This window comes from Streptomyces sp. NPDC018019, assembly GCF_044327805.1.
In the GTDB taxonomy this organism is placed as follows: Bacteria; Actinomycetota; Actinomycetes; order Streptomycetales; family Streptomycetaceae; genus Streptomyces.
Window position 1 is genome coordinate 170,326 of record NZ_JBIRGD010000005.1, and the last position, 56,285, is coordinate 226,610.

Genomic DNA, 56,285 nt, shown 5'->3' on the forward strand with positions numbered 1-56,285 from the left:
GATCCCGTACTTGATCCACGGCCAATTGCGCACGCACAGGTCGTTGTACAGGAGCATGTCCCACGAAGCGTCAGATATGTACGCGGGCCAGGGCTGGCCATGCACCACTGCGGTCGTTGACGGATCGATCACTGCGGCCGGCCGATAAAGCGGCGGCGGCTCTTGGCCCTTTGCGTACACGAACAGGGTGTACCGCTGGGCTTCGTTGAGGTCGAGGGCGCGCACGATGCGCTCCAGCCATTCCGTCTTGGGGTTTTCGATGCGGCCGGCTTCCAGGCGCCGGTACCAACCTTCCGTGACGCCGGTGAGCACCGCCATTTCGGCCTGTTTGATACCAGGCTTGTTGCGCGCCCCGAATCGGGCGGTGAAGCCAGGGACCAGGTTGGGGTCCATCTTGGCTCGCCACTCCCGGAGAAAATCGCCTACGCGGTGCCTATTGGGCATTGGGGCGCTACCCCTCCTTGACGGTAAAAGTATCGGAAAGACGCGGACGACCTTAACGCGTCCTTGACGGCACCTCGCAAGTGCCCCCATGATCAACTTTTCCCCTCTCAGTCCCCCAAAGCCGGACATTCCCCCCGTCTATCCCGCTTCAACGGTTTGTCAACCACCGACACACTTCGTACCGGTAACCGTGAGTAGCGACGCCTGTCGATAACGATCGTTCGTTTTTATGCAAAAGTTGCTGCATCGCAGGGGCCGCCCGGCCAACGGGCACCGGCCCCTCGGTCGCTCCCATGACGTTTTCAGCGGAGCGAGCACGAGCGCACCAACCTGAGAGGTACCCATGAGCCGCAGCGTTTTCATCACCGGTGGTAACCGAGGCATCGGCCTGGCGATCGCCGAGGCCATGGTCGCCAACGGAGACAGAGTCGCTGTCACCTACCGCTCGGGGGAGCCACCGGCCGGCGTCCTGGGCGTCAAGTGCGACATCACCGATCCGCAACAGGTCGACGCGGCATTCCAGCAGATCGAAGAAGCACACGGCCCGGTCGAGGTCCTGGTGGCCAACGCCGGCATCACCCGCGACACCCTGCTGATGCGCATGTCCGAGGACGACTTCGGCGACGTCATCGCAACCAACCTCACGGCGGCTTACCGACTGGCCAAGCGCGCCACCCGCGGCATGCTGCGCGCTCGCAAGGGGCGCATGATCTTCGTGGGGTCGACCGTCGGCCTGCGCGGCGAGACGGGGCAGGCGAACTACGCGGCGGCCAAGGCCGGGCTGGTCGGGCTTTCACGGTCCATCGCCCGCGAACTGGGCTCCCGCGGAATCACGGCCAACGTGGTCACTCCGGGGCTGACAGAGACGGACATGACCGCGTCACTGCCACAGGAGATCAAGGACAGCATGGTCAAGCAGATCCCTGCAGGCAGGGCAGCCCAGCCGAAGGAGATCGCGTCTGCGGTCCGTTTCCTTGCCAGCGATGAGGCGTCGTACATCACCGGGGCCGTCATCCCGGTCGATGGCGGCGCCGGCATGGGGCACTGAGCGGCGGCTCGGCCACACCGGCAGGACAGCACCGACGGCCACCCGGCACCGCGCCGGGCTGGGTGGCCGCGACGGGGGGGTTGGGCGCGTCGAACGGAGGGGCAGGCGATAAGCGGCCTGACTGTCGAGGAGTGAAGTGATTGATGTGCAGCGCATTCTGGCGCTGTCGAAGCAGCCGCGGGGCGGGCGACCAGGCAACGAAGAGCGAGATCCTGCGGCAACCGTCCGCGTACTGAGCTACCTGCATGGCCAGACGGACAGGTTGGCGATGCCGATCCGCTGGAGTGCGGCTCTTTGCGTCTCGGCGAACCTCGATGAGGCGTCCGGCGCCGGAAGTAGCGCCGACCCGGCCGGGCTGTGCACCCGGTGTCCGATTTCCCGCGAGTGCTCTTCCGCCCTACTCGCGGGTGCGCCCATCGAGGTGCGGCGGTGGCGTGAGCGCGTAGACGGGGGTTAGGCGCTCAAGCCATAAGGGGGGGCAGGAGGGGAGCCCGTGGGGCGCCGGTAAATCCGGTGCCCCACGGGCCTTGTTGTCTGCGTCAACGCCGCAAGAAGCTGGCCCAGTCTTAACAGGCTGAAGGCCGGACTGCTCTGCTAGCCCTGCCTCTGATTCCTGACGGCGGAGGCGGAACTACCGGGTGCCGAACGTTCAGCGGGTACTGCGCCCCAGGCGCCACCGCACCAGCACACTTGTCATCACCGCGAGGGCAAGACCGGCGGAAAGCGCGTGCATCATGCTCCATCCCAAGGCCAGCATGACCGCTGCGCCCATCGTCAAAGCAATCACACTGGGCACATAATCCGGGTGCCCAGGGCTCGACCGAGTCATCCAGTTGTAGACAGCTGCCACACCCGCGACGGCTGCGATGACCACTGCCATGAGCCACGCGGGCGCCCCGTTGGGACCCACAACTGTGGCACAGGCGATCCCGGATGCCATGCAGACCCATTGATTACGTTTCACGCCCGCCGTCCTTCCTTCTGCAGGCGGCACCTCTATCGCCGGGTCCGGCAGGCCGCGACCATGCCACCGGCCGTGGTGCATGCCAAGTAGAGGCCGAGGCCGATGCCCCACGCATCACCGCGCCAGAAACCGATAGCCGCCATAGCGAGCGCACCGATGAGCGCGAGGGTGAGGAGTACCCGTCCGATAAACATTGCCAACAGTCCTTAAACGCAGTGGTCGGCGAAACCCTTGGCCGCCGAGACCGTCCCGCCAAGGAGCCCTCCGGCGGCGGCCAGCGACGTGCCGGCAGTCATCGGAGATGTGAGGGCGGCACCAGCAACGCCAAGCCCGCCGATGACAGCTCCTGTACCGTCCATCATGCAGTTCCAGTCGATGCGCGCCTCGATCCGGCCCGGGGTCGTCGGCTTGACCACGGTGCCTTCTATCGTGGCGCCGTTCACATCGGAAATCGTCTGCGTGAGCTGGTTACCCTCCAGGGCCCACTTCGAGTGGTGGATGTGCCCATCCTTGTCCTTGACGTCGAGTCGAGGCATACCGCCGATGACCTGTCCCTTGGCGTCAAGGAACCGGACCCCGCGGGGGGTGAGGACTGCGCGGTCCCCCTTCGGCAGGTTGAGCTTGAATGTGGAGGTAGCGGCGAACTTCGCCACCTGCCCGCGCTTGACGAAAACGTTCGCGGGCTTGTCCTGCGAAGCCGGAGCGGCAGCCAGGGCGGTGCCAGCCGTAGAGGACACGATCGCGGTAGTAACCACAGTGGCTGCCAAGGCCGAGCGCAGGCCGATACGCATATACATTTACACCTTTCAATTACCTTACGCCCCATGACTGGGACACACCCACCCTTGTTGCCAAAAAGGGCAACTCATATGGCGTCGATCACAAGGCGAGCAAACACCCAGTCAAGATCATTTAGGTGGCGAGCAAAACACCCGACTGACCGCCTGTTTCGCGTCATCAAAGTCCGACTTAAGTGGAGTTCGGGCCATTACTCGTCCCATCGTCAGCGACTTCACCATGGGTCACCGCTCAAACCTCGCTCACGGCAATGCATCCATTCAGCGGGGGCCGAGGCCGCCCTCGGCAGACCAGGCGTCGAGGACAGGCGCCACGCGGTGACGGCGCATGCGGCCGGGCAGGTCAACTCCTGTCGGCCGCGAGATTCCCGTTCGGATGCGACGCGGCCTGCGGACCGCCCCGAACGGGCCGTTAGCAACACTCGCGACCAATGCGCCTAGCTGGCGTAGGGCAGGTCACAGTGGGCGGGGTCTTCGCAGGTGGACACCCTCCTCACGCATAGTAGAATCTAGTTATCGGTTGAGGGAAAACCTCGCCACTTACCTCTTGGAGCAACCCCATGCAGCGCGTCGTGAAGATGAGCCAGGTCCACCGCAACCCCCGCCAGCCCCGCGAATACTTCAACGAGGCCGCTCTTCAGGAACTCGCTTCATCGATCGACGAGTACGGCCTCATGCAGGCCATCGAGGTCCGACCCGACAACGAGCGCGGCGGCTACGAGATCGTCGCCGGCGAGCGCCGGTGGCGCGCCCACCAGTTGCTCAAGCGCACCAAGATCCGCGTCACCATCGTCAGCGAGAAGAGTGAACTCCGCCGCTTCAAGCGGTCGGTCAGCGAAAACGTGAACCGTGAGGACATGACGCCGCTGGAGGAAGCACGAGCCTTCCAGCGCATCCTGGACGAAGAGGAAGGCGCGACCCCGGAGTCCGTCGCCGCCGACTTCAGCAAGACCACGGCGTACGTCAAGCTCCGCCTGGCCTTGCTGGACCTGCGTGAGGACGTCGCCAAGCTCGTGGAGTCCAAGACCATCGGCACCCAGGCGGCAGTACAGATCGCCGCGCTCAGCCACGCCAACCAGGCTGCCGTACTCGCCAAGCTCAGCCGCGGCGAACTGGCCTCGGACAACGCGATCGTTCACTTCGCCTACGCCATGCGCCAGCAGCAGGACCAGGCCGTACTGATGATCACGGAGGAACTGACGGACGAGCAGCGCACCGAGCGCGCGGCGACACAGAAGAAGACTCGCACGACGCTGGACAAGATCGAGCAGGTCCGGACGATACTTGACGAGATCGGCGCCAGCGATCCGCTGAAGCTCGCGCAGGCCCTGGAGGGCGGCGTCGGCGCGCGCCTGGAGCAGTTGGACCGCGTAGCGGAGTCCCTGACGAAGGCGCGCTTCCAGCTCAAGCAGGCCAAGGCACACTCCGAGGCCAGGGAGCTGGTCCAGGTCAACCCGGAAGCCGTGGCGGGCGCGAAGTCGCAGCCGGTTGCGGCCTGACGTGTAGCGGGCGGGGCCGCGAGCCCCGCCTCACCCCACCTCCCCCTCCCGACCAGAAGGAGTCTCCGATGTCCGCTCACGCCGAGCGCCCACAGTGGCAGACCATGACCAAATCCGACTTCGATGCCCACTTCCCCAGCATGTGGACACTGGACATACCCACCGGACCAATGCGTATCGTGGCCATCCCCGACGCGTCCGGCACTCCCGCTCTTTTCGGAGAGGCGGTGCCCCCTACACAGGCCCAACACGCCTGCCCCTGCGAGCCGAAGGCCCCTCAGGTGCAAAGCCATCTCTTCTGAGTGAACGGCCGGTCAAGGCCACCAGCGACTACGCGATCTGGATTGTGTTCGGCGGCTGGGGTGTGGGTGTACTCGTTCAAGTGCTTGGCCGAGTACGGATGAACCTGCCCAGCCTGCTGGAGCCAGCCAAGCCCTTTGCCGGATCGAGCTCGTTCCATTTCAACCGCCCGGCGACCTCGGCGGTCTTGAGGTGACGGACCAACTCGTCGAGGGCGGTGAGATAGGCGGAGAAGCCGACCCGCCAGGCGGCGGCCGACGGCGCGATGGCAACGTGCGTCTTGCCCCACTCCGGGCGGTCCCAGCAGGGCCGCGTTGGCTTTGACCTCGCCGAGCGACAGAGTGGACAGGTCCCCGACCTTGTGCGGGTCGAGTTCGGACTGGAAGGAGAAGTCGCAGTCGTCGAGCGTCCTGTGGTGCGGGAGTTTCGCCAACCGCAGGCCCTGGCGGAAGCGGTAGTCGTCGCGAATGGCAAGTCCCTCGGCCAGGATGAGGTCAAGGAAATCGATTTAGCCGAGGGCTCTCGGCCAGGTAGGGCAAGCCGGGCTCCCTCCCCGCAGTGCGGATGCGGGTGGAGACCACCACCAGCATCGACCAGCCGCTCGCCTGGACAGCCCGCTCGAAGTCGGGAATCACCGCGTCAACTGGCCCCATGCATAGTCGCCAGAATGAGCCAGTGTGGTGGGCGCCCTGAAAGAGCACCCACCACTTCCTTGACCTCGCTTTTTCTGCACACCGGCAGCAGCCCACACTTGGTTCAGCGTTCCGACATACCAAGGGTGAACAATCTAGCTGGCGCTCACGGCGCAATGAGCAGTTCCCGGCTTACATGAAGAATTCTCACGCGAGGCCGGCGTATGTCACCGTCCGCCCTGGTTTCAATGCGCGAGCGACCCGACTGGCCAGTTTCTCGCCGCTGCGCTCCAGTTCGGCACAACGAGCGTTGTGCCTGACTTCGTCGCGCTCTGTCACATACCGATTTATTTCGGCATCATAGTCGCGAGCCCACGAATACAGGTCGTCCACCAGATCGTCGGGTAGATCGAGGGCAGCTGCAGGGTCATCCGGCATAAAGTCACCGAACCCTTCCGCGCGGAACAAGCCCCACTGATACTCGGCCATCATGGTTACGTGGAGGGGGTGCGGTGGACTGCCATGTGACTCCAGCGTCCAGTGCAGGCGGGAGCATCCCCAGCACACAAACTTCGCTGTGCCGTGCCGAGTGTCCCAATAGCGTACGACCCACTCCGGTCCCAAGTGTCGCGCCAGGAATTGGGCGAGACCGAGGCCGACCTTATCGTGTTTACGTAGGGTAGCCTTGACAGTGGAGCCTTCTGATGGGAGAGCAGCGTTCCAGGAGATTAGCCTCCGCACAAGGTCGTCAGGAAGGCCCAGGACGGGGTCGTCTACCGGCACCACGACCGCGAAGTCGCCCGGAGCAACCGCATAGAAGCCCGCCTCCGAGGCGAACAGGGGAGAGCCGTCTCCTCGTGCCCGCACTAGAAGATGACGAGGCACTTCTTGCTCGTTCATGCCGGATTTGCTCCTATGATGAAACCGTTGTCGCCGACCGAGATGGCGACGCGATGGGTCCTACCATTGAACACGGTCTCATAGATCGGCCGACCACTGCCCGCGCCTTGCATGCCAACGATCTTTCCTTCGCTCAACGCTTTTGCGAGAAGCTTCGGAAGGTCTTCCGAGGCCACTCCCCTCTCAATGAACTCGCCTGCGTGCCGGAAAATGATGTGAATGAGTCCGGCGCGCGCGTTGCCAGATTCCAACCAAGCCACGGGGACGCCCGGCCTGGAAAAGCGGACCGCCATGATGGTCTGTGACCGGTTAACTTTGGCGCCGCTGGCCTCGAGCTTTCTTACCAGGTCCAAATCGACGCTGTTGGCCGCCTTGGCGCGGTCAGTCATGCGCTCGGAAATCCTCAGGGCCATCCCTGCGAAGCTCTCCGGATTGGCCAGGTCCACCGCCGACGGTTTCTCCCCAAAGATCTTCTTCAAGTCTGCGAGGAGCTTTTCGGCACCGACTCCGGTTCTGATCGCATCCTCTACCTTGACTGCGTACTTGACTCCTTGCAGTATCTTCTCGCCGGGTACGAACGCGACAGCGGCCCAGGCGCACCCAGAAAGACTACCCCCGTCGTTCCCCGGAGTGAGCTGGTGATAGCAGTCGACGAAGTCCTGGGTGAGAGCCTTCCAGATACCCGCGAGAAATGCCTTGTCGACTTCTTTGACTATGTCAAGGTTCGAAAAATGCTTGGTGATTTTCTTGGTGAGTCCCTTGTAGGACTGTGTGTCGAGAAAAACGGTATCCGGCGCCGGACATCCCGCCGCAGTGGCGGGCACGTTCGGGTTCAGGCACAGATAGAAGCTGACCGTGGCGTCGAAATGGAGGGTAAACGTCACGTCACAGCCTGAGTTGCCCATACCCAATACGCATGTGGTCGCGTCCGGCTCGCCTACCGGCGTGACCTTGTCCACGACGGAGAAGACACGATCGATCCCGGTACCGGCCCCCTTGGAGACCTGCTGGTTGGCTTGTTTCCGTTCGGCCTCGTCTGCGGCCTTCTGGGCGCTTTCTGCGTAGCTCTTTGCGTCCTTGGCTGCCTCTTCGGCGGCAGTGGCGTCCGCGTCCGCGCGGTTGGCGGCCTCGCGTGCTTCGTGGGCGGCCTGTTCTGCTGCATCGGCGGCCTTACGGGCCGCTTCGGCATCGAGTGCGGCCGCATCGGCGGAGGCACGGGCGTCCTTGGCGTAGCCCTCGGCCCTTCCTGCGGCCGCGTCGGCCGCGGCGGCGTCCTCCGTGGCCTGTCGGTCGTACTCGATGGTCCGGGTCAGTGATTGCGCGGCCTTGGAGGCGGCTTCGGCAGCCTCGGCGGAATAGCCAAGTGCCTCATTGGCGTAACCGCGGGCCTCTGATGCGTAGCCGGCGGCATTCGCGGCGCTTTGCGAGGCGGCCTTCGCGTCCGCGGCGGCCTTGTCGGCGAGGGCCTGGGCGAGTGCCGCTTCCTTCTTGGCGTTCTTGGCATGCGCCTCGGCCACCGCGAGTTGCTGCTCGGCAATGGTCTTCGACCCCTGGCCGGAGAGTACGACCAGCGAGGCTGCGGAGTCAGTGGTGACGAAGGGCGAGCCCAGCTGGATGGCATCGTTGGCCGGCTTGGCGACCTGCGCCGCCGCCTGGCGGGCGTCGACGGCCGCTTGAGCGGTGACATAGGCGAAACCGGCCGCCTTCGCTGCGGCTACCCGGGCTTTGATGGTCTCCGTTCTGGCCGCGTCGGCATGGGCCTTGGCGTCCCTGGCATGCTGTTCGGCCTCGTCGGCGTCCTTGACTGCGGCCTTGGCTTCGGCGGCGGCATGCTGGGATGCGGCGATGGCGTCAGCAGCGGCGCTGGTGGCCGTCCTCAGCGCAGCGTCGGCCTTGAGCTTGTCGGCCTGGGCCGCGTCGGAGGCAGCTCGGGCCCGACTCGCGGCAGCTTCGGCACGCGTAGCGGCGGCATCCGCGTCCGCTGCGGCCTGCGTGGCCGCGTTCGCTTCGCTGCGTGCCGACTTCGCCGCCGATTCGGCAGTGGTGGCCGCGCGATCTGCGGCATCGGCCGCCGATCGGGCATCGGTGGCGTTGTCGTCGGCCTCATGCGCGTCGGCGTACGCGCCCTTCGCGTCCGCCTTGGCGCGTGCGGCTTCTGCTTTTTGTTCGGCGTCCCAGGCGTCGTCCCGCTTGGCCTTGGCGTTGTCGCGCGCGCTCTCCGCCGCTTTGCGCTTTTCGGCTGCGGTGCCGGCTGCGGAGTCGGCTTTCTGCTTTGCTTCTTCCGCCGTGGACCGGTAGGTCTCGGCATTGCGCCGGTGCTCGGCGGCTTCGGCCTTCTTGGCGTCGGCTCTTTCCTTCTGTGCCTTGGCCGTTTTCTCTTCAGCCTCCGCAGTCAGCCGCTTGGCGTGCGCATCGGCTGCCGCGGCTTTAGCATCGGCCTCGGCCTGCAGAGTCTCCTGCAGCTTGGCTTCGGCAGTCTCTTTGTCCTTCTTCGCGTTGTCGCGGTGTTCCTTTGCGGAGGCGGCCGAGGCTTTGGCCTGCTGCTCGGCGTACTGCGCTGCCTGCTTACGGAATGCCGCCTTCGACTGCGCGGCCTGAGCCAGGGCGCGCTGGGCGATCGTCGCGCTGTCGGAGGCCGAAGCGTGCGTGGCCGACTCAGCCGTCTGGGCGGCGACGACCATCGCCTCCAGCGCCGCTGCCACGCCATGGGTGATCTGCGCCTTTTGCTGGGCGACCAGCAGTCCGCGCCCGCGCGGCGCCCCGTTGGTGTCGGCGATGGCGTAAGCAGCTTGTTCGGCTGCCTCGGTGGTGGTGGCCGCCCGCTTGGCCGCGACTGCCTGCTGCTTGAGCAGAATCAGCTGGGCTTTCGTCACCGACTGGGCATTGGCCAGGCTTTTCTTGGCCTGGGCGAACTGCGCCGCATCGGGCTTGGTGGCCTGCCCGCTGCCGGCTCCGCCGGGTGACCAGTAGGACTGCCACCGGGTGGCGTGATCGGCTACCCAGGAGTTGCCCAGCATGTTGCCGAGAATCTTCGCTCCGTAGGCGAGGGCCTTGGTCGCTCCGGTGTTGGCGTCCAGGATCTGGTTACGCTGTGTGGCCTGTGCGGTGATCTCCTGCTGCCACTCCTGGGCAGCGGTGCTCACCTCGTCACCGAGCACGCGCTCGGGGTCGATCGGGTTGCGCCATGTGCAGGCGGCGTAACGGGCTTTCAGGTTTTCGACCGAGATTCGGAATTCGGCGCTGTCCCGCTGCGGTGCCGACTTCGGGAAGCCGCCCGATTCCAGGAAGATCCGGGCGTCATCGGCGGCCATCGGCTTGAACACATCGCGCGACAGGGAGACGTAAGCGTCCTGTAACGCGTTGGCCCGATCTCGCTCCTCAGGCGGCAGGCTCGGGTCCGGGTCCTTGGAGTACAGCGGGTCGCCCAGGGCGGTCACCGCGTTCTTGGTGGCCTCATCGGCCAGGGGGGTGGAGTCTTTGTAGAACTGGTCCTCTTGCGTCCAAAAGCGGCCCGTGTACCACTGCCAGAGACCGGTCTGGGAGTAAAAGTCCTGCTTCCCGTCGCCCGGAGAACCCGGCGGCCAATGGAAGTCGGTCTCCGTGAAACCGCCGGGTGTATCCAGCCCGTTCAGTGGCGCCTTCCACCCCTGGAGCAGGGCTTCGAGGGACTGCGTCGCCTTGTCCGCGGCGTGTTTATCACTGTCATACGCCCGCCCAAGTGGAGTGTCCTCCCAGTGCTGGCGGTTGGCCAGAGTATGCAACTTGTCCGGCTGCTGGTTGAGGCCGTCCCGGGCGGCTGCGGCCATTGACGTTCCGCCCAGCCGCAGCACGTCGTTCATCAGGCACTGGTCCTGCCGCAGTTGTTCGGCCGCGGTGACCTGGTGCCAGTCGTAGGAGTCATAAACCTTGCCGAAGCGAACCTTTTGCTTCGCTACCAGATCTCCAGGCTGCACGGCCAGCCCTGCCAACAGCGCCAGCGCGGTGACCGGAGTCAGCGCCGGCGCTAAGCGGGCAAGTCTTCGCTTTTCACGTCTCCTTGAAGTACCCCTGGCGGACACATCGGCTCCTTCCGTACGCACCATCGGCGGCGCGCAGCATGTGTGTGGCGTATCCGGTGAACCCCGTGCCTCCTGCGTCGCGTCGCCCCCAGAACATGACCAGATGAGACGGACATCCGGTTGTGTCAGCAGACGCGTTCTTCATCGGTAGGTCACAGGTCCCACACACTAGGCACACTGGATGTGCATATGACAAGATCCGCGCGACGGCCAACCCAGATCGTGATGGTCGCGGAACCTTGGTCCTGGCGCACCGGTCACAGACGTCAGCCACCTCACCCCCTATACCGGCCGCCGACCGGTCGATGACGGCTTATCAGGTGGGGCCGTCACGGTTGCCCGATTCCGTACAGAGGAGCCCCCATGTCCCGCCTCACCGGCTATCGTGATCACAGACGGTTCTCGAGTCTGGCCGTTACGCTCTTAACTGCCGCCGCGCTCACAGCCACAGGCAGCTCCGCATCGGCGGACAACGAAGTACCGCGCGAGGCTCCCAGTGCCTCCGTTGTGACTGAAGCGGCTCGCTACGCAACTTCCGCGTCTTCTCGCTCGTCGGTGTCACAGGCCGCAGCCTTCGGCATGTTTGCCATCGACCCCCAGGGCAAGCTCTACTCCTATGCGCCCGATCAAGCGCGCATTCTCGCTCCCCGAGAGCTGCTCGCCACCGACTACGGCGATGTGCGGACAGCGAGCAGCGCGGACAACGACGGGGACGGTGTCGCCGACGACACCTGGATCTGGACCACCGACGGCGGAATGTCCAGCAGCTACGGATACGTCGGAGGGGGGTGGAACATCTACGACACCATCCTTTCCCCCGGCAACCTTGCTGGCGCTTCCGGGTACGACGTACTCGGCCGAGACCGGTCGGGCGTCTTGTGGCTGTACTTCGGGTACGGCGACGGCACCGTCACCGATCGCCGCAGAATCGGCGGCGGCTGGGACGCCTACACTCAGATCACCGGTAAGGGCGACCTGACCGGCGACAACTGGCCCGACATCGTCGCCCGCGACTCCTCCGGAGTCCTGTGGCTCTACCAGGGCAACGGAGACGCAGCCGACCCCTTCGCAACCCGTACGAAAATCGGGGCCGGCTGGAATTCTTACGATGCTCTGGTCGCCCCAGGCGACATCGACCTCGACGGGAAAGCCGACCTCATCGCCCGCCAGCCCAACGGCGACCTCTACTTTTACAAGGGCACCGGAAACGCGGCCGCCCCTTTTGAGGAAAAACGGAACATCGGGTACGGCTACCAGATGTACCGCGTGCTGTTCTCCTGACCGCCGGGGCTGGTAGGGGGCAGACGCACATATCACCGGCCCGACACCGGTGCGGGTGTGTAGATTTGACTGACCAACCGGTTGCTCGGCTGCGCCTGTTCGTCCGGAGCGTGTCGGTGAATTCAGCCCCCCTGCCAGGCTCTTCGGCAGTCACGTTCTCGCGGAGCGCAGCTCGGCGTCATCGACAGTGCTCCCGTCTGCTCGTAGTGCTGGTCTCCTCCGGCCAACGTCCAGGGGTCCGTCGCCAAAGCCCAATATCTTACCAGGCCACCTTCAGTCCCCGCCTGCGCGATGCGCGGACCGACGGCGGCTGTTGCCAGCACCCCCATGCTGCCGCCCACCCGGGCAGCGGCTTGGACATCACCTGATACGGCCGCGCCGCCAGCGGCGCTTCACTCCACTGCCACACCGGGGCCCGTAGAGCGGAAATTGGGATGCTGATGCTCCATCGTCGACTGGCTCGCGAATACGGGCCCTCCCCGGCTCGCCTTGAGGCCATGGTGCCTAGTCATGCCCGCCCTGCTGACCAGACCCGTTGTCTAACCGACGAGGCCGCTGCCTCCCGGCGGGTTCTGCACCACAGGGACAATCGCCAGTAAGACGTCGCCAGGTAATGCCTCCTGAGCGCGGGTGATTGACCTACTCGTCACCGAGCAGGAAGGGTCAGCTCCCAATTGCTGAATAGCCAACTGGACACCCCGACTAGACATAGTAGAATTTACCTAGCACGAAGAGATGCCCGACACTCAGAGGAGCCCCGTGCTCGCCACGTTCGCGACCGTCGACTGCTACAGCACCCTCGGAATCAGCCCCCGCGAGTGCGATGAGTGCGAGGGCCGCACCGTCGTCACCTTCCTCCGCGGCCCCCGCGAGGAAGTCCGCGAGTGCGAGCAGTGCCGCGGCACCGGGTGGCGGCACCCTTGCCCCCACTGCCCCGACGGAACCAACCCCGCCACTGCGGACACATGCGAGACCTGCAACGGCTACGGCTCGCTTCACTAACCAGAAATAGGCCGCTACTTTAAAACGGGGACAATCGTGCGAACTGGCGACATGCTCGCTCACCACGCCCTCACCACCGGGCAGCACACCAGCGCCACCACCGACCCCGACGGAGTCCTGCACGTGAGCTTCACGCTGACAGACGGCACGATCCAGCACTTCACCCGCAACCGGCCAGGCGGCCCGGAAGGCTGGCGGGCCGACCTTCAAGAGAGCCAGCACGGCGACTGCGCGTTCAACGAACCCGTCTCCACCGCATGGGGGTGCGGCCTGGAACTGATCGCCTCGCGCCACACAGGGAGCACCAAGTGAACGACGTCCGCGCGGACTTCCGGCCGCAGACAGGCGTAACCCCCATCCGCTGACAACGGGACCAGCCGCGACCTTTCGGGTGCGTGAACGAACACGCCGAGGATCCCCTCACTGGCGAAACGCTGGTGATGGTGCGCTGGCCCGGCGCACTGACGGACACCCCCTGCCGCACTACCGAGCTCGCCATCATGGACTGACCCAGACCAGAAATAGGCCGCCGTCTTTGATCATGTTAGATTCGTGATCGTTGTCAGGCCCGAGGCACGGCCCACACAACAACCCGACCTCCGTGCAGGCAGCGACCCCCCGCGCCCAGCCCGCACGGAAGGCCCGTCCGATACGGGCCGCCCCTCCGGCCGGGGCCCGCTCCTCCGACAGCGGGCCCCGGCCCACCTATGGAGAACCAGATGCCTGCCGAAACCACCACCTACGACCCAGAGCTGTACGAGGCGCTGATCGCCGAGCGATACGGCCGCCCCTTGAGCGAGATCCTTCAGGAACACCACAGGGCCCCCCTGCCCGAACTCCTGAAAGAACGCCACCGCCGCCCCGCGCCGCCGGTAGCGAACCGTCCGCGGCACAACCCAACGCCGGACCCGGATGCAGCCCGGCACCGAGCCGACCTCGAAGCGGCCATCGCCCAGCGGCGGGTGAAGGCGGCGTGAGCGTCACCGAAGAACAGTTCCGCCGGCACGTACGCCAGCTCGCCGCCGCACGCGGCTGGACTCTGGCCTACCACACCCACAACAGCCGCCGCTCTGACGCTGGATGGCCCGACGAGGTCTACGGCCACCCCAAGACCAAACGCACTTTGTTCGTCGAACTCAAGACGGACACCGGCCGCATCCGGCCCGCCCAGCGCGAGTGGCTCACCCACCTCGCATCCTGCGGTTTCGAAACCGCTCTGTGGCGCCCCCGAGACCTCAGCCTCATCATCGCCACCCTCGCCCCCAACGGCCCCCGAGCCCAACTCTCCGAACCATGGACAAGGAACTCACCGTGACTGCTGACCGCACCACAGACACTGCCCCGGCGCCCGGCCCCTGGTGCAATAGCTGCGATAGCTACTTCAACCTGATCACCAACACCTGCCGGTGCAACAACCGCTGACCCAAAGCACGTTCCATGGTTGACACCACCTGCACCACCCCCGGCCCGCAGGCACCGCCCCACCTCGGCGCGGCTCTGGCCGAGATCGCCCGTCTCTCCAACGAGCTGTGCGAACACCTGGCGGACAGCCAATGGCGAGCAGCCGACCGAATCCGGCACCTTGCCGAAACCGCCACCTCACCCACCGACACCCAAGGGGGAAGCACACCCTGATGCACGTACGGTTCGACACCCCGCCTGTCCCCCACCGCAGTCAGGAGACCCACGAAACCGCTCAGGCCCTGCGAGGCCGTCCCGGGGACTGGGCCCACATCGACACCCACGCCACCATGAACCGGGCATCCAACCAGGCCCACCGGGTGCGTACCGGCAAGCTCGCCGCCTTCCGGCCCGCTGGCGCCTTCGAGGCCAAGGCGCACGGCACCAAAGACGGAGGCGCCGAGGTCTGGGCCCGCTACGTCGGTGCGTCCGGCCCAGGGTGGACGAGAGCAGAACAGCCTTGACGATCGTGGCGGTGCCAACACCTGCGCCGTACACTCATTTGGAGAAGCCCCGTGGTATCCCCCGTCCACGGGGCTTTGTCATGGGGTTTGGAAGACGGCTTCTCGGGGTGCCAAGCCCGCCACTGGTCCGTCGTGTACGGGTGTCGCTGGCTTCGCCTCTACGACCGCCAATGTCCAGATGATGCACCGTGACACGGGCGTGCGCCCCCCGTGCGCCCCAGAGGAGGGGCAGGTCACGCGTTCTTCTGGTTCCCCTCGGGCGCGACTCGGCTGTTCTATGAGGAGGGCCTCGGCGCGGATCCTGGCTTCCCAACCGAAATGCGCCCAGGCCCATTCCCAGGCAAGCCTGAGAGGAGAAGTACGTGGCAGTACTTCAGTGTGTGCATGCCCCAGCCCATGGCCCATCACACGATACGAGAGGCCGGACTGTCGTCATTACGGTGACGATCACGGTGGCTGTGCTTGCGAGTCTCGGTGTCAGCCCAGACTGGATCTCCGCAGCTGCTGCCCTGGTTGGTGTTCTGGGCGGCACACAGCACAGTCAGGGTCAGTAAGACCCGACCACGGGCCTCCCCCGCTGCCTAGCTGGGGAGGCCCACGGGTGTCTTCCCCATGGGTCTCGGGGCGTCCCACAAGACGCGTGGCGATCGTCCCGCTCATTTGCTCATCGGTACGTCGCCTCAGATCCAAGGGCGGTCGAAGCTACCTCAAGCCACCGTGTCGCCCCACATCTCTGGCCCGCCGCCCCTCCACTCGATGAGGTGCGGATCGTCCAGCGAGATAGTGTCGGCGTCTTCCGCTACTCCAGCGCGCCGCAAGAACTCCTGCACGTCTCGCTTGTTGTACGCGACCCCGGCGCCCTCGCCGCGTACGGTGACGCGCCGGCCACCAGTAGGCGAGGGCGGGTGCACGATCACGGGCGGTACGTCCATGCCCTCATCGTGTGGGGGCGCCGTTCACGGTGCACGTAGCAGGGGGCCGGACGGGTTCAGGGCGCAGGTGGATGGTGGTGGCTTCCCGGACCTGGCGAGCGAGTGTTTGCAACGCTGCGGTGAACGCGGCTGAGGTCGCTCCTTGGTGGGCGGTCAGGGTCAAGGTACGGCGGGTGGAGCAGCGGACACCGGTGGTGATCTGGCTGCCGGGTTGGTGGCCGGTCAGTCGGAGCAGCCATCCGGCGCTGGCGCGCAGGGTTCCGAAGTCGTCTCGGTAGACCGGGCCGCCAGCCGTTCGAACGAGGTGGGCCTGGGCGCGGGTGAGGGGCGGGTTGAGTGAAGACCGAGCCCGCCTGTCGTGCGTCCGGACCCTCCTCGGGCAGGGCCAGGCCGCGTTGGTGACGGTCGGAGAGGACGCCTGCGGCGGCTTCCGCCAGGGGCGGGCGCGCCCCGAGGCTAGTTCCGAGGGCGTCGGCGAGGTGGGGGTTGGTGACCGGTGCGGCCTGCTCGGTGCGGGTCAGGCGCAGGACGAGCTGGAGGATGGTCCAGCGGCCGGGGGCCGCCTTGAAGAGGCTGGTGCGGTAGCCGAACGCGCACTGGTCAGGATGAAACTCGGTGATCGTGTGCTGCTGCCAGTCGTAGACGGTGAGGCGGGTGAGGACGTCGGATATCTGCTGTCCGTAGGCGCCGGTGTTGTGCACCGGTGCGGCGCCGACGGTGCCGGGGATGCCGCTGAGGTATTCGATGCCGGACAGGCTCTCGCTGACGCAGTGCGCGACGAGTGCCGCCAGTGGCTCCCCCGCCTGCACGGTGACCTCCACCCTGCCGTGTGCGCGCTGGTGGGTGGTGATGCCGCGGGTCGCCATGCGGATCACGGTGCCGCGGTGCCTGGCATCCTCGGCGAGGGTGTTGCTGCCGCCACCCAGGACGAACGGTGGGGGTGCGTCACGGAGGCTGTGCGCGAGGTCGGTCCAGTGGGCGGGGTCGGTGTGGGTGAGCAGCCGGTCGGCGGGGCCGCCCAAGCGCAGGGTGGTGTGGTTGGCCAGCAGCTCACCCATCGTGGTCCTCCCAGGGTCAGATGGCGCAGATGGTCTTCAGGGCGAGGGCCCGCAGGGGTGCGATACGGGTGCGGGCGGTGCCGTGGTAGACCGCGTTGGTGCAGATGACCAGGTAGCGGCCGGTGTCGGGGGCCAGGTAGAGGCTGGTGCCGGTGAAGCCGTGGTGGTAGGCGGTGCGGCCGCCGTCAGCCAGGATCCAGGACAGGCCCCGGTGCAGGCCCGGCTCGATCGATGCGTGCGGGACCAGGCTGGCCCGCAGCCACCCGCCCAGCACGCCGCCGTCCTGGTAGGCGGTGATCAGGGCGTGGGCGTAGGTGGCGAGGTCGCCGGGGGTGGAGAAGACGCCTGCGTGGCCGGCGATGCCGCCCATGATGGCGGCGTTGTCGTCGTGGGCGGCGCCCCAGATACGCGGGGCGCCGGGCAGGCGCTGTTCGGTCGGGGCGACGGTCCGGGCCCGGGTGACGGGGCCGTAGCAGGTGGCCGACATGCCCAGTGTGCTCCACATGCCGTGGGCGAGGCGATCCAGGGGCTCTTGGTGGAGGTGGGCCAAGGCCAGGCCGAGCAGGATGTAGCCACGGTTGATGTACCGGTGCGCTCCGGGTTCGGTCTCCAGCGGTTCGCGCAAGAGGAGTTCGTGCAGCGGGGTGTTGGTGCCGCGGTAGTGGTCCAGGCGGGTGGAGGCGCGCAGGCCGGAGGTGTGGGTGAGCAGCTGCTGGATGGTCGGGGCGCCGCTGGGAGCCTCTCCGGAGATCGGTGGCAGCGCGGTGCGTACCGGCTCGTCCAGGTTCAGGAGCCCGGCGTCGAGGGCGCGGCCGATCAGGGGCCAGGTGGCGACGACCTTGGTCAGGGAGGCGATGTCGTAGACCGTCTCGGCGGTGGGGGGCGCGTCGCCGCATTCGGGGGCGACGGCGCCGGCCGTCAGGATGCGCTGCTGCCCGTCGGTGGTGCCGCAGATGACGACACCGCCGGGGCTGGCGCCGTCGTCGACCACGGCGGTCAGGGTTTCGTGCAGGCGGGTGGTGTCGGCGGCGGGGAACGGCACGGGCATCAGGGCGCCTCTTCCGGGGTGGGGGTGATGTCGGCTCCCAGCGTGGCGAGGTTGGACAGCAGGTGGCCGTAGCCGCGCCGGAGATGGAAGGTTCCCCGGATCGTAGAGGTGCCGTCGGCGGCGAGGGCGGCGATCAGCAGCGCGGTCACCGCACGGATGTCGCACGCCGCTGCCTGCGCCGCCCGCAGGCGCGCGGGCCCGCGCACGCGGATGGCCGGGCCGCGGGAGGTGATGTCGGCGCCGAAGGCGCGCAGCCCCGCGCAGTGGGTGTCGCGGCGGGGATAGACCCGCTCGGTGATCAGCGATGTGCCGCGGGCCTGGGTGAGCAGGGCGGCGAGCTGGGGTGCGGTGTCGGTCGGCACGCCGGGGTGCGGGCCGGTGGCGACTTGCGCGGCGCGGAGGCTGTGGTGGTGCGCGCGGAGGGCGCCGTCCGCGCCGTCGGCGACCTTGAGGCCGACGGCGGCGAAGACGTCGGTGAGCCCCTGGGAGAGGTCTATGGTGCTGATGCCTTCGAGGGTGATGCTGCCGCCGGTGGCCGCGGCCATCATGATCATGGTGGCGGCCTCGATGCGGTCACCGGCCACCGCGAAGGTGCCTCCGGCGATCCAGTCGCTTCCCGTCACGTGCAAGCCGTCGTTCTCGTAGCGGACAATGGCGCCGCGCTCGGCGAGGAAGCGGGCGGTCTCGGTGACTTCGGGGTCGATGGACGGGTGGGTGATGCGGCTGGTGCCCGGTGTGCGGGCGGCGAGCAGCAGGGCGGTCACCGTGGCGCCGAGGCTAGGCCCGTACGGTGTGGCCACGTCGACGGTGAACGGGTGCAACCGCCCGCGCGGTGCGCGGGCGTGGATGCCGGTGGCGTCGGCGGTGACGCGGGCGCCGGCGGCCTGCATGGCGGCCAGGTGCCGGTCGATCAGGCGCGGGCAGAAGGCGTCGCCGCCCGGGTAGGGGAAGACGACCTGTCCGGCGCGGGCCAGGACGGCGGCGGCCAGGACGGCGGTGGTGCGCACGCGGTGGCCCAGGTCGGCGTCGATGACCGGGCAGACCGTCGTGGCCGGGGCCACAGTGAACCGGCCGGTCTCGGCGGTGGTGGCGGCGCCGGTGCGGGAAAGGATCTGCGCGCACACGTGGGTGTCGATGATGTCCGGCGCGGCGGTGAGGCAGACGGGGGTGTCGGTCAGGAGAGCCGCCGCGTACAGGTGCAGGGCGACGTTCTTACTGCCCTGCACCGGGATCCGGCCGGACAGCGGCCAGCCGCCGGTCACGCGCAGGACGGCGGTGTCGTCGATCGTGGAGACAGAGGTCAAGGTCATCGTGTCACCGGACCCGGGAGTCAGCGGGAAGGAAGCCGCCGACGTGGTCGCGCGGGTAGATGACGGTGCGGGGGCCGATGAGCGTGCCCGGAGCCAGGACGGTTCCAGCGGGCAAGGCCACCTCGTCGCCGATGACGGCGCCGAACTTCGTCTGCCCGGTGCCGATGCGCTGCCCGCCGAGGGTAATCGTGATCTCGTCCAGGGCCGGTTCGGCGACCGGTCCGCGGTCGCAGCGCAACCCGGTGGTGGAGCAGAACGATCCGATGTTGACACGCTGTCCGATGACCGAGTCGCCGATGAAGCTGGGGTGCTTCATGAAGACGTGCCCGATCAGCAGACTGCGGGTGACCTCTGCGCCGAAGCCGATGCGGCAGCCGGGGCCGATGAGGCTGTGGTCGCGCACCAGCGCGTCGGCGGCGACGATGGCACCGGCGCCCACCACCACCGGGCCGATGACCTGGGCGCCTGCCTCGATGCGGGCCCCCGGTTGCACGGTGACCTGGCCCTGGACCAGGGCCCCGTCTTCGATGTGCCCGCCTCCGCGGGCCAGGGGGTGAGCGGGGCCGGGATCGGTGAGAAGGGCCGCGACGGCTGCCTTGATGTCGAAGACGGTGCGGCACTGGGCCAGCAGGTCGGCCAGGACCGCCGGCAGGTCGTCGGTGTGGAAGAAGTACGAGGGGGCGAGGCGGGCGTCTGCGGCCGGCGTCGCGGGCGCTGTGGCGAACAAGGGCTGCACCAGTTCCTCCTGGGTTCGCGGGGCGGCCTGCCGGATGCTGGCAGCCGCACGTCCACGACACCGCAGGGGGGAAACTGACGGCAGGGGCACTGTCAGGAGATGCAAACCCGTTTGCATCCGATGCAAACGGGTCTGGCCACACCGGCTGGGTATCTCTACGGCGACAGCGCGACCTCGGCTCTCGAAGCGGACGGGGTGTGTGATGACCGGTACCTCAGATCCTGCCTCTCCAGCTTGCTCACCCGGGGAGTTGGTACGCCGGACTCGCAAGGAGAAGGGATGGACGCTCGCCCACCTCGGGCAGCTCACCGGATACTCCACGGCCCAGGTCTCCCGCTATGAGCGCGGCATATCCCCCCTGACCGATGTGGCCGTGCTCCGGTGCTTCGCCCACGCCCTCGACATCCCCCTGAAGTCCTTCGGCCTCGCCGCTCCCGCGCCAGTGGCCGAGGTGCGACACGGCCAGGTAGTCGGGCCGATCTCGGCGTACCCCCGCCTTCCCGCTCATAGGGTGGGCAGCCCCCGGCAGGAGGATGGTGAATCAGTGCGGCGAAGGAAGTTGCTCGCGAACCTGGCGGTCACGGCCGCCGCAGCCGCCGGCGCCCCGCTCCTGAGCGGCGACGCCGCCCCCACCAACGACGCTCTGCTGGGCCAGCTCCTCGTCAGCCGGCTGCGGGATGCCATGCTCGGCCTGGGCCACCGGCCGCCCGACGTACGACCGGAGGCCCTGAGCACGGACCTGTCTCGTGCCCTTGCCGACTTCCACACCTGCCGGTACGCCAGCCTCGCCGTCCGGCTGCCCCGGCTCCTCCAGGCCGGGCACGCGCTGACCACCAGCAGCGAAGACCCCGAGCATCACCTGCTGCTCGCCAACAGCTACACCTTGGCCACCCGCATGCTCATCAAGCTCGATGAGCAGCAGCTCGGTTGGATGGCGGCCGACCGTGCCCGTCAGCTCGCCGCCGCCAGCGCCGATCCGCTATCGGTGGCCGAGGCCGCCCGCCAGCTCGCAGTCCTGGCACGCAAGGCCCAGTGGCACGATCAGGCCCTGTCCATCGCTTTGACCGCCGCCGACGACCCGGCTCTCCGCACAGCTGGGCGGCAGGGAACCGCCCAGCGCGGCTTGCTCATCCAGTCCGCGGCCTACACTGCCGCGCGCTGCGGCGACCGCGACGGCATGCGCGACCTCACCAGCGAGGCCGCCGCCATCGCCGACGGCCTCGGAGGCGCCACCCTGCTCCGCGACCACGGTGGCGGATTCAGCCCCGTCACCGTGCAACTGCACCTGATTTCCGCAGAAAACTCCGCGGGCGACCCGATGGCTGCTCTGGCAGCGGCTCGCGCCATCTCCCCCAAAGCTCTGCCCAGCGCCGAGCGACGCTCGCGCTACCACACGGACGTCGCCACCGCCCTCGCTCGACGCGGACACCGCGACGAATGCGTGCGCGCCCTCTTGGCCGCTGAGCAGCAAGCCCCAGAAGAGACCCACGCACGCCCCGCTGTGAAGTCGTTGATCTCTGGCCTGCTGGTCTCCGGGCGCACCATACCCGAGCTCCGCGGCCTCGCCGCACGCGCAGGCGTCCTAGCCTGACCGCGAGATCATCTTCCGCGTACCGGACGGCCTTGACCGCTGTGGCACCGCGCGCTTCGGCGGCGTCCTCGGCGATGGCTGTCAGACCGGCAACACCATCAGCCTCGGCCCCGGCATCGCCATCGGCCCCGCTGCCGCATCGCCAGCGATGTCACCCTCGTCAGCCGCACCGTCCCTGCCGACAGCGTGATCGCTGCGCCTCATACGGCATACCCGGGCCAGGCGCAAATCTGCATGAAGTTTCGGTTGTTGCTCGCTCGACGGAGGGGCAGGCCCATTCTCACCACTTTGTATGCCTCTAACGCCGCCGCCCGCCCCGCCTCATAGCTTGTCGGAGCTGCTGGAACCAGTGACGCCGAACAGCTTCCGCGTACAGCGTGACGATAAAACTACTTCCACCTGCCACGGCAGCGACGAGCGTGAGGACCCAATCGGCGTTCATTCTCGCTCCCCGGCTCCGGTAGCGCACATCCAGGTGCTACAGCCAGAGGCCAGCAGGGCGCCGCCGAAGAGCCACAATGACTGCTCGCCGACAACTGCCTTGATTGTCGACTCGGAATCAGCATTAGGCGCAAGAAAGGTGGCGATAGACAGAATTAGGACATTGAGGATAGTTACGAGTAATAGCTTAAAGGACTGCATCTTCCGAAGTTGCAACAACGCCTCTCCTAGCGCCGTAACCGTTAGCCCCATCGACACAATGTAGAGCTGTGCTTTGCTGACCCACTCCATGAAACTCGGCTGGTGAAACCCCACCGTCTGGCGACCGTTCAAATACTGGCCGACTGTGGGCAGCAGGGCGAAGATCACGGACAGGGCAAGCCACAGGCAGAACCGGACCCACACCTCCTTCTTCCTCCAGCCCCGCTGCCCCCTCGCTGCAGCCCCCGACACATGCACAGTCGCGGAGGGAGATGCAGACGTGACTCCTTCCGCATTGGTGTCCTCTCCGCCAGGTGACGACACCGAGCTCGTTGCCATACGTTGCTCCCGCGCTTCGGTTACTGCGTCAGCCCCTTGTGTACCGCATCCCTCCGACACTGGCTTCGAGTTGGGTAAGTCTGGGTGCTTACAGGAGACACTTCCACGCCCGAGCCGGCGGTTCGGTACGAGGCAGAGCACACGCTCTGGTCGCCTAGGCTCGGGGTTGGGCGTGGGGCTGGAGTCCCGTGTCCCCCTATCGCATCCCGGCCTCGCTCGCAGACCTGGCCGTACCCGTCGATCAGCTTGCCGCCTACCACCGCAACCCGCGCACCGGTGATCTCGATGCGATTGCCGAGTCGCTGTCCACGAATGGCCAGTACCGGCCGATCGTCGTCAACAAGGGATCGCTGACCGGACGGCCCAACGAGGTTCTGGCGGGCAACCACACGCTGAAGGCGGCCAAACGGCTCGGCTGGGACGACATCGCGGTCACCTGGCTCGACGTGGACGATGATGCGGCGGCGAAGATCGTCATCGTTGATAACCGCACCAACGACCTGGCTGGGTACGACACGGCACTGCTCGCCGACATCCTCACCGACCTGCCCGACCTTCAGGGCACCGGGTACGACCAGGCGCAGCTGGACCAGCTCCTCGATGGCACCGCCCTGCCGGCGCCGATCGAGCTGCCCAGTGACGGGGCCGGGACGGGGGCCGCGGCCACGGTGGACTACTTGCAGTGGGGCTATCTGCAGTGGTCATCGACACGGGTGCGGATCACGCAGGCCGAGGTCGAGCTGCTGGATGCGCTGTACCGGCAGTTCGTCGACGCGCATGACTCGGACATGGGCTTCGGGTGGCACGTTCTCAACGAGGAGCACCAGGCCCGTGAGGGGGACGTGGCGTGAGCAGCCGTCTCGATGTGCGCTTCGACCCGGCGTATCCGCTGGAGAACCTGCGGCCGGCCGACTACAACCCGCGGCACCTGTCCGAGGAGTCGTTCGTGCGTCTGCAGGGCTCGCTGCGTCGCCATGGCGTGGTGAAGCCGGTGATCTTGAATGCGGACGGGACACTGGTCGCCGGCCACCAGAGGACCAAGGGTCTCAAGGCGATCGGGCAGACGACGACGCCCGCAATGATCCTGCCGCAGAAGGTCAGGCTGCAGGACGAGATCAAGTTCAACCTCCTTCACAACCGCGTCGAGACCGAGTCGTCGGTGGTCTACGCGGAGCCGGGGCCGATTGGACAGTGGTGCTGGATTCCGTGGCAGACCATCGAGGTGGAGGAGTCGAAGAACCTGCCGTTCCAGCAGGCCATCGCGTTCATGACCGCGGCGCACGGGCCATGGGGGTCGGTCGTCATCGATGACCAGGGCCGCATCGTGCTCAACGCCGAGTACGCGGCGGTCGCCAAGACACAACGCTTCGACGTGCTGGCGTGGACGGTGGCCTCCTTCGACGCGGGGCAGCTCGTCGAAGACCTCACCGGCGAGTACGGCGTGTACGACTGGTCCGGCCTGGAGGAGCAGGCGCCGGTGTGGAACCAGCACATCGTGCAGCCCAACCGGCTTCGGGAGCACTCTTCGAAGGCGAAGAAGGACCAGGTGCGCTACAAGTCGGAGGTGTGGGAGCGGCTGGTGCTGCCGTGGCTGACGACCTCGCACCGGGTGGTGGACTTCGGTGCCGGCCACGGTGACTATGCCCGGCATCTGCGTGCGAGCGGTTACCGGGTGCAGGACTATGAGCCGTACCGGACGCTGAAGGGCAAGTACGCGCTGGATATCCGCAGCATCGTCGGGCAGATCCGCGGCCTGGAGCGCGACCTGCGCGCGAACGGCCTGTTCGAGGTCGTGGTGCTGGACTCGGTGATCAATGCGACGACGTCCCTGGAGTACCAGCACTGGGTGCTGCTGGCGGTGAACGCGCTGTGCGCGGCGGACGGGCAGGTGTGTATCGGCACCCGCAACCTGGACCGGGAGCTGGCCTATGAGAACTCCGAGCACTCCATCAGCCGCGACTCGACCCGGCTGAGCTTCCTCGACTCGAACAATGTGGACATGCGCTTCACGCGAGGGAAGTGGCAGCGCATCCGGTACCACACGCCGGAGTCGCTGCGGGGCCTGCTGTCGCGCTACTTCGAACAGGTGGAGTTGAGCGACACAACGCGGGCCACGCTCAAGGCGGTGTGCCGCAAGCCGCGCCCCTTCCCGATCGAGGAGTACAAGGAAGCCCTAGATAATGAATTCAACATGCCCTACCCAAATGAATTCCGACACAACAAACATGAGGCAATTGTGGGAATTCTGCTAGAATTGATCAAGAATAGGAATTCTGTTTTGGAGGGGTAGAGAATGGATTCACCGGCGAGCCCGGAAGGGGTTCGCGTACAGATAGAGACTCGCGACAGCTACCGCATCATGTGGCTGGCCGGCGTGCGTCAACTCGACCTCACGCAGCACTGCTTGAAGACGTTCGCCGAATGTGACCGGTACGACGTCGCCCCCCAGCGACGCGCCCAGACCTTGTGTCTGCCGGCAGAAAACCCGCCTGCCGCGTGGTACCTGTGCGCACTGCCCATACCATGGGACTGGGTGCGCAATGCCCACCTGCCCTTTGAGTACGCACCGGGCGAAACGTGGGAGGGTGACGCCCTCGTACCGGGCCTGCGCGTACGGCTCACCAATGCCCTGCCGATCACCGGATGGGGGGAGCACAGTATCCCGCGGAACGCGCCTCGCCGGTCGTCGTACCGGCACCGCACCTGCCGCAATTACCAGTTCGCCTGGTGGCTACGCACACACCGCGACGTAGCCGATGCGCCGCCCCCTCCACGCGAGGAGACGACCGACGGCCCACAGCAGTTGACCCTCGGCTAATCGTCACGCCGTCTCCGGGCGAGCCCCGGAGACGGCTCCCGCAGTCATTGCATGCGACCGGCAAGGCAGAGGCCGCTCCTCCTCGTTAGCCTCTTTGCATCATGACCACACAGCACGACGACGCTGTCGAGAGCACCTGCCGGGTCTGCGGTTAGGACGACGGCGGGCCCAGGTGGACCTACGGAGTTGCCGACCACGACATTTGCTCAGCCTGTGGCGCTCAGGCCGACTACAACGAATGCCTCCTGAAAGGCGTTCGCGGACTCCGCGGCTACTGGGTGGGTCAGGGGGCGCCGTGGTCCGTGAGAGTAAGCCGGGGTTCAGCACCCTAGGATCACCTGATCGCTGAGGGAACCTTTCTGGGCAGAATCCCGACTACCCGGCGGCAGGCGTGTTTTCGGCACCGAACCTTGGTACGTCAGACGGCGTCAGATCCGCCCTCAGCCGTAGTGCCCGTACAGGATGCCGCCATCTGCCGGCATCGACGGCCGTGTCGCCGCTGACTTCCACGACGAGGACCGGGCTGACGAGTTCGACTGTCAAGGGTTCGCGCGATCCCCAGCCTGTGGAAAACGTTCAGCCTGCCCAGGGGTGGCGGTCAGGGGCGGGCGTCATCTGCGCGCCAAGGTCCTGACTGATGTGTTTGGTGAGCGGTGTGCTGCGTCCGACGAAACGTAAGTGCTGGTGTTCATCCAGTCGGCCGAGCAAGAGTGTCCGTGGCTGGTTCAGGGTTCTAGTGATGGCACCGATGACGACTTCCGAGGCGTGGCGGGTGCGGACCTTACCCCTCTCTGCGCTTCACTCGAATGGGTGGCTAGGGTTATGTGACTCGCCGTGGCGACTCCGGTGGTTGATGGGTTGCGCACTCAAGTGACCTGGTGAACTACCACCCGAAACGCCTGTCACCTGACGGTTGGCGCGATTTGACCTCTGCGAGTGATCTCCAAGGGTGCGGCCAAGAGAAGCCAGGCTCCGGGGTTGGCCGGGTGGTAAAAGGTGTCCCGTTCCCCATGCATCACCAGAGAGCTGGTAGTCGTGACAACCAAGGTGCACATCGAGAATCTCAGCCCCTTCGCGACCAAGGAATCATTGATCGAGGCAGGGAGCCGCTTCGGATTCATTCGGGAAGTAACTATCGAGCGCACCCCCGAGGGAATGTGCAAGGGGGTCGCCTCAATCACATACAGCACTGCTGAGGATGCGGCTCAAGCAGCCGAAGGCCTGAACGGCTGCAGGATTCATAACCGCGAGATGAAGGCCAGCGTCGCCCCAGCGGCTGACTCGTAGTCGGCCCCGTCACGCGCGAGAGTTCCTGGCTTCGTGTAGCCGCCCGGCTCCGCCTGTGCAGGCGCGGCCGGCGGGCACCTATTCGTGACGGTTACCCAACCCGCTCGTAGGCCCACTTCGCTCCCGTTGATCGCGGGTGGCCAACACCGCGATCAACGAGGAAGTTACTCGCCGGACGGGCGTCGGAGTTCACCCGAACCCACTGCCATGATCGCCTGTTCATCGCCATATGGGCCGGCGGCTGGAAGAGCTTCCCACGGTCGGCCTCGGCCGTGGCGCTCAGGCCGCCCGGTCCCACTGGCGGCTGAAGGACAGCGACGGCCTGACGGCCGGTGCTGCGATCGCCGGCAGCAGGTACTTCCACAGGCTGGTTACACGGTGGTGCAGGTCGGTGCGGCGCGTGGAGATATGGGACAGGAGCTGAGTGCCGGAGTAGGAGGCCACCAGCGTCCAGGCCAGTTCCCGCACGTCCACCTCCGGCAGCACTTCGCCCTTGGCCTGCGCGGCTTTCAGTTGCTCGGCGAATTCCTCGATCCAGTAGTTGTACGGGGAAGCGTCCTGGAGGCCGAAGTCTCCCTGCTCGATCGCCAGGCGCACCCCTGCGCGGAGCCTCGGGTTGGTCTGGAGTTCTCCGGAGAGGTAGAGCGTCATGTCGATCAGCCTTTGCAGGCCGTCACCGCCGGGCGGCATCTCCAGTCCGTCGCCCTGGCCGAGCATGACCGCGTAGGCGAGGGCTTCTTTGGACTTGAAGTGGAAGTACAGGGCGCCTGGTGTGACCCCGGCGCGTTTCATGATCTTGCTGACGCTCGCCTCGCTGAACCCGTGCTCGTCGATTAGCTCGGCAGCCGCCTGAAGGATTGCCTCCCGCGTCTTGACCGCCCGTTCCTGCACCGCACTACACCATTCCTCCGACAACCGTATGGATAGTACGAAAAAACCGAGCGTTTTGTCGCATTGGGTCCCTGACGGGCGCAGTTGATCTTCCGGAGGCGGAAGGGAAGATGATCTTTTTCCCTCTCGCACCGTTCCCGTGCCCGCCGGACGACGAGCACGGGAACCGGAGAAACGGTTCTCTCCCGCCTCGCGGCTTCGCCGTGATGCCGCCGCGCTCACGGAGCCTGCGGCCTGGAGGCCGGCGGCTGATGGCTTCGGTCAGGGATCATGGTGAGACGGCGCGGGGCCCAGGGAGCTGTTCATGGGCCGCCCCAATCGCGCCACGCGGGCCGCCATCACCCAGCGCCGTGCCGACGCTATCGACCTGAAGCTGGCCGGGGTGGACTGGCTGACGATCGGCCGCAAGCTGGCCGCGGATCCGGCGATCAACTCCGACCGCATCGCCTACCCGCAGGGGTACGGCATCGACAAGTACAAGCGCGGTCTGGAGCCGCCGAGCGACAAGCGGCTGATCGAGCTGGCGTGCAAGGACGTCACCAAGGCGCTGCGGGAGCGCAGCACGGCGCTGGACGCGTCCACCGACGAGCTGCGCCAGGTGATGGCCGAGCGGCTGGAGCGGCTGTTCTTCCCCGTGTACCGGTCGGCGATCCGCAGCGGTGATCTTCAGGCGGTGGACCGTGCGGTGCGGATCATCGAGCGCAGCAGCCGTCTGCTGGGCCTGGACCGGCCGACCCGCACCGAGGTGTCGGGGCCGGACGGGACCGCGGTGCAGGTCGAGACGGCGGGCCTGGAGGAACTGGAGCGCCTGATCGGCCTGGCCGGCGGCGCGGACGGGGATGCGGAGGGCTGACGAGGCGGCGGTCCTCCGGCTCTACCGGTCGCTGCCCGCAAGCCGCCGCCGCGAGATCGCCGCCGCCTCCACCCCCCAGTTGCGGGCGCAGCTGTTGCGGATCGAGCGGGAGATGGCGCTGGACCGCTCCCCCGGCGCGATGGCCGCGGTGCTCACCGAGGGCCGGGAGATGCAGGCCCCGCACCTGGCGCAGATCGACGCCGCCTTCGAGCGGGTGGCGGCCGGGCAGCCGACGAGGCTGCTGCTGACCATGCCGCCGCGGCACGGCAAGTCGAGGCGGGCCGCCCGGTGGGCGCCGTTGTGGTATCTGCGGCGGCGCCCGGAGCACCGGGTGATGATCGCCTCGTACTCCTCCGACCTCGCTGACGATCACGGCCGGTGGATCAGGGACGCGATCGTCTCCTACGGGCCGCAGATCGGCATCGCGCTGCGGCCGGGTTCCTCGGCGGCGAATCGTTTCGACATCGCCGGTACGGAGGGCGGCTTCGCCGCTGCCGGTGTCGGCGGCGGCCTGACGGGCAAGGGCGCGCACCTGGCAGTCCTGGACGACCCGATCAAGGACGCTGCCGAGGCGGCCTCGCCTACGATGCGCCGCCGCCTGTGGGAGTGGTGGCAGGCGGTTCTGCTGACCCGTATCGAGCCGGGCGGATCCGTCATCCTCATCCAGACCCGCTGGCACGAGGACGACCTGGCGGGGCGGATCCTTGCCGACGAGGCGGACCGCTGGACCGTCATCAACCTGCCCGCCCTCGCCCTGTCCGAGGACGATGCGCTCGGCCGGCCGGTGGGTGCCGCGCTGTGGCCCGCGCGGTACGACGAAACCGCGCTCGCCGAGATCCGCCGCTCCGTGGGCGAGCGGGTGTGGTGGTCGCTGTATATGCAGCAGCCCCGCCCGCAGGAAGGCGGGGTGTGGCAGTGGCCGTGGATCACCGACCACCGCATCAGCGCGGCCCGCTTGCGCGGCATCGACCTGGCGCGCATCGTCGTCGCCGTCGATCCGGCGGGCGGGGAGTCGGCAGTCGGCGACGAGACCGGCATCGTGGCCGTGGCCCGCGACCGGTCCGGGCACCTGTACGTCCTCGACGACCGCTCCGGCAACCGCGGGGCCGACGCATGGGGCCGGGAGGCGTGCCTGCTGGCGATCGAGCTGCGCGCGGACGCCATCACGGTGGAGTCCAACTACGGCGGCGACATGTCCCGGCAGGTCTTGCGGCAGGCGTGGCAGGAACTGGAGCGCGAGCAGCGCACCGAGGGCCTGCCCATGCCGGCGGTGCTGTCGGTGACGGCCAAGCACGGCAAACGGCTCAGGGCCGAACCGATCGCCCAGCTCTACGAGCAAGGCCGCGTCCACCACGTCGGGGCCTGGCCGCAGCTGGAACAGCAGATGGTCACCTGGGTCGCCGGAATGGACAGCCCGGACCGGATGGACGCCGCAGTACACGGGCTCACGCAGCTCGCGGGGACGGCTCCCGGCACCGCGGGCGGTACTTCGTACCGGGACGGGAGGCTGTCCGGTCGCCGTTGATACCGGCATGGCGCGCCGAGCGGCCGGGCTACGGGCTGGCTTCGACGGCGTCGGAGTGGGTGGGAACTCGATGCGCTCCTGAGAGGAAGTAGGCCGCGGCTACCGGGTTCTCGGCGAAGGGCGGCTCCAGCCGGGCAGCTCTGATCAGCAGTCCGATGGGGGATTCCCGCTGGTACAGCAGGACGTCTTCGGCCTCTCGCGAGGGCATAGGCGTTGGCAGGTGGGCTATGCCGTCGCCGGTAAGCCACTTGCTGATCTCGGTGGCCCGGCCGAGGCTCAGGCGATTCCAGTCGCTGTTGTACTGCTCACGCAGCCAGCCCATGGAGACGGCCGCCACCCCGTTGCCGTTGTCCAGTTCGCGCCAGATGGCTTCCCGGTCCCGCATAGTCCCCTCACCCTGATGTAACGGATGACGGGATTGTCGCATCAGCGGGTCCAGGACTGGACGGGACCCGGCTCGTCCTCGGGCCGTCGGGCGGAACCGAAAACGGGTTTCCGGGGGTCGGTTCACCGGGGTTCGGTGAACCGTAGCCCGGTGGCCTGGGGGTTCTAGTAAGTACCTATAGCCAACAACTACAGAAGAACCCCCTACCCCCGTAGCAGTGCGGGGGGTCTACCACCAAGGCGTCGAAACGAGAAGCGTCAGAGTGCGGGTGGGGCAGCCAAGAGCGCCGGGGCCCCTGGAGCTCCGGCGCTGTATCGGCGGCCCCTACCTGACGAAGTGCACCCAGAACCGTTCGTTGGCCGGGGCGAGCAGATTGTCGTCCCACGGCAGGACGACGTTCTTTGTGAAGAACTTGCCCAGCGCCCCACCAGCTTTCTGGTTGTGGTCGCTCTTGATGGCTTTCACAGAGAAGTCCCATTCCCGGTTCGAGGCGCCTTCCAGGGTGGACTGGAAGGGGTACTCGTCGCAGTCTTGGCCCGAACCAGGCTGCTTGGCGGGCGGGATGCCTGTCTTGGCGTAACGGCCGCGCTGCTCACACGCCTGGTCCTTGTGGCTCTCATTCGCGGCACGCCGCGGATCCATGATCTGCAAGCGGTGCAGTGGTGCCCTGGGGCCCACGCCCCACACGCCCGGGATCTCCTTGCGCGGCGGGTTGTCGGTGCCGGGCGGGGCGCTGAGCGGGTACGTCGTGTCTGGCATGGTTACGGCCTGCTCGATGTGCTCCACGGCCTCCTTGGTCTCGGAGTTGGAGAGAGAGTAGGGCATCATCAGCGGCTTCTCGGAGAACGCGCAGCCGTCTTGGGCTTCGGACGACCCGTATTTGTTGTACACGGTGTGGCAGCGCAGCTGGCGGTACTCGCTGACGTGGCGCCGGAGCGGGACGATCGGGAACAACGTTCCCCATGTGGTCCACTCGACCCTCCACTTGTGGTAGACGAGTTGGTCGCGTCCCTTGCTGGTGCCAGGCTTATTGGTGATGTCCTGGTAGAACCACTGACTGCGCCAGGGCCGCTCCCTTTTCCAGTCCTTGATCTCCTGGCCCTGGAAGCCGCTGCCGCTGACGTCGCACACCCGGGGGCCCTGCTGGCATGTGCTGCGGGAGCCGAGCTTGATGTACTCGGCGCGCACCTGATCAATGGGCAACCGGAAGCTGTAGGAGATGGACCCGGCGACGAACTGGGTGTAGGCGCGGTGGAAGCGGATGCCGTTCTTTCCCTTAGATGCCTGGGAGACGGTGCGCTGGGTCGCGTCTACCTTGCCCCGGTAGAATTTCCCGTAGGGGGTGGGGGTGAAGTAGCGGAACCGTACCTTGGAGTCGCGGCAGAACAGGAACCGGTGGAAGATGTTGCCGTGCTTGGTCTTGGCCTGCGACTCGGCAAGGCACTGTTTGCTCAGCGACTGGACGGGCGATTTGCCTAGTCCGCCGCTGGGGGCTCTGGCGCCTTCGTCGTCCTCGTCGCTGTCGGGCCACTCCTCCGCCGCGTCCTCGTCGTAGTCGGAGGGCTGCGCAATGTGCCCAGGGTGCTGGAGGCCGGCTTCCTCATCTTGCCGTGCTCCAGCCTCGGGGCTGATGTCGGAGCCTGGCGCGCTGCGGGGCGCGGGCAGGGTGTTGCCTGCCCGGGTGGCCTTCTTCTTGCCCAGCGCCTCCCAGTCCCGGGGGGCCATGGTGACGTCGATGACCTCCCGTTCGGCGGGGGTTAGGTCTTCGTGTGGCTGGTCTTTTCCGGTTGCCGTGGCTTTCTCCTTTCGGCTTAGCTGTGAGGCGTCGGCGGCAGCCGAGGGCAATGCCGATACGGTCAGGCCGACCGTCAGTACCACTGATGCGGCCACTCCGCAGAACCGTCGTGTGCGTAACACTCGCAGGTCCTCCTAGGGGTCCTCAGGCGCGGAAGCCGAAAACGATAGGGGCGGAGGCAAGGATTCCGCCGGTCCACTTCGAGACACAGTCCGAGCGGGCCTGCCGCGGTGAATGGTCAGACCTCACGCAGCAGTGCCGAGGGGGGGCAGGTTCCGGCTTCGTGCACGCCCGCATGGTGTCGCGGATAGCGAGGATCGACTCGCTGTCGATCTTCTGCAAGGCCATCATCTCTGCCACGATCGAACTCACCGCCGACGGCCGTCGGCACGTTCATCCGACCAACCGGAGTGCAGGTTTCGGGCCGATACCGTCCACCTGGACGCGCTCGGTGGCGTTCATCGGCGCCCGCCAACCCATACTCGGGGGCCTACGCCTACAGGTTCCTGTGGCCCAACCTCCAGGCTTCTTGGAGCCCGCGTCCCTTCGCTTGTACCTCCTGAGGACCAGTCCACCCGCCAAGGGGGCAGACATCGTTTCCTGCGCACTCAGGGGATGACACAGGCCGTTCTGGAAACCTTTTTCATTGTTTTCTCCGCAGCCGGGTGCCTTCCGCCCGGTGACCTACGCTGATCAGGGGCGCGGGGCTGACGCTGGGATGTTGCTGGTGGGTCTGCCCCGTTTCCTCATCGATGCCTGGTCGTGGCTGAACTACAAGCCGGTCATGGCGGCCTCGTACGACGGCCGTCCGCACCGGGCTCTGGCCCCGCAGATCCAGTCGACGTGGCTGCCGGACGAAGCAGTGCGGCGTCTGGCCGCGTACAAGGTCCTGGCCGCCTACGACTCCAACCAGGCCGGGGAACTGGCTGTCGCCGCCGGCAACGAGGAAGCCTCGGAGCGGCGCGAGTTCGGCGACCCGGCGGCGCTGGTGGACACCACGCTCGCCCACCTGCTGGGCAAGACGCAGCAGATCCTGGTGCCCGGTGCCGAGCACGCCAAGGACGAGCAGGCCACCCCGCAAGCGGTGGCCGCCGCGCAGGCACAGGAGCGACTGCGGCAGTGGGCCGAAACCGAACTGCTGGCCCTGCGGATGCAGGCATGCGAACGCAAGGCCGTCCTGCTCGGTGACGGGGTGTACCTGCTGGCGTGGGACCCGGCCAAGGGCCGGGTGCGGCTGAAGACCTACGATCCGGGCCTGTACTTTCCGGTGCTCGAAGACGACGCCGACCCCGGCGACTACCCCTCCCGTGTCCATCTGGCCTGGGAGATTCCCGAGGATCCGCGCCGCGGCACCAAGGCCAAGGTGCGGCGCATCACCTACGAGCTCGGCCCCATCGAACCAGCCCACAGCGACCCCACCGTGGCCGGACAGCGGGCACCGGAAACGGCCAGCGCAGGGGGCCCGGTGCTGGCCGCAGACGAGTTCTACGACGAGGCCACCGGCCTGGTCCACCGTGCCTATCCGTGGGCGCCGGACCGGCCGTCCGCGCAGACCTGCTACCTCACCGACGCCGAGTGGGACCTCGACAGCCTGCGGCACGGCCAGCAGCTCGATGACCTGCCGCTGGGCAAGGCCGTCTTCCGTACCCGCTGCGACGGCGCGGTCCTTGACCGGCTGGACCTGCGGATCGACTTTCTGCCGCTGGTGCACATCACCAACACCGTCGCCGACGGAGAGCACTTCGGCCAGTCTGCCCTGGCCAAGGTGATGCAGGCCCTCGATGAGCTGGCCGAGACCGACACCGACTCCGCCCGCGCCTCAGCAACCACCGGCGCCCCGATCATCGGCCTGGCAGGTTCCCACGCGGAAGTCGACCGGCTCACCGGCCGCCCGAAGCCGCTGGCCGTGGCACCGGGAACCGTCTTCCAGCTCGCCGACGGCGGACGCATGGATGTGCTGGACACCTCCAACCAGCTCGCTGAACTCCGGGCCCGTGTCGAAGAGGTCCGTGACCGGGCCGCTGTGAACGCGCGCATCCCGGCGGTCAGCCTGGGCACCGTGGACCCGTCCGACGTCCCCAGCGGCTATGCCCTCCAGCTGTCCCTGGGTCCGCTGGATTCCCTCGTCGACGCGATGCGGTTGGCTCGGGCCCACAAGTACGCCTTGCTGCTGAAGATGGTCCAGCGCCTCCACCAGGCCGGGCACGCTGACGGCTGGCCGCAGGGCGAGTGCCTGCCCGCGCGGCTCGTGTTCGGTCCGCACACGCCCACCGACCGCACCGCGATCCTGGATGAGGTCGTCAAGGGAGTGGGCGCCGGCGTGATGTCGCTGGAAACCGGCATCCGCATGCTCCAAGACGCCGGATACCCCATCGAAGACGCCCGAGAAGAGAGCGAGCGGATCGTCACGCGACGGCAGAAACCGGGGGAGGCTACCCCTGCTGAACCAGCAGGCGGGCCCAGGGACGCGGCTGCCTGATGTGCTTTACCGGCCGATGATGTCGTGGTCGGCACTCTCGGCCTGCCCGGGGTGATCACGGTCACGCCCGGGCAACGCCCCGGGACGAGATCCCCCCCCGAGGCGCTGCTCTGGCGGTTGCGGCTCCCCCACCTCAGATCGATCAGGGATGGGCGGACTCCGCCTACGCTCTGACCGGCGAGCACGATCACCAGGCAGCCGATGGAGATCATTTGTTGCCGGTCGCCGCTGGTAGCAGTAACGCGCGGGTTGCAGTGGGTATACCACGTCCGGTGTAGGGCGGATACAGCGTCCGGTGCACACTGCGGTTCCGTACCGCAGAAGTTCAGCCGGGAGTTCAACCTGCCATCGGATGCCGGGGCGGAGGGCGGCTCGTAGCTTCGTCTGGTGAAAAGCGGCACCAGGCGGCTGGCGCCTTCGGCCGCTCGCTGCATCAAAAAACGGGAGGACTCATGAAGGCTTACGGCAAGTTGGCGCTTGCTGCTGGCACCGTGGCGATGGGGGTTACGGGTGTCCTGAGCGCCGCACCCGCGACCGCCGCGGCACCCGCCAAGGCTTCCACTACGGCCACGGCCGCCTGTAGCAACCCGCTGCACGTCTACGAAAGCATCAACTACCGCGGAGCCTGGCAAAAGCTGTGCAGGACGGACCGGGACCTGGGCGACAACAAGTGGCACAACAGCAGGAAGTCGCTGGATAACAGCATCAGCTCGATCAAGAACGTGGACCGGTGCACCTGGAACGTTTACGCGTGGGGTGGCTACATCGGCAACTACAAGACTTTCCGTCCCGGGAAGAAGGACCCTGACCTGCGCAACAACAATGTCGGCAACGACACAATAACCTCGGCGAAGAAGTCCTGCTGAAGGTGTGCCTGACGGAGGTGTTCCGGTTCCCATGCTTCGGGAATCGGAACACCTCGCGAAGGAAGGACTGTCTCAGTTGCGAGCACGCCTGGGAACAACTGCTGTCGCTATGTTCGCCGTGGCCTTGGGGGCCACCAGCTGCGCCGACCAAGACTCACCGAATTCAGCCACTACCACGGACAAGTCCCGCCCGCCGTCCGCGAGCGCGGAAGTACGTGAGTTAGTTCTGCCGCTGGATGCCTACACTATTACTCAGCCCGACGTCACCCTCATTCAAAAAGCTGAAGATGAACTGACCCGCCGCTGCATGGCCCAGCAGGGGCTGACATGGACGAAGATCAAGCGCGGCAGGGACGACGATACGTTGCCCAATCGCCGACGATACGGGGTGGCCGAGATGGAGGTGGCAACCCGTTTCGGCTATCACCCGCCACCCGACCCGGAGTCGGAACACCGCACCGCGCAAAGCGACGCACGTGAAGCGGCTCTCACTCGAAAAGAGCGTCTCGCAGCGTACGGCCGCGACGGGGAGAGCGGCTGTCGCGAAAGGGCGACGCAGGAATTATTGGCCGGCATCCACAAGGTAGACTGGGAACTGCGGGACAGGGTTTCCGCCGACTCTCATCGACGTTCACAAAACGATCCATCGGTGATCCAGGCCACACGGTCGTGGAGTGCCTGCATGCGCGAGCACGGGTTCCGCTACGCTAATCCACTGACGCCCGGCAACGACGCACGCTGGGACACAAAAAGCCCAACACCCGCGGAAACCCGCACTGCTCAGGCCGATGTCCAATGCAAGCAGCGCACCGGCTTGGTCCGGACATGGTGGAGGGCCGAGACCGCTCTCCAACGCCAAGCCATTGCCGCCCGCGCTGCGACTTTCCGCCTGCTGAAGCAGGCCAAAGCCGCCTACCTTGCCAGCGCGCAAAGGGTTCTGGCTGCTCCGCAAAGTCAATAAGGTTACTCAAACGACCCTGCCCCTAGCCGAAGTCGTTAAGCGCGGCGAGAGCCACGTGCAGGATAGGTCACCGTAGTTCTGGACCTTCGATGACGCTTTATCGGTCGACGTTCAAAAGGTCACAGTGCGGATCGACCGGTCGCGGTAATGCTCTCGGAGGCCGTAAGCGAATAATCCCACTCGTCGCCCGGAGAAAGGAACGCCCAGCCCTCTGCGGCGGCTCCCACAACCGCGACCGTTCCCACTGCGGCAGTCAGCCGACGCCTGTTCCGCTCGGGCAGTTATGCACTCACACATCCCCTGCACTCAGCCCCGATGGTATGCCCCGCTTGTCCGTGTTGCTCACACCGGCCGGCCGCATCGGCGTGGTCTTGGCTTCCGTAGACTCGTTCTCGGCGCGGGGCCGTCGTGGGAGTAGCACTCTTTGATGACCCGCAGTCTGCCCGCTTCGTGCACCGTGCTCGGCTACCGCAAGGACGGCCGACCCATCTACCCGGTCCTGGGCGCCTCCTCCGACGACGCGTCGAACGACGAAGCCACCGTCAGCATCAGCCAGAAACAGCTCAACACCCTTCTGGCACGGGAGAAGGACCAGGGCGGACGGGCCGCCATACGGGCCCTGGCCGACAAGCTCGGCTTCGCCAACGCCACCGAACTCGCGGACTACGTGACCGGCCAGCGACAGGCCGATCAGGAGCAGCTTTCCGAAACACAGCGCCGCGAACAGGAACTTGCCGCGCGGGAGAAGGCAGCGATCGCCCGCGAGGCCGCGGCGCTGGCCCGCGAGCGCGACGCGGCCCGCCGGGCAGTCCTGGCCGGTGTCGGCGCGACCGGCCAGGACCTGGAGGACGCGGCCGTACTGCTACGCGTGGACGACGACGCGGACGACGCCACCCTCCAGCAGGCCGTACAGGACCTGAAGGCGCGCCGGCCGGAGCTGTTCACCGTGCCGCCCACCGGCACCGCGCTGCCGCCGGCCGCGCCCGGCGGAGCCCCAGCGTCGGTGCCGCCACCGCGCCCCGGCACCGCGGCCAGCAAGCCCGGAGCCGCCGGGGCCGAGATGGCGCGGCGCCGCGGCCTGCTGCCGCCGGTCTAACTCCTTGAACTGCGGGGACCACGCCCCGCCCTTGCCCCCGTGGACGACGCCACCGGCCGGTGAGTGTGTGACCGCTTCCAGCACCACCAGGAGCAGCGGCGTTGATTCAGCCGTACACCACCTCCGTGACGGTGACCGGTGACCGGGACTGGCTCGCTTCCCGGCACGGCACCGACGCCACCGAGACCATCACCCTCGACCTGTCCCACCTGACCCGCGGCACCCACTACGCGGAACCGTCCGCCGTCCAGCCGCACGGCTTCGTGCGCTCCGGTGTCCCGGTGGGCCAGATCACCGCCTCCGGCCTGTACGGCGCCTACGACCCGACGGCCGACGACGGCCGCGCGGTCCTCGCCGGCCTGGTCTACGCCGAGGCGCCGTTCACCCCCGGCACCAGCAAGGTCCCGGCCGCCCTGCTGTGGCACGGCACCGTCCACACCGACAGGATCCCCGGCGGCCTTGACCCCGCCAAGATCGTCCCGTCGCCGCACGGCGCGCAGATCCGCTTCCTCGGGGCGGTGGACGCATGAGCATCGCCGATCTGCTGAAGAACGTCAGCGTCGCCGACCTGACCGTCTACGCCCGCGCCATCCCCACCCCGGACGACTTCCTGCTCACCAGCAGCGTCTTCCCGGAAACGCAGGTGCACGATGTGAAATGGCGGGTGCGCCAGTCCAAGCGGCGCATCAACGCCGCGATGTACCGGGCGTACGACGCGAGCGTGCCGTTCGCCAAGCGCCAGGCCCAGACCACGCAGACCGAAGGCACCCTCCCGGCCCTGGGACAGAAGCTCCTGGTCGGCGAGATGGAACAGCTCCTGCTGGATGCCTCGCGCGGCGCGGACGAAGACCGGCTCGTGGACCTGCTCTACGACGACGTGGAGCGGCATGTCGAGGCGATCCGCTCGCGTCTGGAGCTGGCCGCTGCCGATGTTCTGCTCGATGGCCGTTTCACCCTCACCGGCGAGAACGGGCTGACGGTGGAGGCCGACTACGGGGTGCCGCAGGCCAACATGCCCACCGCCCCCAAGCCGTGGTCGTCACCGGACGCGGACCCGATCGCTGATGAGCTGCGGTGGATCGACTACCTCGACTCGATCGGCGCCCCGGCTCCGGAGATGGTGCTCACCTCCCGCAAGGCGTATGCGCACCTGGCGTCCAACGGCGCCTACCGGGCTGCCTACTACGGCACCCCGGCCGGCGGGCAGACGCCGACCGCGACACTGAACCCCCAGCAGGTCAACAGCGTGCGTGGCACCTACGGCCTGCCGCCGGTGACCTTCTACAAGGCCCAGGTGTGGCAGGACGACGTCTCCAAGCGGGTGCTGCCGGAAGACCGGTGGATCATGCTGCCGCCGGAACGCGCGAAGTGGGGCCAGACCCAGTACGGCACCACCACCGAATCCCTGGCCCTCTCGCGCGGAACCAACCCGCAGATCGAGCGGGAGGACGCGCCAGGCATCGTCATCACCCGCGATGTGCAGGACGACCCGGTGCAGATCTGGACCAAGGGCGCCGCCATGGCGATGCCGGTCCTGTACTCGCCGGACTGCCACATCACCGCGACCGTCCTGTGAGCGCCCCCGCCCCGAACGTACTGGCCGCCACGGTCCATGTGCTCGATCCCGTCAGCCGCGAACCGCTGGTGCTGACCGCCGGCGCCGAGGTCACCGATCCGGCGATCGCCGAGCAGATAACCAACGCGGCGTGCTGGTCCAGCCCACCGACGGCCGAGCCCACACCGGGCCGTAAGGCCAAGGCCGTCCAGGACTGACCGACTCGGCGGGGAGCAGCCACCGTTGCTCCCCGCCCCTATTTCTCTCAGGAACGCCTCTCGTGCCCGCTGCTGTCCTGCGCTGGCTTCTCGCCCAGCTCGGCCCCGACACCGACACCACCGATCTCACCGCCCGCTACGAGCGCCTGCACTCCGCTCGCGGCGTCGTCCTCGAAGTGCTGCACGAACGCCGCGCCGCGCTGCTGGCCGAACCGCTGAAGGTCACCGTCAACGGAGTCGCCACCATCGACACCTCCGCCAACGTCACCGCCCTCGAACGCACCATCGCCCAGCTCGCCGACGAGTCCGCCCCCGACGATCCCACGGTCACCGACCGGGACCTGCTGAGCACCATCCAGCTGTGCCCGCGCAGCCGCCGGTGACCGGCCGCGCTCCCGGCGGCCGACCCGCGTGCAGGCGACCGCTGCAGACCTGGGCCGCCCGGGCGCGCCGAGCACTGCACAACTGGATCACTCGACGAGCCAGAAGCAGGCCAGCCCGAGGCTACATTTGGTGCCAGTTCGCTTCCGGGACGCTGCCGAGTTCGTACGTACGTGGCACCGCCACCATCAGCCGCCCCAAGGCCACGTTTTCTCCGTGGGCGCCGCTTACGGGCTGATCATTCACGATGGCGGCACCGCTCACGTCGGCCTTCCTCGACCGTCAGCGAGCCCTTGTAGTGCTCGGCACACGCACCGACGACCTGGCCGGAGCCGAGGTGCTTAATGTTCGGCGAGCCCAGCAGCATGGCGAGTTGCTGGGCCGGGTCCTGCTTCGTGTCGTCGAGGCCGGGGGTGACGGCCATGGTCATCTCGCTGTCCCCAGCCTCCTTGGCGGCGGCCTTCAGGTCGAACTTGCCCCACTTCTTGCCGCCGAAGTCGCCCATGTCCATGCAGTCGACGCCGTCGACCAAGATCACGCGTTTGGCTTCACCGTTCTCCCGCTTCATCTTGGAGGCGTCACTCAAGGCCATGTCCAGCGCAGCGGGGTTCCAGGCCATCGTGCCGGACCACCCCCGCAGGCACGGGGAGCCGGCGGGATCGCGGGGGCCGACGGCGGGGTACCACCCCGCGTGCGCGGGGACCACGCTCCCGCCGTCCTCGGTGGGAGCGATGCCCGAGGGGATCAGCCCGCGCGCGGGGACGACTTGATCGTCCGGGCCGCGGTGTAGATCGCGTTGGGATCAGCCCCGCGCGCGGGGACCACGTCACCTCGGCGCACCCGTACTCCTTGACCCCGGGGTCACCCCCGCATGCGCGGGGACCACCTGAGCGTGGACCCGATCGTTGCCTACGAGCCGGGGTCACCCCCGCATGCGCGGGGACCACGGCGACCCCTCAGAGTCCGTGGGATCGCTGGAGGGGTCACCCCCGCATGCGCGGGGACCACCGCGCCGATGTCCGGCAGCCGCCGGCCGATGCGGGGTCACCCCCGCATGCGCGGGGACCACAGGGCGCGACCAGCGGTTTCATCTGGCGGGGTGCGGGATTTTGCTGACTTCCGAGGATTCCGGAATTTCCACCTGAAGGGTTCGTTGATGACGGGATGCAGTGGTCTGATCACGCTACTACGGGCATGTGACGCCAGGTACGCGTTGTTGCTGAGGCAGCCCGCGGCCGAGGGGCCGGCCGGCAAGGTCGGTGACCGTGACCGGTCCGTTATGCTGGCTGCCGGACGTCGCGTCAGCTGCTCGGCCCAGGCCCCGGCGGCGCGTCCGGGGCGGATGATGCCGACGGCATAACGCTGCTGGCCGCGGGCGGCCTTCTTTACCGAATGGCCCACCGGCCGCACCAACATCTCCACCCCCTGCACACCGGCACCAACACCGGCCTCCTCTGAACCCGCCCGCGCGAAAAGCATTCCCGCTGATGACCGGGCTACATCGAGAAAAGCCCCGCAAGGACAACAAGCCCGCCCTGGACGGCATCGACCTGCGCTTCCCCGCCGGGGAGACAGTGGCCCTGGTGAGGGAGAACGGCTCCGGCAAGACCACCGCCGCCAAGCTCCTCACCGGCCTCTACGTACCCGACGAAGGCCAGGTGCTGGTCGGGGACGTACCCACGAGCGAGATCGACCGGCGCGCCTGGTTCTCCCGCATCGCCAACGTCTCCCAGGACTTCTACCACTGGCCGCTGACCGCACGCATGAACGTCGCGATCGGCCGCACCGATGCCGAGGTAACCGAGGAACGGCTCACCGCGGCCATCCAGCACGCGGACGCCGAAGACCTAATCGAGGACCTGCCGCGCGGCTGGGACACGCTCCTGGCCCGCGGCTACCAGGACGGCCACAGCTTGTCGGGCGGGCAGTGGCAGAAACTCGGCATCGCCCGCGCTCACTTCCGCGACGGCCAGGTGCTCGTCGTGGACGAGCCGACCGCCGCCCTCGACGCCAAGGCCGAGCAGCAGGCGTTCGCCAACATCCGGGCTCTGGCGGCCGGCGGGCAAACCGTCGTCCTCATCACCCACCGTCTGCACTCCGTACGTTCCGCCGACTTGATCTACCTCATGGAAAACGGTCGGGTCGCCGAATCCGGCACCTTCGCCGACCTGATGGCCCCGGACACAGCCCCGGGCGGAAAGTTCCGGAGCATGTACGAGGTCCAGCGGGGCCAGTTCACCTCAGCCGATGAGAAGCAGACCGTGCCGCTCCAGAAAGAGCCAACGGTCACATGAGGTAACGGCCAATGCCGTCAAGCTCGCACACCTGACGCAGAAGCGTGTCGCTGTAATCGCGCAACGCCCGCCTCCGCGTACTGGATCTCCGGGTTCGAGCGCGTTTGGTCTCCTCGGCTCGCTGTGTCCGCTCTGCTGCGTCGAGCCGTGCCCCGGGGCAGGCGGGCCGGATTATCGCCGCCGCCGTTTCCCCGACGGCAGCGACCGCTCACCACAGTCTGCCGGCCGGCTGCGATCAACATTCCCTGACCTCTATGGCGAACCGATCAAGGTTATGGCCGAGTAACCCTTTCCTGTGGCCATAAACTCCGTGCCCTACGCCAGTTGCCGAACGGCACCCGATGCGCCCCGTGCGTAGGAAACCTCATGCAGGCGATCAGGGATTCTGCTGGGACACGGGGTAGGCCAGTGACACGGTGAGCGCATTGGGCCGTGGAGCCGAGACGCTCCCGGGTTCGAAGCTCCCGCCCTGCGCACGGAAAGGTCTCGTTCCTCTTGCCCCGACCTGCCCAGTACCACCTGCTGACTCTGCCGGACGGATCGTGGGAGACGGTCAGCTACCTGGCTTCCGTCATCCGGTGCCGCGCCACCACCCCGACCGTAATCGTCGACGTTTCGGCAGTGGAGCGGCTGACCATCGACGCCCTGGCCGTACTGGTCCGCAAGGCCATGCGTCTGCGCTCGGCCGGAGGCGAACTGCTGCTCACCGGCCCCGGACCGGCGATACGCAAGGTCATCGAACGCACGGGGACCGGGCCGCTGCTGCCCGTCTTCCCCGGCTGCCCGGCCGCGGTCCGCGCGCTGGCCGACGACGGCCGCGCCTGGCAGCGGGTGGAGCTGACAGCCGGGCGCAGTGACCTCTTCGCCGAGTCGCCACCACCGCCACCGTGACGCCACCGAACGTGACCATCGGGTGAAGGAGTCGCAACGGTAGGTGACCGGCTGCGGTGGCAGTTCGTTGCTCCGTCCAGAAGCCATTCGGGCCACGACATGAGGGGAAAGCTGGTGAATCATGGCGCATCGCCGGGGAAACGGGGGCCAGAGGCGCCGCCGTGTACCTGTCCGGTGCGGCTGGCCGCTGCACCCGAGCGGGAGTGCCCGACTGGCGGCTCCCGGGTCAGGAGCCGCCAGATGCGGCTGGTCACGCAGTGCCGAAGGGGCCCACGTCAGGCGCGTGAACTGCGGCTGCGGCGCACCAGCGCCACACCGCCGAGCAGCAGCGCGCCGCTCATGGCAGTCGCGGCGCCGAGGTGGCCGCTACCGGTGTGTGCCAGGGCCGGGTCCTGAACGGCCTGCCCTACTTCCCGGCCCTTGCCGGCGGCCGGGGATGCGGCCGACGGGATACGGGAGTCCACCGCTCCGGCGACATCGGTCGGCGGCCGGTGTCCCGGCCCCGGAGCCCCGGGGACCTCATAGCCCGGCGGCTGGTGACCAGGCGGCTGATTGGCGGGTGGCTGATGCCCCGGCGGCTTCTGGCCGGGCGGCTTCTGGCCGGGCGGCTGATGCCCCGGCGGCTTGTGACCGGGAGGCTTGTGACCTGGCGGCTGGTGACCCGGGGGCTTCTGACCCGGAGGCTGATGGCCCCCAGGAGGCTTGTGCCCGGGGGGCTTCTGGCCTGGTGGCTTGTGACCAGGGGGCTTGTGGTTCCCCGGCGGCTTGTGACCGGGAGGCTTCTCACCTGGCGGCTTGTGGCCGGGTGGGTGATGGTGGCCGCCAGGGTTGGCGCAGTGGTTGCCGAAGACGGGATTGAGCAGGCCGACGACGTTGACGGTGTTGCCGCACAGGTTTACCGGCAGGTGGACGGGGGCCTGGAGCAGGTTGCCCGCGAGCACGCCGGGGGAAGCCGCGGTGCGTCCCGCGGCGCCGGAGTCGGCGTGCGCGCCCGCCGTCGCGCCAGCCAGTATCCCGGTCGCCGTCGCGGCGACCAGCACGCTCTGTTTCACGAGATGTTGCACGTGAGGTCCTTCATCTTTTCGAAGATGACGAACCGGGCACCTGGCGTTGACCAGGCGCCCGTATCCCATACGGGATATCGCCCAGCTCCCCGCGCCGGGAATCACCGCCCATGCGGCGAACTCCCGTCGTGCCCGCCCTGGTTGATCAGCCATGACAGAAGCGGGCCGGGGTACTGGGCGCGTCGTATCGGACCAAACGATCGTCACGTTACAAGGAAACGCACCGTGTTGCGGGCACCCTGCTGCCGGAACGGTTCTTCGCCCGCCCGCAGCTTTCCCGAGGGCCGCTTTCGGCATGCACATCCGTTCCAGCGGCCGGCCCCTTCCCCGCATGCCCGTGCACAACGCCACCCTCACAAGCGCCTGTCCCAGCGAATGCGCAGTTCAGTGCCGTGTCCCGAGCGGCGTACCAGGGGCGCGCGGCCGTCGGATGGGCGCGGGGGCGTGCGCGGCGGACGCGAAAGGGTTGTGCAAATGTCCGTGTTCTGTAATAGGCCGTCGCATGTTCAACCACGGCCTGCCGGACGGGCGCACAGTGAGTCCGCCCGGCAGCCGTCCGGGCATCTGATCCCACCGGCCCCGCTGTGTGCGGGGCTGCCCGCAGGAGGTTGTTCATGATCCGTTCTGCCCGTCTCGCGGCGATCGTCCTGGGCTCGGCCGCCCTCGTCGGCACCGCCGCCCTGCCGGCCACCGCCACCGACGCTCACACCCTCCCGGCCACGCACCGCTCCCCCATCGTCATCGGCGCGGTGCAGGCCGACAGCCCCGGCCGCGACGACGGCTCCAACCGGTCCCTGAACGCCGAATGGGTCACCGTGAAAAACACCGGGCTGCGCCCGGTCAACCTCAAGGGCTGGACCCTGACCAGCCGCAGCACCCACAAGAAGTACCACTTCAAGAACCTGCGACTGGCCGGCCACCAGAGCGTGCGCGTCCACACCGGCCACGGCCGCGACACGATCCACGACGTCTACCAAGACCGCCGCGACTACGTGTGGCACAACCAGCGCGACACCGCCACCCTGCGCAACGACCACCGCCGCATCATCGACACCAAGCACTGGGGCCGCCGCTGAGGCGCATCCGGGGCTCCCACCGAGCCCCGGGCATTCAAGTGCGCCGCAACCACGGGGAGGGTTGCGGCGCCCCCGCCACATGTACGAGATCCAGCGCCCGCAGTTTTTCGCAGCCGATGAGCACACCGTGCCGCTACAGAAGGGCCCAACGGTCACACGAGGTAACGGCCAATGCCGTCAAGCTCGCACACCTGACGCAGAAGCGTGTCTCTGTAGTCGCACAACGCCCGCCTCCGCGTACTGGATCTTCGGGTTCGAACGCGTTCGACCTCCTCAGCTCGTGGTGGCAGACGTCCGCGCGGGAAACGCGGCTGCTCAGGGACGTTTCCTGAATTTCCTGAATCCAGAAACAGGAAACCCCTGGTCAAGCGGCCTTTCGGCGCCCATTTTGAGGTGCCATGAAGACCACCCGCATCATCCCGGGCTTCACTGTCGATGAGGCGATGCATGAGGCCGCCGCGGCGGCGCTGGCCGCCCATGCCCCGCAGTTGGGGCTGGGACTGAGCTGGGAGCGGTTCACCGCGCCGGCTAGCTGGTGGCTGGTGCCCGACGAGGCCGGTGACGCCTGTAAGGCCGAGCTGGTGCTCCGCGAAGACGCTGAGGCCACCGCGAAGATCAACTTATGGCTGCTGCCGGACCGGAGAGCCCAGGACGGCCGCCCCACTCCACACTCCCACCCCTGGTCCTTCCGCTCGTGGATTTTGATGGGCGGATACGACGAGGACCGGTACGAGCTGACCGACGGGCAAGTGCGGGCAGACCTCGCCGTCGCCCACCGGCGTGGCACCGTCAACGACGTCGGCGGCGCGCTGTACCACGAGGTGACCGACATCCACGAGCCGGGCCGGACCTTGACCCTGATGGTCTGCGGGCCTGGCGTCCGTGGCCGATGGGGCTACCTGGACACCGACACGGGCCGTCATATCCCGTCGGTCCCCGACACAGGCTTCGCCGACCGCCTGCGTGCCCTCAATCCCCACCGCGGCGCTACTGGGTGACAGGAGGCGGCTCCGCCGCTCCGTGAGCGGAGGTGCGACGAGCCGTTTTTCGGAAGCAGTGGAGCCCCGCCCGGATTTCGGGCGGGGCTGGGTCCGAGAGCAGCCAGCAGCTCGGATGGATGGATACCCCGCACGCTACGTCAGCCAAGTCGACGCCACGTTTTCCCGCCGCTTACCACCTTCTTCTACTCCGGCTGTGTGTCGGTTGCCGTGCTGATGTGCTGGTCGACTGGGGGGGGCGAAACCGTGGTCGATGACGTTGCGGGCGACGGTGGTCAGCAGCATCTGGTGGGTGCGGGCGTGGCGGCGTATGGCGTTGAAGGCGTGGTTGAGGGTGATGTTGCGGCGGGCGGCGAGGATGCCCTTGGCCTGTTCGATGACGATGCGGCTGTGCAGCGCGGTGTGCAGTTGTTCATTGACGGTTTCGTGGTGGTGCAGGGTGTGGGCGTGCAGGAGGCCGATGGTGGCGGCGTCGGCGAACGCCTGGGCCAGGGCGAGGTCGGCGGCGGGCAGCGGACGGGCGGCGGTGCGCAGGAGCAGCAGCGCGCCGAGGATGTCGTCGCGCAGCCGCATCGGCACGGCGCAGGTGTAGCGGTAGCCGGCGTCGCGGACGAGGGTGGTGAAGTCGGGCCAGCGGGTGCGGGCGTCGGTCTGGCGGGCGGGGGCCTGGGCGGTGCCGGTGCGGTAGGCGTCCAGGGCCGGTCCCTGGGCCAGGGCGGCGTCCAGGACCTGCTGGAAGGCGGGGCTGGGGTCGCACGGGGCGGGGCTGTGCAGACGCTCGCCGGGGTAGGCGAGCAGGACCGCGGCGTCGGTGATGGCCAGGACCTGGCGGCAGCGCACGGTCAGCTGGTGCAGGAAGTCGATGACGTCGAAGTCCTTGATGAAGGTGTCGGCCAGTTCCACGAAGGTCTGGGTGATCTGGGCTTCCCTGCTCATGGCGTATTCCTTTCTGATGTGCAGGGGGCCGTGCGGGGCGTTCCTGCGGGCGGCTACTGCGGCAGGTCCTTGACGATGTCGTGGGCCGTCTCCGACAGGGAACGGCCGGCGGCGTATGCCTGGGCGCGCAGCCGGGCCAGGGCCTCGGCCAGCGGGACGCCGAGCTGAACGCTCAGCACGCCGGTGGCCTGGTGGACCTCGGCCCGGTGCATGTCCACCTCGCCGGTGGTTCCCGGACCGTCGGCGGCAGCGGAGGCGGCGGCGGTGGGCCAGTGGGCCAGGATGTGTTCGGCCAGCGCATCGGCGATCAGCCATCCGTCGGCGGCCTGCTGTCCGGTCAGCGGGCCCGGCGTGCGCCGGTAGCCGGTCAGTGTCCCGGCCGTCACCGCGCCCAGGTGCACCGGCCACACGAACAGGGCCGCGATCCCGAGGGGTTCGGCTTCGGCCGCGAACTGCGGCCAGTGCTTCTCGGGCAGGTGCCGCACGTCCGGCACCTGGCGCAGATGGGATTTAGGCGGCACGCTGGGGCCGCGGCCGAGGACGAACTGCAGGTCTTCCAGCCGGGCACTGGTGCGGTCGCTGAACCAGACCAGCTCCTCCTCCAGCGTGACCGCCGCACCGTCCAGGCCCAGGGCGAGCGCGCACCGCCTGGCCCACTGCTGCCCTTGGCCCGCCGCGGCCGACGGCCCCAGTGAGGCCAGCAGCTCATTGGTGGCTTTCAGTGTCCCCATCACCCGCCTCCCCGCCCGCACGGGCGGACCGGCACACGCCGGACAGCGGCAGTGCCGCTATCGGCAGCGTAGACCCCTACCGCGCCTGCGAGGAGCCGTATCGGCGGGCCGCCCCGGGATCCGGCACGCTACCGAGCCAGACAGTCTCTCTACCCGGTCAACTGCCCGCTCCCCGGGCGTGATCAGACACAGATGCAGCGGGCGGGCGCGCGACGGGGGTGATGCGGCTGTGGATGCGGTACCGCTCGGGCGCCGGCACGGGGGCGGGGAAGAGGCGGACGGTGACCGGGCCCGCGAAAGTGTAGGCGTGGGCGGCCGCGTGGCTCCGGACGGCGACTGCCAGCTCCAGTTCCAGTGGCGCCAAGGCGCCCTGCAGTTGGCGGTGGCTGGCATCAGGTACATGGAGGACGAAGGTGTTGGGGACCACTACCCGGCCGCGTCCCACGATCACGGCGTGCTCGTCGCAGACCCGCCGCAGTATGGTCACGACCTCCAGCGGGTCGCGCCGTGCCGCGCGCCAGCGCCGGAGCCAGCCGAAGGCCCGGTCGTCCATCCACGCTTCGAGACCGCTCAGGATGCCCATCCCTGGCGGCTGCCCACAGGCCCGGGAGCCATGTTGCCCCGTTCGGGTGACTGCTCATTCCGGCAGGCCACAGCCACGTGGGCGACCGGCAGGCGCTCGTGCTCAGCGGGAGAGGCGGACGCGGATCGTTTTGCCGTTCCCGGGCCCGGAGGTGATGGTGATGTGGCGGGAGAGTTGGCGGATCATGGGCCAGCCGAAGCCGCCGCTGCCGCCGTCCAGATCAGGGATGCGCTCGCGCGGGTGGACGAGGCTCGGGTCGCTGACCGAGGCGGTCACGCTGTCCGGGGTGGCGGTCAGTTCGAGGCGGTAGTGGCCGCCGCCGTGGCGCAGGGCGTTGGTGACCAGTTCGCAGACCACCAGGACCAGGGTGTCGGCCAGGGCGGGATCGCGTACGGGGGCCAGACGCCCGACGAAGGTGTGGGCGGCCCGGCGGGCGTCGCGGATGCCGGCCGGGGTGGCGCCCTCCACCACGGTCGTCTGCGCGGCCGGTCGGCGCAGGGCCTCGGTGTCGTACATACGCGTGCCCCATTCGTGGTCGGACGCACTGCTGCCAACTGCATGTGCCCGCCTTCCGGGCCGTCAGTCCCAGTCACCGCCTCATGACGCTTTTCCGGCACCGGTGGACGCCAAAACCTTGCGCCCAGCGGGCACCAAAACCTCCTCTCGTCACGGTAGACATCTGCATGCGGGAAGCTTATGGTGGTGCCCGTAGCCAAGAGTCGATCACGGCGCGGCAGAGGTGAACTGCCGCGCATGCGGTGCCAGAAGGCAGGGCACGGCAGTGGAGTGGCGGGGCCGTCAGGTACGCACGTGGGTCCCGCCACTGACTGCCGGGCCAATGGCCCCCGGGGCCACGAGGATCACCGCACACGGCAGTACCGAAAGGTTGACCAGAAGAGCAAGGAGGCAGACGCCATCAGGATCGCCCGGGCGAGGAAGGCTCCGCCCGGGTACCGCAGACGCCGAAAGGACAGGTGGTCCCCGGTCACGCATCCGCGATCCCCGTACGCCCCGTCCCTCTCCGGGCGGGTCGGCGGAAACAAGGAGCCGGCCCAGCAGTACGCCGGCAGATGGTGTTGAAGTCCCCTCGGGGCCCTGGTGCCGCACGGCACCAGGGCCCCTCGATGTGTGTGACAGAAGAAGTGCACGTGACAGCAGAAAAACCCCGCAGCCCCGCCGACCGTCTCGACAACGACGATTACCCCGCCACACCATGGGCCGGGCCGCCGCGATACTCGGCACCACCCCCGGCTTCCTCCGCGCGATCGGCGAACATCGCCTGATCACCCCGCTGCGCTCCGAGGGCGGCCACCGCCGCTACTCCCGCTACCAGCTGCGCATCGCCGCCCGCGCCCGCGAACTCGTCGACCAGGGCGCCCCCGTCGAGGTCGCCTGCCGCATCATCATCCTCGAAGACCAGCTCGAAGAAGCCCGCCGCCTCAACGAACAGATGCGCCGGGCCGACAACAGGCACCAGTTGGAGAGCGCACCCTAACCAGGGGCTGCGACAATCCTGCGGCCTGTACGAGTCCCCACCCCCCTAATAAGTCCACCCGTCGAGGCGGGGCTGGCGAACCTATGGCATGGCTGTCCGGTGCGGCTGAAGGTTGCGGCGCCGGCCCCGGGTGACCAGTGGGACGAAGCGTGTGTCTGCACAGCGCCCGCCGAGGTTGTGAAGACCTACCTTGCGGATTCGACGGACGGCGACGCGTCCGGCCGCCTTCCACGCTCGAAACCGCTGGTGCCCGCAAGGTAGCTCGTCTGTCGGGCGACACGAGATCGTCAGTAGTCGGCGACATGTGTGGCTGAGCACTTCACTTGGCGGGTTAGCGTTTGGGGGAGTGCTAGTTCGGTGCGATGGTCGCCAGCAAGAAGGTGATGCCGCTCTGTTCCTAGTGCTCGGGCCCCGGCTCTCGTCGGCAGGGGCGGCCTGTCCGACCCTCCGCGGGGCCGCCTTCTGTGGCTGGCTCTGGGACTCGAACTTCCCCCGAGTCGGCCCCCGAAGCGGGCAGCGCCTTGCCCCTTGCTTACGCTGCGTCACATTCGTGCTCACGCAATGACGAGGCAAGCGAGCGGTGTATCGGTTGAGGTGAGGTCGCCCGGATGGGTGACGCCTGATCCGGACAACCGCCGATGACATGTCGACGCTCTGGCGCTCCAGACATGGAAGGACAAGGCCAAGAGTCCTGAAACGCTCAATTTTGAGACAGCGGCGGGTCTCCTCCCGGATTGTTGGGTGCTGTGAGCGTCGCGGAGTATGGCGCGACGCCGGGCGGATCACGCCTGGCTTTCCGTGACCGGCTGGCACGTCCTTCGTTGCTGGCCTGTGGGGAGCCCTCTGTGCCCGAAGCCACCATCGATTTGCCGCTCAGTTTCGCTGTCCCCGAGCAGTTCAGGGACATCGACTTCACCGTGTCCGCGGAGGTGAACACCAACCGGCTCATCGAGCACCTGAACATGGTCGACCCGAAGCCGTCGGATGCGGAGATCGCGCACGCAGTCCTGTCCCAGCAGTCGATGTACGAGATGCTCAGCGCCGCCGGCGCCGTCTACGCCGGGACTCTGCTGTCCGGGCCGACCCGTGAGGATCCTAAAAAGCCCCTCAGCTCGGTGATGCTCACCGTGACCGCCCGCCCCAGCGAGCTGTCCAACGAGGACACCGTTCACCGTCTGGCCCGCACCATGGGCGCCATCTACCCGGCCGCCGAGGTCGGCGTGGTGCGCATCCAGACCGGCCCGGCTGTCCTGCTGACCGAGGAACGCAAAGTCGAGCGACCGGTGAACCTCCTCGGCGACGGCGGCGAGCCCACCATCGTGCGCCAGCTCCACGTCTTCGTGCCCATCCCCGGCCGCCTGGCGATGGCCGACTTCGCCATCGCCACCGAGAAGATCGCCGAGTGGGATTCCTGCGTCGAGATCATCGGCCAGGTCTGTAAGACCATCGCCTTCGCCTGAAAGGGACCACGCATGATGAAGATCCCGACACCCCTGCAAGCGCCGATGCAGCAGCTCGGCTTCGATCCGGGCGATGACAAGATCGTCGCGGCCGTCCACGCCGAGCTCAACATGTACACCCACGACTACGACGGTCTCGCCCTGCAGATCTGGGGCTGGGACAGCAACGCCCTGACCGACGTCGAACGCTACAAGATCGACCAGGTCCTGCGCCTGTTCGTCTTCCAGGAGGGCCAGATCGTCTCCGCGCTGAAGCGGCTGGATGCGGAGTACGGCTCCTATCTGGCCTCCTCGCCGCAAGTCCGCGCTCAGGCCAAGCAGTTCACCGACTCGCTCCGGGAGGCCAAGAAAAAGCGGGACGCCGCGCAAGGCGAGAAACTGGCCAAGCAGCGCGAGGGCATGGACGATCTTGAACTCGAGACTTGGCGGCCTCCAGAGGAATGGGACCGGTCACTGACGGACAGGAGTGTGCTCTACTTCGATGATCCCGAGATTGCCCGGAACATCGGCCCTGTGCCGTCTCTGGCCATGGGCGGTCGTGGCTTCGGCGGGGATTACTGGCGGCTGAAGGACAACGGCTACCGGCGCGAGCGGATCCCCGATGCCGTGCTCTACGACCTGATCGACACCGTCCTCGCGGTCCAAGCCGAGTTCCAACTGCAGTGCTTCCTGATCGACCGCGAGTTCACCCGGATCATCGAGACCCGGGGCCGTGAGTTCGAATGGCTCAAGGCCGAAGCAGCCCGCAAGGCGGCCGAAGAGCAGGGTGGTGGCCCTTGGGGTCTGCTCGGCGACGTCCTGGGCGTCGTCTCCGCTGTCGCCGGCATCCTGGCCCTCGTCCCTATCCTGACCCCGATCGCCGGACCCATCGCCGTTGTCACCGCCGTCGCCGCACTCGGAGCCCACACAGCCGACGCAGTCATCAAGGGCGACTGGGACGGCACGACCATCGTCGGCCTGGCGACTGACGCTCTGGCCGCGCTGCCTGCGGTCGGTGCGGTGGCCAAGAGCCTCAAGGCCGGCAAGGTGGCCATGCGCAGCGTTGGGAAGGTCGGCGTAGCGACCAAGTCCGCAGGGCGCGCCTTTCTGGTGGCCACGGGGGGCGCCGGCGCCTCAGAGGCGTCAACGATGTTCAGCTACGTCGGCGCCAAGGGCGCCAAGATCCTCAGGAAGTCCGAGATCGCCGGCAAGATCGGCGGAAAGGTTCTCCAGGGTTCGGTCAACCTCGTCACCCAGGTCCCCCTCGTCGTGGAGATGACTTTCGGCGCAGACCTGTCCGCAGGGAAAGGCGCAGTAAGTGGCGCGGCCTTGACTGCCAACTACGGACAGTCCATCGGCAGCTGGGGGGCGGTCGGCACCGCCGCCAAGAAGACCGGAACCCTATCCCTCGGCCTCTTCGCCGCCGTCTTCCGCCGCTGACACCACTAGAGAACCACTAGCCGCCAGGGGACCCGGCACAGATCCACGGGCACTACCGGCTCCCCTCCTGACCCAATATGCACACCGCGCCAACTCAAGCACTCATCCGCCACCTCAGGCGCTCAGTCACAACACGGGGGCAGTGGTGGCGACCGCTTCATCGTACGCGGCCAGGGTGCGGTACAGGGTGGAGCGGCCGACCCGAGGTGCGGGGCGATGGCGGTGACCGGATTCGTTAGCGTTGCGGCGCAGGAGCGCGACCGTGAGTATGCCGCCGTCGATGGCGGCTGGCCGCCGTGCGCTGCACTACGCGGCCCACATCTTCGCCTTGTCTTCGAGCCCCACCTTGTTTGCCCCCGTAATGTCGTCGGACCTATCGCCGTCCTTGAAGAAGAGGAAGGTGGGCATGGCTCGGATGCTGTACTGCTGAGCCACTGGAGCAACCTTGTCGACGTCGACAGACAGAAAGACGATGTTGCGGTACTGCTCCGAGAGCTGCTTGAAGACGGGGCCGATGAGCCTGCCAGGGCCACACCATGTAGCCGTGAATTCCACAGCGACCTTCGCGTTGGTACGGAGCACTTCTTCGAACTGCTCGGCACTGGTTACTTCGATCACTGCCATTGATCCTCCATGCCTGGCGCCTGCTGGAAGCCCATTCCTACCCTGCTTCGCCGCTCCGGACGCCGCCACTACAAGAACACACCTGCTGGGCGTAGTCGCTGGTCATGCTGGTCGGTCCCGGGGATCGCGGGCGGTGTCGTTGGTGGCCATGGCCTCGTCGTACGCGGCCAGGGTGCGGTACAGGGTGGAGCGGCCGACGCCGAGGTGCTCGGCGATGGCGGTGACGGACTCCTTCCCGGTCGCCGGCGGCCCGGCACAACCGCCCGGCAGAACCTCTAACGCATGGACCACGACCAGCTAACCCCGCCCCTGTCCGCAAGGTAACTCTTCAGTCCGCAAGATCCCCCGCAAAGTGAAGCTTCAATCCGCAGCCTTCTCCGTCACAGGACAATGGCGATGCCTAGGTTCTGTCTCTCCGATCACGATCGGAGAGACAGAATTGCCGACGGCGTGAAGTCTGCTCAGTTCTTACGTGCAGTTATCAGAGCGAAGGAGAGAAATTCTCCGCCGTCCGTAGTGAGCATGTCGATGACGGGCTGGTTCGCGCTCCGGCCGTCGGGCGTGTGCTCGGCTGCTGCCCGGGCCCACAGCAGCCAGTCCCGCCAGGCGTCTTGCGGCAACCGCGCGGAGGTGACCTCCACGAGCTCGGTGATCGCCCACTGAAAGCGCCACCACTCCGCCGTGTGCCAGGCGATCGCTTCCCAGCCGACCACCTTCTTGATGTGAGGTGGGATGGCTCCGAGCTCACGGACCTCCCGTGTCATAGCGGGAGTCGCCATCGCCAGATGCCCGCCAGGGCGGAGGAACCGCGTCAGGTAGGGCAGGTAGCTGTCCGCCGTTCCGAAGTACTCGAATGCGTCCACGCTCACGATGGCGTCGAAGCTCTCCTCCTCGAACGGCAGGGTGTGCGCCTCAGCTCGCACGGCCTTCACCTGGTCGCCGACACCCGCCTCGGCGAAGACGGCTGCCGCGTCCTCGGGGGCGATCCACAAGTCGGCCGCAACGACCTGGGCGCCATACTCGCGGGCCAGGAACACCGACGTGGCGCCCTTGCCGGATCCGAGGTCGAGAATCCGCATCCCCGGGCGCAGATCAAGGTCCCGGGTGAGGTCTTCCAGCAACCACAGCGGGTTCGGTCCCATGTCGAGGTTGAGCAACCATGCGGGGTCATAGCGAGAGGAGCGCGGATAGCGGTCCGGACGTACGAGATCGTTCAAGTCAGTCACGAGCACGAACCCAAGCTGATCGTCTACCCAGGCACAACCCGTTTTCGTGAGCCGAAGCACGATAGGTGTCACATAGGCACGCTTGTTGTCACCGGCTGTTCGTGATCGCGGATCATGGCCCACAGGACGTTGACGCGGCGCCGGGCGAGAGCAAGGGACGGCTTGCTTGTGTCCCTTGCCCTCCTTCCTCTTCCGGTCGTACTACGCCTTCGAGACCGGGCAACAGAAGATGCTGACTTGGGCGGAGGTGTGGGCCGCAGCCGGCCGATCAGGGCTTTCCTGCCGTTGGGAGGTGACTTCCCGCCAACTCCGCACACAATCTGCACGGGATCGGTCACGTGCTGTTGTGATGGCGGAGCGCGGGACGAGCCGCGCAGTACCGACCTGCGTCTTTTTCGCGCTGATCGGTGCATTGAGCAGACAGGAGAGTCTGTGTCGACAGACCAGGACACCACCGCGAGTGACACCCCGGCCGAAGACGCTCGCGCTTTCACCCCCAGCGCCGCCACCCTGGAGCGGTCGGAGAGGGCCCGCAAGGAGCTTGAGGCTCGGGGTGTCGAGGTGAGCGTCAAGACGTTCTGGTGGAAGTTCGAGGTGCACCTTAACGCCGAGGGGGCGGCGCTCGCGGCAGAGATAGCGCCGCTGATCGGGGAGGTGGTGGCCGCCTTCCTGAAGGAGCCCATCGGCACGATCGTCGAGGTCTACGCGGAGCTGCGCGGGGAGTGGATCAAGCAGGTCGCCAACGGCGGCGCGGTCAAGCTCGTCTCCCCCTGGCTGGCCCCGGGCATGCTGATTCCTGTCCGGATCAACGACGATGACAAGGTCCTGTTCTGGAACGTGTACGAGCCGGCCAAGGGCTGGAGTGCACGGGAGAAGTTCGTGGGCCAGAAGACCGCCGAGAACCCCGCGCTCGCGAAGTTCCGGGACAAGATCTACTGCGTCTACCGTGCCTCCAGCGAGAAGCACCTGTTCTGGACCGTCTACGACCCCGACCGGGGCGGCTGGAGCCCGGGCGTCCAACTGCCCGGCAACTACGCCAGCCCCTCATCCCCCGCCCTGGCCGTCTACAAGGACCGCCTGTACTGCGTACACCGCGGCACCACCGGCAACGCCCTGTGGGTCACCTCCTTCGACGGAACCCGCTGGAGCAGCGCCCAGCGCATCGGCAGCCAGACGACGACCACCGGTCCGGCGCTGGGCGTGTTCGAGGACGAGCTGTACTGCGTCTACCGCGGGTCCCACGACCAGCAGATGTTCTGGACCCGCTTCGATGGAAAGAGCTGGAACGGCGGGCAGCCCATTGGCAGCCAGAAGACGACGCATGAACCGGCGCTGGCCTATTACAACCTCCGGCTGGTCTGCGTCTACCGCGGCTCGAACGGCGGGCTGTACTGGACCCAGTTCGACGGCAAGAACTGGAACGGCGGGCAGCCCATTGGCAGTCAAAAAACCTCCGACGGCCCGGGGCTTGCGGGGTTCGATGGCAAGCTCTTCTGCGTCTACCGCGGGTCCACCGACGCGAACCTGTTCTGGACGCGCATGGATGGCGCAGGCTGGGGCGACGGCGCCCTCACGGGCCAGGCCAGCGCCCAGGGGCCCGGCCTGATCGCAGGCCGGGACAAGAACGGCACCGTTTCACAACTCATGTGCGTGTACCGCGGCTAACACTGTCCAGCGGAGTACGGGCTGAGTTATAACCCGGCCGCTGCTTCGGTGACGGGGGCGGGCCATGGAAGGCGTAGGCCCATCTGCCGTAGGGGGGCACGACCGCTCGGAAGGTCCTGAGCCGGTTGACCGTCCCCTCAATCTCGTCGCGGCGCCGGCAGCAGTCGCCTCTGCCGGCGCCGCAGGCACGGAGGGCTCCCGGATCTT

General features: G+C 67.5%; 54 protein-coding genes, 5 pseudogenes and 1 CRISPR repeat array (1 of these 60 running past the window's edge). Of the genes and pseudogenes, 33 read left to right on the plus strand and 26 right to left on the minus strand.

All coding sequences use genetic code 11. The features are described 5' to 3' along the window. Positions 1 to 573: the 5' portion of a helix-turn-helix domain-containing protein gene (locus ACH4FX_RS10810; protein WP_398477318.1), read on the minus strand. 357 nt of this gene lie to the left of the window's left edge; only the first 573 of its 930 coding nucleotides appear in the window; it begins with the start codon at positions 571 to 573; its stop codon lies beyond the left edge, outside the window. A gap of 214 nt (positions 574 to 787) precedes the next feature. On the opposite strand from ACH4FX_RS10810, the gene ACH4FX_RS10815 reads away from it, so the two are divergent. Continuing rightward, positions 788 to 1,492 carry a beta-ketoacyl-ACP reductase gene (locus ACH4FX_RS10815; protein WP_398477320.1) on the plus strand — a complete coding sequence of 235 codons (705 nt, stop codon included), beginning with the start codon at positions 788 to 790 and terminating at the stop codon, positions 1,490 to 1,492. A 649-nt stretch (positions 1,493 to 2,141) separates the two neighbouring features. Here ACH4FX_RS10815 and ACH4FX_RS10820 read toward each other — a convergent pair. Together ACH4FX_RS10820 and ACH4FX_RS10825 are read right to left on the minus strand one after the other, a co-directional pair. Further along, positions 2,142 to 2,456, minus strand: coding sequence for a hypothetical protein (locus tag ACH4FX_RS10820; RefSeq protein WP_398477322.1), 315 nt, complete (start codon positions 2,454 to 2,456; stop codon positions 2,142 to 2,144). Positions 2,457 to 2,662: 206 nt separating this feature from the next. Then, complete coding sequence (locus ACH4FX_RS10825) at positions 2,663 to 3,247, minus strand: hypothetical protein (RefSeq protein ID WP_398477323.1); 585 nt, start codon at positions 3,245 to 3,247, stop codon at positions 2,663 to 2,665. A gap of 566 nt (positions 3,248 to 3,813) precedes the next feature. Here ACH4FX_RS10825 and ACH4FX_RS10830 point away from each other — a divergent pair. Beyond that, positions 3,814 to 4,752: a ParB/RepB/Spo0J family partition protein gene (locus ACH4FX_RS10830; protein ID WP_398477325.1), complete on the plus strand. Its 939-nt coding sequence runs from the start codon at positions 3,814 to 3,816 to the stop codon at positions 4,750 to 4,752. Positions 4,753 to 5,214: 462 nt separating this feature from the next. Here ACH4FX_RS10830 and ACH4FX_RS10835 read toward each other — a convergent pair. The 3 genes and pseudogenes from ACH4FX_RS10835 to ACH4FX_RS10845 form a co-directional block, all read right to left on the minus strand. Continuing rightward, positions 5,215 to 5,642, minus strand: a pseudogene (locus ACH4FX_RS10835) (ATP-binding protein); the annotation flags it as partial. 249 nt (positions 5,643 to 5,891) lie between these two features. Next, complete coding sequence (locus tag ACH4FX_RS10840) at positions 5,892 to 6,173, minus strand: hypothetical protein (RefSeq protein ID WP_398477326.1); 282 nt, start codon at positions 6,171 to 6,173, stop codon at positions 5,892 to 5,894. Positions 6,174 to 6,580: 407 nt separating this feature from the next. Beyond that, entirely contained in the window at positions 6,581 to 10,642 is a 4,062-nt protein-coding gene (locus ACH4FX_RS10845) for a virulence factor (protein ID WP_398477327.1), read from the minus strand. Positions 10,643 to 11,005: 363 nt separating this feature from the next. Between ACH4FX_RS10845 and ACH4FX_RS10850 the strand changes: the two genes are divergently transcribed. The 7 genes from ACH4FX_RS10850 to ACH4FX_RS10880 all read left to right on the plus strand — a co-directional run bounded on the left by ACH4FX_RS10850 (position 11,006) and on the right by ACH4FX_RS10880 (position 14,850). Next, a complete protein-coding gene (locus tag ACH4FX_RS10850) occupies positions 11,006 to 11,923 on the plus strand; it encodes an FG-GAP repeat domain-containing protein (protein ID WP_398477329.1) in 918 nt (305 codons plus the stop codon). 735 nt (positions 11,924 to 12,658) lie between these two features. After that, positions 12,659 to 12,925, plus strand: coding sequence for a hypothetical protein (locus ACH4FX_RS10855; protein WP_398477331.1), 267 nt, complete (start codon positions 12,659 to 12,661; stop codon positions 12,923 to 12,925). Positions 12,926 to 12,961: 36 nt separating this feature from the next. After that, entirely contained in the window at positions 12,962 to 13,237 is a 276-nt protein-coding gene (locus ACH4FX_RS10860; protein ID WP_398477333.1) for a hypothetical protein, read from the plus strand. Positions 13,238 to 13,644: 407 nt separating this feature from the next. Next, entirely contained in the window at positions 13,645 to 13,902 is a 258-nt protein-coding gene (locus tag ACH4FX_RS10865) for a hypothetical protein (protein WP_398477335.1), read from the plus strand. Continuing rightward, positions 13,899 to 14,240 (plus strand): VRR-NUC domain-containing protein, encoded by a 342-nt coding sequence (locus tag ACH4FX_RS10870; RefSeq protein WP_398477337.1) that lies wholly within the window; start codon positions 13,899 to 13,901, stop codon positions 14,238 to 14,240. Before ACH4FX_RS10865 ends, ACH4FX_RS10870 begins: the two co-directional genes overlap by 4 nt. A gap of 122 nt (positions 14,241 to 14,362) precedes the next feature. Beyond that, the gene (locus tag ACH4FX_RS10875; protein ID WP_398477339.1) at positions 14,363 to 14,560 is read left to right on the plus strand and encodes a hypothetical protein; all 198 of its coding nucleotides are present in this window, start codon (positions 14,363 to 14,365) and stop codon (positions 14,558 to 14,560) included. Between the two features lie 116 nt (positions 14,561 to 14,676). Further along, on the plus strand, positions 14,677 to 14,850 hold the full coding sequence (locus ACH4FX_RS10880) for a hypothetical protein (protein WP_398477341.1): 174 nt from the start codon (positions 14,677 to 14,679) through the stop codon (positions 14,848 to 14,850). A 707-nt stretch (positions 14,851 to 15,557) separates the two neighbouring features. On the opposite strand, the gene ACH4FX_RS10885 is transcribed toward ACH4FX_RS10880, so the two are convergent. From ACH4FX_RS10885 to ACH4FX_RS10910, 6 genes and pseudogenes are all read right to left on the minus strand, one after another. Beyond that, complete coding sequence (locus ACH4FX_RS10885; RefSeq protein WP_398477343.1) at positions 15,558 to 15,782, minus strand: hypothetical protein; 225 nt, start codon at positions 15,780 to 15,782, stop codon at positions 15,558 to 15,560. A gap of 4 nt (positions 15,783 to 15,786) precedes the next feature. Then, on the minus strand, positions 15,787 to 16,038 hold the full coding sequence (locus ACH4FX_RS10890; RefSeq protein WP_398477704.1) for a hypothetical protein: 252 nt from the start codon (positions 16,036 to 16,038) through the stop codon (positions 15,787 to 15,789). 385 nt (positions 16,039 to 16,423) lie between these two features. Beyond that, positions 16,424 to 16,840 (minus strand): annotated as a pseudogene (locus tag ACH4FX_RS10895) (FAD-binding protein); the annotation flags it as partial. A gap of 16 nt (positions 16,841 to 16,856) precedes the next feature. Then, positions 16,857 to 17,888 (minus strand): serine hydrolase domain-containing protein, encoded by a 1,032-nt coding sequence (locus ACH4FX_RS10900; RefSeq protein WP_398477344.1) that lies wholly within the window; start codon positions 17,886 to 17,888, stop codon positions 16,857 to 16,859. Continuing rightward, complete coding sequence (locus tag ACH4FX_RS10905) at positions 17,888 to 19,198, minus strand: UDP-N-acetylglucosamine 1-carboxyvinyltransferase (RefSeq protein ID WP_398477346.1); 1,311 nt, start codon at positions 19,196 to 19,198, stop codon at positions 17,888 to 17,890. The genes ACH4FX_RS10900 and ACH4FX_RS10905 overlap by 1 nt, the downstream gene beginning before the upstream one ends. A gap of 4 nt (positions 19,199 to 19,202) precedes the next feature. Continuing rightward, positions 19,203 to 19,934 carry a hypothetical protein gene (locus tag ACH4FX_RS10910; RefSeq protein WP_398477348.1) on the minus strand — a complete coding sequence of 244 codons (732 nt, stop codon included), beginning with the start codon at positions 19,932 to 19,934 and terminating at the stop codon, positions 19,203 to 19,205. 202 nt (positions 19,935 to 20,136) lie between these two features. Here ACH4FX_RS10910 and ACH4FX_RS10915 point away from each other — a divergent pair. Both ACH4FX_RS10915 and ACH4FX_RS10920 read left to right on the plus strand, forming a co-directional pair. After that, a pseudogene (locus ACH4FX_RS10915) lies at positions 20,137 to 20,328 on the plus strand (helix-turn-helix domain-containing protein); the annotation flags it as partial. A 165-nt stretch (positions 20,329 to 20,493) separates the two neighbouring features. Further along, positions 20,494 to 21,525 carry an XRE family transcriptional regulator gene (locus ACH4FX_RS10920; RefSeq protein WP_398477706.1) on the plus strand — a complete coding sequence of 344 codons (1,032 nt, stop codon included), beginning with the start codon at positions 20,494 to 20,496 and terminating at the stop codon, positions 21,523 to 21,525. 438 nt (positions 21,526 to 21,963) lie between these two features. Here ACH4FX_RS10920 and ACH4FX_RS10925 read toward each other — a convergent pair whose 3' ends face one another. Further along, entirely contained in the window at positions 21,964 to 22,335 is a 372-nt protein-coding gene (locus tag ACH4FX_RS10925; RefSeq protein WP_398477350.1) for a hypothetical protein, read from the minus strand. A 359-nt stretch (positions 22,336 to 22,694) separates the two neighbouring features. Here ACH4FX_RS10925 and ACH4FX_RS10930 point away from each other — a divergent pair, with 359 nt between their 5' ends. From ACH4FX_RS10930 to ACH4FX_RS10945, 4 genes are all read left to right on the plus strand, one after another. Then, a complete protein-coding gene (locus tag ACH4FX_RS10930) occupies positions 22,695 to 23,357 on the plus strand; it encodes a ParB/RepB/Spo0J family partition protein (RefSeq protein ID WP_398477352.1) in 663 nt (220 codons plus the stop codon). Continuing rightward, a complete protein-coding gene (locus ACH4FX_RS10935) occupies positions 23,354 to 24,796 on the plus strand; it encodes a ParB N-terminal domain-containing protein (protein ID WP_398477354.1) in 1,443 nt (480 codons plus the stop codon). Before ACH4FX_RS10930 ends, ACH4FX_RS10935 begins: the two co-directional genes overlap by 4 nt. 3 nt (positions 24,797 to 24,799) lie before the next feature. After that, positions 24,800 to 25,324 carry a hypothetical protein gene (locus tag ACH4FX_RS10940; RefSeq protein ID WP_398477356.1) on the plus strand — a complete coding sequence of 175 codons (525 nt, stop codon included), beginning with the start codon at positions 24,800 to 24,802 and terminating at the stop codon, positions 25,322 to 25,324. 1,035 nt (positions 25,325 to 26,359) lie between these two features. Further along, positions 26,360 to 26,611 (plus strand): RNA recognition motif domain-containing protein, encoded by a 252-nt coding sequence (locus ACH4FX_RS10945; RefSeq protein ID WP_398477358.1) that lies wholly within the window; start codon positions 26,360 to 26,362, stop codon positions 26,609 to 26,611. 279 nt (positions 26,612 to 26,890) lie between these two features. Here the strand turns inward: ACH4FX_RS10945 and ACH4FX_RS10950 are convergent, their stop codons facing one another. Next, entirely contained in the window at positions 26,891 to 27,502 is a 612-nt protein-coding gene (locus ACH4FX_RS10950; protein ID WP_398477360.1) for a ScbR family autoregulator-binding transcription factor, read from the minus strand. Positions 27,503 to 27,806: 304 nt separating this feature from the next. Here ACH4FX_RS10950 and ACH4FX_RS10955 point away from each other — a divergent pair, with 304 nt between their 5' ends. Together ACH4FX_RS10955 and ACH4FX_RS10960 are read left to right on the plus strand one after the other, a co-directional pair. Further along, complete coding sequence (locus tag ACH4FX_RS10955) at positions 27,807 to 28,355, plus strand: hypothetical protein (RefSeq protein WP_398477362.1); 549 nt, start codon at positions 27,807 to 27,809, stop codon at positions 28,353 to 28,355. Next, on the plus strand, positions 28,342 to 29,880 hold the full coding sequence (locus ACH4FX_RS10960; RefSeq protein WP_398477364.1) for a terminase large subunit domain-containing protein: 1,539 nt from the start codon (positions 28,342 to 28,344) through the stop codon (positions 29,878 to 29,880). Before ACH4FX_RS10955 ends, ACH4FX_RS10960 begins: the two co-directional genes overlap by 14 nt. 28 nt (positions 29,881 to 29,908) lie before the next feature. Here ACH4FX_RS10960 and ACH4FX_RS10965 read toward each other — a convergent pair whose 3' ends face one another. Further along, positions 29,909 to 30,265, minus strand: a complete 357-nt coding sequence (locus tag ACH4FX_RS10965; RefSeq protein ID WP_398477365.1) for a hypothetical protein — start codon at positions 30,263 to 30,265, stop codon at positions 29,909 to 29,911. A 324-nt stretch (positions 30,266 to 30,589) separates the two neighbouring features. After that, a complete protein-coding gene (locus ACH4FX_RS10970) occupies positions 30,590 to 32,155 on the minus strand; it encodes a NucA/NucB deoxyribonuclease domain-containing protein (protein WP_398477367.1) in 1,566 nt (521 codons plus the stop codon). Positions 32,156 to 32,787: 632 nt separating this feature from the next. On the opposite strand from ACH4FX_RS10970, the gene ACH4FX_RS10975 reads away from it, so the two are divergent. From ACH4FX_RS10975 to ACH4FX_RS11010, 8 genes are all read left to right on the plus strand, one after another. Beyond that, positions 32,788 to 34,539, plus strand: a complete 1,752-nt coding sequence (locus ACH4FX_RS10975; protein ID WP_398477369.1) for a hypothetical protein — start codon at positions 32,788 to 32,790, stop codon at positions 34,537 to 34,539. 452 nt (positions 34,540 to 34,991) lie between these two features. Continuing rightward, positions 34,992 to 35,405, plus strand: coding sequence for a hypothetical protein (locus tag ACH4FX_RS10980; protein ID WP_398477371.1), 414 nt, complete (start codon positions 34,992 to 34,994; stop codon positions 35,403 to 35,405). Positions 35,406 to 35,436: 31 nt separating this feature from the next. Continuing rightward, positions 35,437 to 36,366: a hypothetical protein gene (locus ACH4FX_RS10985; RefSeq protein WP_398477373.1), complete on the plus strand. Its 930-nt coding sequence runs from the start codon at positions 35,437 to 35,439 to the stop codon at positions 36,364 to 36,366. Positions 36,367 to 36,793: 427 nt separating this feature from the next. Next, positions 36,794 to 37,462, plus strand: a complete 669-nt coding sequence (locus ACH4FX_RS10990) for a hypothetical protein (RefSeq protein ID WP_398477375.1) — start codon at positions 36,794 to 36,796, stop codon at positions 37,460 to 37,462. 101 nt (positions 37,463 to 37,563) lie between these two features. Further along, complete coding sequence (locus ACH4FX_RS10995; protein WP_398477377.1) at positions 37,564 to 37,992, plus strand: head decoration protein; 429 nt, start codon at positions 37,564 to 37,566, stop codon at positions 37,990 to 37,992. Beyond that, positions 37,989 to 39,038 carry a major capsid protein gene (locus tag ACH4FX_RS11000; protein WP_398477378.1) on the plus strand — a complete coding sequence of 350 codons (1,050 nt, stop codon included), beginning with the start codon at positions 37,989 to 37,991 and terminating at the stop codon, positions 39,036 to 39,038. Before ACH4FX_RS10995 ends, ACH4FX_RS11000 begins: the two co-directional genes overlap by 4 nt. Continuing rightward, positions 39,035 to 39,235: a hypothetical protein gene (locus tag ACH4FX_RS11005; protein ID WP_398477380.1), complete on the plus strand. Its 201-nt coding sequence runs from the start codon at positions 39,035 to 39,037 to the stop codon at positions 39,233 to 39,235. Before ACH4FX_RS11000 ends, ACH4FX_RS11005 begins: the two co-directional genes overlap by 4 nt. Positions 39,236 to 39,297: 62 nt before the next feature. Beyond that, complete coding sequence (locus ACH4FX_RS11010; protein ID WP_398477382.1) at positions 39,298 to 39,618, plus strand: hypothetical protein; 321 nt, start codon at positions 39,298 to 39,300, stop codon at positions 39,616 to 39,618. 236 nt (positions 39,619 to 39,854) lie between these two features. Here ACH4FX_RS11010 and ACH4FX_RS11015 read toward each other — a convergent pair whose 3' ends face one another. Then, entirely contained in the window at positions 39,855 to 40,202 is a 348-nt protein-coding gene (locus ACH4FX_RS11015) for a hypothetical protein (protein ID WP_398477384.1), read from the minus strand. Positions 40,203 to 40,353: 151 nt separating this feature from the next. Further along, positions 40,354 to 40,685: direct repeats of the CRISPR family, unit length 29 nt; unit sequence GGGGTCACCCCCGCATGCGCGGGGACCAC. A 418-nt stretch (positions 40,686 to 41,103) separates the two neighbouring features. On the opposite strand from ACH4FX_RS11015, the gene ACH4FX_RS11020 reads away from it, so the two are divergent. After that, positions 41,104 to 41,910 carry an ATP-binding cassette domain-containing protein gene (locus ACH4FX_RS11020; RefSeq protein ID WP_398477386.1) on the plus strand — a complete coding sequence of 269 codons (807 nt, stop codon included), beginning with the start codon at positions 41,104 to 41,106 and terminating at the stop codon, positions 41,908 to 41,910. Between the two features lie 495 nt (positions 41,911 to 42,405). Further along, entirely contained in the window at positions 42,406 to 42,801 is a 396-nt protein-coding gene (locus tag ACH4FX_RS11025) for an STAS domain-containing protein (RefSeq protein WP_398477388.1), read from the plus strand. A 275-nt stretch (positions 42,802 to 43,076) separates the two neighbouring features. Here the strand turns inward: ACH4FX_RS11025 and ACH4FX_RS11030 are convergent, their stop codons facing one another. Both ACH4FX_RS11030 and ACH4FX_RS11035 read right to left on the minus strand, forming a co-directional pair. Next, positions 43,077 to 43,265: a hypothetical protein gene (locus tag ACH4FX_RS11030; RefSeq protein WP_398477726.1), complete on the minus strand. Its 189-nt coding sequence runs from the start codon at positions 43,263 to 43,265 to the stop codon at positions 43,077 to 43,079. 375 nt (positions 43,266 to 43,640) lie between these two features. Further along, positions 43,641 to 44,198: pseudogene (locus ACH4FX_RS11035) on the minus strand (chaplin); the annotation flags it as partial. Positions 44,199 to 44,479: 281 nt separating this feature from the next. Between ACH4FX_RS11035 and ACH4FX_RS11040 the strand changes: the two are divergent. Continuing rightward, the gene (locus ACH4FX_RS11040) at positions 44,480 to 44,941 is read left to right on the plus strand and encodes a lamin tail domain-containing protein (protein ID WP_398477390.1); all 462 of its coding nucleotides are present in this window, start codon (positions 44,480 to 44,482) and stop codon (positions 44,939 to 44,941) included. A 398-nt stretch (positions 44,942 to 45,339) separates the two neighbouring features. After that, a complete protein-coding gene (locus ACH4FX_RS11045; protein ID WP_398477392.1) occupies positions 45,340 to 45,939 on the plus strand; it encodes a hypothetical protein in 600 nt (199 codons plus the stop codon). A gap of 135 nt (positions 45,940 to 46,074) precedes the next feature. Here the strand turns inward: ACH4FX_RS11045 and ACH4FX_RS11050 are convergent, their stop codons facing one another. The 4 genes from ACH4FX_RS11050 to ACH4FX_RS11065 form a co-directional block, all read right to left on the minus strand. Further along, positions 46,075 to 46,875, minus strand: a complete 801-nt coding sequence (locus ACH4FX_RS11050; RefSeq protein ID WP_398477394.1) for an ANTAR domain-containing protein — start codon at positions 46,873 to 46,875, stop codon at positions 46,075 to 46,077. Between the two features lie 53 nt (positions 46,876 to 46,928). Continuing rightward, positions 46,929 to 47,606 carry an ANTAR domain-containing protein gene (locus ACH4FX_RS11055; protein WP_398477396.1) on the minus strand — a complete coding sequence of 226 codons (678 nt, stop codon included), beginning with the start codon at positions 47,604 to 47,606 and terminating at the stop codon, positions 46,929 to 46,931. 157 nt (positions 47,607 to 47,763) lie between these two features. Further along, positions 47,764 to 48,189, minus strand: coding sequence for an FhaA domain-containing protein (locus ACH4FX_RS11060; RefSeq protein ID WP_398477398.1), 426 nt, complete (start codon positions 48,187 to 48,189; stop codon positions 47,764 to 47,766). A 102-nt stretch (positions 48,190 to 48,291) separates the two neighbouring features. Then, on the minus strand, positions 48,292 to 48,705 hold the full coding sequence (locus tag ACH4FX_RS11065) for an ATP-binding protein (RefSeq protein WP_398477400.1): 414 nt from the start codon (positions 48,703 to 48,705) through the stop codon (positions 48,292 to 48,294). 608 nt (positions 48,706 to 49,313) lie between these two features. Between ACH4FX_RS11065 and ACH4FX_RS11070 the strand changes: the two are divergent. From ACH4FX_RS11070 to ACH4FX_RS11080, 3 genes and pseudogenes are all read left to right on the plus strand, one after another. Beyond that, a pseudogene (locus tag ACH4FX_RS11070) lies at positions 49,314 to 49,684 on the plus strand (MerR family transcriptional regulator). Positions 49,685 to 50,529: 845 nt separating this feature from the next. Next, entirely contained in the window at positions 50,530 to 51,144 is a 615-nt protein-coding gene (locus tag ACH4FX_RS11075) for a hypothetical protein (RefSeq protein WP_398477402.1), read from the plus strand. A gap of 12 nt (positions 51,145 to 51,156) precedes the next feature. Then, the gene (locus ACH4FX_RS11080) at positions 51,157 to 52,563 is read left to right on the plus strand and encodes a hypothetical protein (protein ID WP_398477403.1); all 1,407 of its coding nucleotides are present in this window, start codon (positions 51,157 to 51,159) and stop codon (positions 52,561 to 52,563) included. Between the two features lie 306 nt (positions 52,564 to 52,869). Here ACH4FX_RS11080 and ACH4FX_RS11085 read toward each other — a convergent pair whose 3' ends face one another. The 3 genes from ACH4FX_RS11085 to ACH4FX_RS11095 all read right to left on the minus strand — a co-directional run bounded on the left by ACH4FX_RS11085 (position 52,870) and on the right by ACH4FX_RS11095 (position 54,413). After that, positions 52,870 to 53,187, minus strand: coding sequence for a thioredoxin domain-containing protein (locus ACH4FX_RS11085; protein ID WP_398477405.1), 318 nt, complete (start codon positions 53,185 to 53,187; stop codon positions 52,870 to 52,872). A gap of 102 nt (positions 53,188 to 53,289) precedes the next feature. Further along, on the minus strand, positions 53,290 to 53,478 hold the full coding sequence (locus ACH4FX_RS11090) for a helix-turn-helix domain-containing protein (RefSeq protein WP_398477407.1): 189 nt from the start codon (positions 53,476 to 53,478) through the stop codon (positions 53,290 to 53,292). Between the two features lie 170 nt (positions 53,479 to 53,648). Further along, positions 53,649 to 54,413 (minus strand): SAM-dependent methyltransferase, encoded by a 765-nt coding sequence (locus ACH4FX_RS11095; RefSeq protein ID WP_398477708.1) that lies wholly within the window; start codon positions 54,411 to 54,413, stop codon positions 53,649 to 53,651. A gap of 432 nt (positions 54,414 to 54,845) precedes the next feature. On the opposite strand from ACH4FX_RS11095, the gene ACH4FX_RS11100 reads away from it, so the two are divergent. Next, positions 54,846 to 56,078 (plus strand): hypothetical protein, encoded by a 1,233-nt coding sequence (locus ACH4FX_RS11100; protein ID WP_398477409.1) that lies wholly within the window; start codon positions 54,846 to 54,848, stop codon positions 56,076 to 56,078. Positions 56,079 to 56,285: the final 207 nt, after the last annotated feature.

Bases quoted from the DNA above. Each gene is read 5' to 3' on its own strand.
- ACH4FX_RS11050 (WP_398477394.1), bottom strand. From the start codon at position 46,875: ATGAGCAGGGAAGCCCAGATCACCCAGACCTTCGTGGAACTGGCCGAC.
- ACH4FX_RS10865 (WP_398477335.1), top strand. From the start codon at position 13,645: ATGCCTGCCGAAACCACCACCTACGACCCAGAGCTGTACGAGGCGCTG.
- ACH4FX_RS11055 (WP_398477396.1), bottom strand. From the start codon at position 47,606: ATGGGGACACTGAAAGCCACCAATGAGCTGCTGGCCTCACTGGGGCCG.
- ACH4FX_RS10850 (WP_398477329.1), top strand. From the start codon at position 11,006: ATGTCCCGCCTCACCGGCTATCGTGATCACAGACGGTTCTCGAGTCTG.
- ACH4FX_RS11020 (WP_398477386.1), top strand. From the start codon at position 41,104: ATGACCGGGCTACATCGAGAAAAGCCCCGCAAGGACAACAAGCCCGCC.
- ACH4FX_RS11045 (WP_398477392.1), top strand. From the start codon at position 45,340: ATGAAGACCACCCGCATCATCCCGGGCTTCACTGTCGATGAGGCGATG.
- ACH4FX_RS11065 (WP_398477400.1), bottom strand. From the start codon at position 48,705: ATGTACGACACCGAGGCCCTGCGCCGACCGGCCGCGCAGACGACCGTG.
- ACH4FX_RS10965 (WP_398477365.1), bottom strand. From the start codon at position 30,265: ATGCGGGACCGGGAAGCCATCTGGCGCGAACTGGACAACGGCAACGGG.
- ACH4FX_RS10875 (WP_398477339.1), top strand. From the start codon at position 14,363: ATGGTTGACACCACCTGCACCACCCCCGGCCCGCAGGCACCGCCCCAC.
- ACH4FX_RS10815 (WP_398477320.1), top strand. From the start codon at position 788: ATGAGCCGCAGCGTTTTCATCACCGGTGGTAACCGAGGCATCGGCCTG.
- ACH4FX_RS10960 (WP_398477364.1), top strand. From the start codon at position 28,342: ATGCGGAGGGCTGACGAGGCGGCGGTCCTCCGGCTCTACCGGTCGCTG.
- ACH4FX_RS10980 (WP_398477371.1), top strand. From the start codon at position 34,992: ATGAAGGCTTACGGCAAGTTGGCGCTTGCTGCTGGCACCGTGGCGATG.
- ACH4FX_RS11060 (WP_398477398.1), bottom strand. From the start codon at position 48,189: ATGGGCATCCTGAGCGGTCTCGAAGCGTGGATGGACGACCGGGCCTTC.
- ACH4FX_RS11080 (WP_398477403.1), top strand. From the start codon at position 51,157: ATGATGAAGATCCCGACACCCCTGCAAGCGCCGATGCAGCAGCTCGGC.
- ACH4FX_RS11085 (WP_398477405.1), bottom strand. From the start codon at position 53,187: ATGGCAGTGATCGAAGTAACCAGTGCCGAGCAGTTCGAAGAAGTGCTC.
- ACH4FX_RS10985 (WP_398477373.1), top strand. From the start codon at position 35,437: ATGCTTCGGGAATCGGAACACCTCGCGAAGGAAGGACTGTCTCAGTTG.
- ACH4FX_RS10830 (WP_398477325.1), top strand. From the start codon at position 3,814: ATGCAGCGCGTCGTGAAGATGAGCCAGGTCCACCGCAACCCCCGCCAG.
- ACH4FX_RS10900 (WP_398477344.1), bottom strand. From the start codon at position 17,888: ATGCCCGTGCCGTTCCCCGCCGCCGACACCACCCGCCTGCACGAAACC.
- ACH4FX_RS11000 (WP_398477378.1), top strand. From the start codon at position 37,989: ATGAGCATCGCCGATCTGCTGAAGAACGTCAGCGTCGCCGACCTGACC.
- ACH4FX_RS10955 (WP_398477362.1), top strand. From the start codon at position 27,807: ATGGGCCGCCCCAATCGCGCCACGCGGGCCGCCATCACCCAGCGCCGT.
- ACH4FX_RS11040 (WP_398477390.1), top strand. From the start codon at position 44,480: ATGATCCGTTCTGCCCGTCTCGCGGCGATCGTCCTGGGCTCGGCCGCC.
- ACH4FX_RS10840 (WP_398477326.1), bottom strand. From the start codon at position 6,173: ATGGCCGAGTATCAGTGGGGCTTGTTCCGCGCGGAAGGGTTCGGTGAC.
- ACH4FX_RS10990 (WP_398477375.1), top strand. From the start codon at position 36,794: ATGACCCGCAGTCTGCCCGCTTCGTGCACCGTGCTCGGCTACCGCAAG.
- ACH4FX_RS10885 (WP_398477343.1), bottom strand. From the start codon at position 15,782: ATGGACGTACCGCCCGTGATCGTGCACCCGCCCTCGCCTACTGGTGGC.
- ACH4FX_RS10880 (WP_398477341.1), top strand. From the start codon at position 14,677: ATGAACCGGGCATCCAACCAGGCCCACCGGGTGCGTACCGGCAAGCTC.
- ACH4FX_RS10855 (WP_398477331.1), top strand. From the start codon at position 12,659: ATGCCCGACACTCAGAGGAGCCCCGTGCTCGCCACGTTCGCGACCGTC.
- ACH4FX_RS10905 (WP_398477346.1), bottom strand. From the start codon at position 19,198: ATGACCTTGACCTCTGTCTCCACGATCGACGACACCGCCGTCCTGCGC.
- ACH4FX_RS10825 (WP_398477323.1), bottom strand. From the start codon at position 3,247: ATGCGTATCGGCCTGCGCTCGGCCTTGGCAGCCACTGTGGTTACTACC.
- ACH4FX_RS10940 (WP_398477356.1), top strand. From the start codon at position 24,800: ATGGATTCACCGGCGAGCCCGGAAGGGGTTCGCGTACAGATAGAGACT.